The organism is Candidatus Effluviviaceae Genus I sp., assembly GCA_016867725.1.
GTDB lineage: Bacteria > Joyebacterota > Joyebacteria > Joyebacterales > Joyebacteraceae > VGIX01.
Genome location: VGIX01000008.1, coordinates 1 through 57671 on the forward strand (window position 1 = coordinate 1; position 57671 = coordinate 57671).

Annotated in this window: 49 protein-coding genes (1 of these 49 running past the window's edge); 41 read left to right on the forward strand and 8 right to left on the reverse strand. The window is 70.1% G+C overall.

The annotated features are described in order from the left end of the window. From FJY74_03500 to FJY74_03570, 15 genes are all read left to right on the forward strand, one after another. Positions 1 to 221, forward strand: a 221-nt coding sequence (locus FJY74_03500; protein ID MBM3307369.1) for an ABC transporter permease, incomplete at its 5' end; no start/stop codon positions are given. A 135-nt stretch (positions 222 to 356) separates the two neighbouring features. Continuing rightward, positions 357 to 2192, forward strand: coding sequence for a PAS domain-containing protein (locus FJY74_03505; protein MBM3307370.1), 1836 nt, complete (start codon positions 357 to 359; stop codon positions 2190 to 2192). After that, positions 2189 to 3532, forward strand: coding sequence for a sigma-54-dependent Fis family transcriptional regulator (locus tag FJY74_03510; protein MBM3307371.1), 1344 nt, complete (start codon positions 2189 to 2191; stop codon positions 3530 to 3532). The genes FJY74_03505 and FJY74_03510 overlap by 4 nt, the downstream gene beginning before the upstream one ends. A 287-nt stretch (positions 3533 to 3819) precedes the next feature. Further along, entirely contained in the window at positions 3820 to 4407 is a 588-nt protein-coding gene (locus FJY74_03515; GenBank protein ID MBM3307372.1) for a Spy/CpxP family protein refolding chaperone, read from the forward strand. 214 nt (positions 4408 to 4621) lie between these two features. Next, positions 4622 to 5944, forward strand: coding sequence for an NCS2 family permease (locus FJY74_03520; GenBank protein ID MBM3307373.1), 1323 nt, complete (start codon positions 4622 to 4624; stop codon positions 5942 to 5944). Between the two features lie 49 nt (positions 5945 to 5993). Continuing rightward, on the forward strand, positions 5994 to 6332 hold the full coding sequence (locus tag FJY74_03525; GenBank protein ID MBM3307374.1) for a divalent-cation tolerance protein CutA: 339 nt from the start codon (positions 5994 to 5996) through the stop codon (positions 6330 to 6332). Next, positions 6301 to 6957, forward strand: coding sequence for an outer membrane beta-barrel protein (locus tag FJY74_03530; protein MBM3307375.1), 657 nt, complete (start codon positions 6301 to 6303; stop codon positions 6955 to 6957). Before FJY74_03525 ends, FJY74_03530 begins: the two co-directional genes overlap by 32 nt. A 26-nt stretch (positions 6958 to 6983) precedes the next feature. Continuing rightward, positions 6984 to 7403: an OsmC family protein gene (locus FJY74_03535; GenBank protein ID MBM3307376.1), complete on the forward strand. Its 420-nt coding sequence runs from the start codon at positions 6984 to 6986 to the stop codon at positions 7401 to 7403. A 45-nt stretch (positions 7404 to 7448) separates the two neighbouring features. Next, positions 7449 to 8819, forward strand: a complete 1371-nt coding sequence (locus FJY74_03540) for a TldD/PmbA family protein (GenBank protein MBM3307377.1) — start codon at positions 7449 to 7451, stop codon at positions 8817 to 8819. Between the two features lies 1 nt (position 8820). Next, a complete protein-coding gene (locus FJY74_03545; protein MBM3307378.1) occupies positions 8821 to 10167 on the forward strand; it encodes a TldD/PmbA family protein in 1347 nt (448 codons plus the stop codon). 10 nt (positions 10168 to 10177) lie between these two features. Further along, positions 10178 to 12073, forward strand: a complete 1896-nt coding sequence (locus FJY74_03550) for a DUF2207 domain-containing protein (protein MBM3307379.1) — start codon at positions 10178 to 10180, stop codon at positions 12071 to 12073. An 11-nt stretch (positions 12074 to 12084) separates the two neighbouring features. After that, positions 12085 to 12510: an archease gene (locus FJY74_03555; protein MBM3307380.1), complete on the forward strand. Its 426-nt coding sequence runs from the start codon at positions 12085 to 12087 to the stop codon at positions 12508 to 12510. A 66-nt stretch (positions 12511 to 12576) separates the two neighbouring features. After that, the gene (locus FJY74_03560; GenBank protein ID MBM3307381.1) at positions 12577 to 14031 is read left to right on the forward strand and encodes an RtcB family protein; all 1455 of its coding nucleotides are present in this window, start codon (positions 12577 to 12579) and stop codon (positions 14029 to 14031) included. A gap of 17 nt (positions 14032 to 14048) precedes the next feature. Next, on the forward strand, positions 14049 to 15761 hold the full coding sequence (gene polX / locus FJY74_03565) for a DNA polymerase/3'-5' exonuclease PolX (protein MBM3307382.1): 1713 nt from the start codon (positions 14049 to 14051) through the stop codon (positions 15759 to 15761). A 110-nt stretch (positions 15762 to 15871) separates the two neighbouring features. Further along, on the forward strand, positions 15872 to 16498 hold the full coding sequence (locus tag FJY74_03570; GenBank protein MBM3307383.1) for a hypothetical protein: 627 nt from the start codon (positions 15872 to 15874) through the stop codon (positions 16496 to 16498). Between the two features lie 115 nt (positions 16499 to 16613). Here the strand turns inward: FJY74_03570 and FJY74_03575 are convergent, their stop codons facing one another. From FJY74_03575 to FJY74_03585, 3 genes are all read right to left on the reverse strand, one after another. Next, entirely contained in the window at positions 16614 to 17504 is an 891-nt protein-coding gene (locus FJY74_03575; GenBank protein MBM3307384.1) for a M48 family metallopeptidase, read from the reverse strand. A gap of 85 nt (positions 17505 to 17589) precedes the next feature. Beyond that, on the reverse strand, positions 17590 to 18135 hold the full coding sequence (locus FJY74_03580) for a LemA family protein (protein MBM3307385.1): 546 nt from the start codon (positions 18133 to 18135) through the stop codon (positions 17590 to 17592). Between the two features lie 133 nt (positions 18136 to 18268). Further along, complete coding sequence (locus FJY74_03585) at positions 18269 to 20515, reverse strand: copper-translocating P-type ATPase (protein ID MBM3307386.1); 2247 nt, start codon at positions 20513 to 20515, stop codon at positions 18269 to 18271. Between the two features lie 152 nt (positions 20516 to 20667). Between FJY74_03585 and FJY74_03590 the strand changes: the two genes are divergently transcribed. Continuing rightward, positions 20668 to 21072 carry a YjbQ family protein gene (locus FJY74_03590; protein ID MBM3307387.1) on the forward strand — a complete coding sequence of 135 codons (405 nt, stop codon included), beginning with the start codon at positions 20668 to 20670 and terminating at the stop codon, positions 21070 to 21072. Further along, positions 21069 to 21695, forward strand: coding sequence for a hypothetical protein (locus FJY74_03595; GenBank protein MBM3307388.1), 627 nt, complete (start codon positions 21069 to 21071; stop codon positions 21693 to 21695). Before FJY74_03590 ends, FJY74_03595 begins: the two co-directional genes overlap by 4 nt. A gap of 112 nt (positions 21696 to 21807) precedes the next feature. On the opposite strand, the gene FJY74_03600 is transcribed toward FJY74_03595, so the two are convergent. From FJY74_03600 to FJY74_03610, 3 genes are read right to left on the reverse strand one after another with little or no spacing between them, the layout of a single operon-like run. Next, on the reverse strand, positions 21808 to 22806 hold the full coding sequence (locus tag FJY74_03600; protein MBM3307389.1) for a CPBP family intramembrane metalloprotease: 999 nt from the start codon (positions 22804 to 22806) through the stop codon (positions 21808 to 21810). 10 nt (positions 22807 to 22816) lie between these two features. Next, complete coding sequence (locus tag FJY74_03605; GenBank protein MBM3307390.1) at positions 22817 to 23488, reverse strand: hypothetical protein; 672 nt, start codon at positions 23486 to 23488, stop codon at positions 22817 to 22819. A gap of 28 nt (positions 23489 to 23516) precedes the next feature. Continuing rightward, positions 23517 to 24131: a hypothetical protein gene (locus FJY74_03610; GenBank protein ID MBM3307391.1), complete on the reverse strand. Its 615-nt coding sequence runs from the start codon at positions 24129 to 24131 to the stop codon at positions 23517 to 23519. A gap of 660 nt (positions 24132 to 24791) precedes the next feature. On the opposite strand from FJY74_03610, the gene FJY74_03615 reads away from it, so the two are divergent. Continuing rightward, positions 24792 to 25703 (forward strand): PorV/PorQ family protein, encoded by a 912-nt coding sequence (locus FJY74_03615; protein ID MBM3307392.1) that lies wholly within the window; start codon positions 24792 to 24794, stop codon positions 25701 to 25703. Here the strand turns inward: FJY74_03615 and FJY74_03620 are convergent. Then, positions 25700 to 26497, reverse strand: a complete 798-nt coding sequence (locus FJY74_03620) for a metallophosphoesterase (protein MBM3307393.1) — start codon at positions 26495 to 26497, stop codon at positions 25700 to 25702. The two genes, FJY74_03615 and FJY74_03620, sit on opposite strands and share 4 nt — an antisense overlap. Before the next feature lie 256 nt (positions 26498 to 26753). On the opposite strand from FJY74_03620, the gene FJY74_03625 reads away from it, so the two are divergent. The 12 genes from FJY74_03625 to FJY74_03680 all read left to right on the forward strand — a co-directional run bounded on the left by FJY74_03625 (position 26754) and on the right by FJY74_03680 (position 44710). Further along, positions 26754 to 27092, forward strand: coding sequence for a hypothetical protein (locus FJY74_03625; GenBank protein ID MBM3307394.1), 339 nt, complete (start codon positions 26754 to 26756; stop codon positions 27090 to 27092). Positions 27093 to 27097: 5 nt separating this feature from the next. Then, a complete protein-coding gene (locus FJY74_03630) occupies positions 27098 to 28591 on the forward strand; it encodes a Do family serine endopeptidase (GenBank protein MBM3307395.1) in 1494 nt (497 codons plus the stop codon). 30 nt (positions 28592 to 28621) lie between these two features. Then, positions 28622 to 29476, forward strand: coding sequence for a sigma-70 family RNA polymerase sigma factor (locus FJY74_03635; protein ID MBM3307396.1), 855 nt, complete (start codon positions 28622 to 28624; stop codon positions 29474 to 29476). 189 nt (positions 29477 to 29665) lie between these two features. Then, positions 29666 to 30982: an insulinase family protein gene (locus FJY74_03640; protein ID MBM3307397.1), complete on the forward strand. Its 1317-nt coding sequence runs from the start codon at positions 29666 to 29668 to the stop codon at positions 30980 to 30982. Between the two features lie 48 nt (positions 30983 to 31030). Further along, entirely contained in the window at positions 31031 to 32353 is a 1323-nt protein-coding gene (locus FJY74_03645; protein MBM3307398.1) for an insulinase family protein, read from the forward strand. Positions 32354 to 32399: 46 nt separating this feature from the next. Further along, a complete protein-coding gene (locus FJY74_03650; protein MBM3307399.1) occupies positions 32400 to 33791 on the forward strand; it encodes an N-acetylmuramoyl-L-alanine amidase in 1392 nt (463 codons plus the stop codon). A 9-nt stretch (positions 33792 to 33800) separates the two neighbouring features. Next, complete coding sequence (locus FJY74_03655) at positions 33801 to 34733, forward strand: YbbR-like domain-containing protein (protein MBM3307400.1); 933 nt, start codon at positions 33801 to 33803, stop codon at positions 34731 to 34733. Between the two features lie 19 nt (positions 34734 to 34752). Next, positions 34753 to 35766, forward strand: a complete 1014-nt coding sequence (tsaD, locus tag FJY74_03660; protein ID MBM3307401.1) for a tRNA (adenosine(37)-N6)-threonylcarbamoyltransferase complex transferase subunit TsaD — start codon at positions 34753 to 34755, stop codon at positions 35764 to 35766. Positions 35767 to 35788: 22 nt separating this feature from the next. Beyond that, the gene (gene priA, locus FJY74_03665) at positions 35789 to 38251 is read left to right on the forward strand and encodes a primosomal protein N' (GenBank protein MBM3307402.1); all 2463 of its coding nucleotides are present in this window, start codon (positions 35789 to 35791) and stop codon (positions 38249 to 38251) included. A gap of 168 nt (positions 38252 to 38419) precedes the next feature. Then, positions 38420 to 39706 (forward strand): Glu/Leu/Phe/Val dehydrogenase, encoded by a 1287-nt coding sequence (locus FJY74_03670; GenBank protein ID MBM3307403.1) that lies wholly within the window; start codon positions 38420 to 38422, stop codon positions 39704 to 39706. A gap of 71 nt (positions 39707 to 39777) precedes the next feature. Then, positions 39778 to 41535, forward strand: coding sequence for a hypothetical protein (locus FJY74_03675; GenBank protein MBM3307404.1), 1758 nt, complete (start codon positions 39778 to 39780; stop codon positions 41533 to 41535). Further along, positions 41528 to 44710, forward strand: coding sequence for a PEP/pyruvate-binding domain-containing protein (locus FJY74_03680; GenBank protein ID MBM3307405.1), 3183 nt, complete (start codon positions 41528 to 41530; stop codon positions 44708 to 44710). Before FJY74_03675 ends, FJY74_03680 begins: the two co-directional genes overlap by 8 nt. Here the strand turns inward: FJY74_03680 and FJY74_03685 are convergent. Beyond that, entirely contained in the window at positions 44707 to 45555 is an 849-nt protein-coding gene (locus FJY74_03685; GenBank protein ID MBM3307406.1) for a metallophosphoesterase, read from the reverse strand. The genes FJY74_03680 and FJY74_03685 overlap by 4 nt on opposite strands. A gap of 158 nt (positions 45556 to 45713) precedes the next feature. Between FJY74_03685 and FJY74_03690 the strand changes: the two genes are divergently transcribed. The 11 genes from FJY74_03690 to selB all read left to right on the forward strand — a co-directional run. Continuing rightward, complete coding sequence (locus tag FJY74_03690) at positions 45714 to 46379, forward strand: HD domain-containing protein (GenBank protein MBM3307407.1); 666 nt, start codon at positions 45714 to 45716, stop codon at positions 46377 to 46379. Positions 46380 to 46515: 136 nt separating this feature from the next. Continuing rightward, a complete protein-coding gene (locus tag FJY74_03695; protein ID MBM3307408.1) occupies positions 46516 to 47631 on the forward strand; it encodes a tetratricopeptide repeat protein in 1116 nt (371 codons plus the stop codon). 145 nt (positions 47632 to 47776) lie between these two features. After that, positions 47777 to 48781 carry a ketol-acid reductoisomerase gene (gene ilvC / locus FJY74_03700; GenBank protein ID MBM3307409.1) on the forward strand — a complete coding sequence of 335 codons (1005 nt, stop codon included), beginning with the start codon at positions 47777 to 47779 and terminating at the stop codon, positions 48779 to 48781. Between the two features lie 219 nt (positions 48782 to 49000). After that, a complete protein-coding gene (gene rho, locus FJY74_03705) occupies positions 49001 to 50476 on the forward strand; it encodes a transcription termination factor Rho (protein ID MBM3307410.1) in 1476 nt (491 codons plus the stop codon). 27 nt (positions 50477 to 50503) lie between these two features. Next, positions 50504 to 50770 (forward strand): 50S ribosomal protein L31, encoded by a 267-nt coding sequence (rpmE, locus tag FJY74_03710; GenBank protein ID MBM3307411.1) that lies wholly within the window; start codon positions 50504 to 50506, stop codon positions 50768 to 50770. A 3-nt stretch (positions 50771 to 50773) separates the two neighbouring features. Continuing rightward, positions 50774 to 52231, forward strand: coding sequence for an FAD-dependent thymidylate synthase (locus FJY74_03715; protein ID MBM3307412.1), 1458 nt, complete (start codon positions 50774 to 50776; stop codon positions 52229 to 52231). A gap of 7 nt (positions 52232 to 52238) precedes the next feature. Next, entirely contained in the window at positions 52239 to 53261 is a 1023-nt protein-coding gene (locus FJY74_03720) for a DUF1385 domain-containing protein (GenBank protein MBM3307413.1), read from the forward strand. Beyond that, on the forward strand, positions 53224 to 54294 hold the full coding sequence (gene prfA / locus FJY74_03725; protein MBM3307414.1) for a peptide chain release factor 1: 1071 nt from the start codon (positions 53224 to 53226) through the stop codon (positions 54292 to 54294). Before FJY74_03720 ends, prfA begins: the two co-directional genes overlap by 38 nt. Continuing rightward, a complete protein-coding gene (prmC, locus tag FJY74_03730; protein MBM3307415.1) occupies positions 54291 to 55184 on the forward strand; it encodes a peptide chain release factor N(5)-glutamine methyltransferase in 894 nt (297 codons plus the stop codon). The genes prfA and prmC overlap by 4 nt, the downstream gene beginning before the upstream one ends. Then, entirely contained in the window at positions 55177 to 56430 is a 1254-nt protein-coding gene (gene murA / locus FJY74_03735; protein ID MBM3307416.1) for a UDP-N-acetylglucosamine 1-carboxyvinyltransferase, read from the forward strand. Before prmC ends, murA begins: the two co-directional genes overlap by 8 nt. After that, on the forward strand, positions 56431 to 57671 hold the 5' portion of the coding sequence (gene selB, locus FJY74_03740; GenBank protein MBM3307417.1) for a selenocysteine-specific translation elongation factor. It continues 670 nt past the right edge of the window; the window shows 1241 of its 1911 coding nt (coding positions 1-1241); its start codon is at positions 56431 to 56433; its stop codon lies off the right edge, out of view.

Here is a 57671-nt window from a genome sequence, read left to right on the forward strand (position 1 = left end):
CGGACCTCCTTCCTGCGTGGGTGAGGCCCGTCTCGCTCGCGCTCCCGACGACGCACGTGCTCGCCGTCATTCGCGGGACCGCATCGACCGGCGTCTCCGCGACGCGCGCATCGCTCGCCTTCCTCGCCGTCGCCGCGGTTGCCGCAGGCATCTTCGGCGCGGCGGTTCTCCGATGGGGCGTCGGGCGCGCCCGCAGACTCGGGACGCTCGGCGAGTACTGAGCCGGCCTTTGCTCTTGCCCGGCGCTCCGCGCGTGGTGTCTAATGGCCCTACGGTGAACGGGTGCCGCGCCGCGGGGCTCGCTGCGCGCGGACGGCCCGTACGCGCCGGGCCGGTCCCTTTCCGAGGTGCGCTCCATGGCCGCCAGACGAGCGGGTCATCTGCCCATCGCCTTCGTCGTCGTCAGCATCCTCATCCTGGGCGCCGTCGTCGCGATCGTGTCCTTCCGCGACATCGGGCGCGGGCGGGCGCAGGTGGCGGAGATCCTGAGCCGCCAGGCCGGCGGCGTCATGGCGTTCGTCGCCGCCGACCTTCACGCCGAGCTGGTCGCTCCCGCCTGGCAGCGCTCGCGCATCGAGCGGTTCTTCCAGAACGTCATCGACCGCGAGAACGTCGCGTACGTCGCCATCCTTGACGGCGACCGGCACGTACTGGTCCACAGCGACCCGGGGCAGGTCGGCTCGGTGTGGTCGGGGCCGCTCCGTCCGGGGCCCCGCGGCCGCCGTCCCGAAGGCGTGGTCGTCACGGTCGAGGGTCGCACGATCCACCAGTTCGCCGTCGCCCTCGACGTCCACCCCGAGCGCGTGTGCCGCGCCGCGCTCATGCAGGGCCGCGGTCCCGGACGCTTCGGGAGGGGCCCCATGGAGTGCGCCGTTGATCCCCAGACCGTTGCGGCGCGGCTCTCTGACCTCACGCAGCGGCGGGTCACGGCGGCCGGCCCGGTCGATCTCATCGCGGTCGTCGGCCTGGACGCTTCCGACCTCGAGGCAGGGTTCCTCGCCTCGCGAAACCACACCGTGATGCTGTCGGCGCTCCTCCTTCTCGTCGGCGCGGCCGGGATCTACTTCCTGTTCACGGCCGCGAGCTACCGGTCCGTGCGGACCGCCCTCGCGACGATGCAGTCCTACACGACCAACCTTGTTGAGAACATGCCCAGCGGACTCGTGTCCGTCGGTCCCGACGGGCGCGTCGTCACGGTCAACTCGCGGGCCCGCTCGATGCTGTCCATCACGGACGGCGCGCGCGACAGGAGCGTGGATGAGGTTCTGAGCATCGAGCCGCCCGAGGACCGGGAGGCCGTGGGCGCCGTCATCGCCGGGAAGGCGGGGCCGCTCAAGACCGAGACCCGCGTCACCGTCGGCGGAGTGAGCGTGCCCATCGAGCTGTCCGCGTCGCCTCTCGCCGGTGAGGACGGACGGCACGCGGGCGCCGCGCTCCTCTTCCAGGACCTCCGCGAACTGGAAGCGCTGCGCGAGGAAGTGGAGCGGGAGCGACACCTCGCGTCGCTGGGAAGGCTCGCCGCCGGCGTCGCGCACGAGGTCCGCAACCCGCTGTCATCGCTCAAGGGATTCGCGCAGCTCTTCCGGAGCAGATTCGCGCCCGGGTCGGAGGAAGAGCGGCACGCCGACATCATGATCGAGGAGGTCGAGCGGCTCGACCGCGTTGTCGAGGAGCTCCTCGACTTCGCGAAGCCCAGCCGGCCGGACCGGCGCCCCGCCGACGCGAACGAGATCGTGAGGGAGTCCGTCGCGCTCGTGCTCGAGGACGCCGCGTTCAGGAAGGTCTCCGTTCAGATGAAGCTCGCAGACGGCCTCCCCGCCGTTCTCGTGGACCGCCGCCAGATCCGGCAGGCGCTCCTTAATCTGCTTCTCAACGGCATCGACGCGGCCGGCGAGGGCGGCACGGTCGTCGTCGAGACGGCGCTTCAAGCGGGCTCCGGCGCCGCGCACGTCGCGGTCGGCGTGCGCGACAACGGTCCCGGTCTCGAGCAGGACGAGATCGCACGGATCTTCGAGCCGTTCTACACGACGAAGCCCAGCGGCACGGGGCTCGGGCTCACGATCGTCTCGCGCATCCTCGAACAGAACGGGGCGCGCGTGAGCGTCACGAGCGCGAAGGGGCGCGGCAGCACGTTCTCCGTGCGGGTTCCCGTCGCCGGCCGGGCGGACGCGGCGGAGGGCAGGGCGGCATGACCGCGCGCACCGATGGGCCTGCGCTCCGCGTCCTCGTCGTGGACGACCAGGCAAGCGTGCGCGAACTCCTCAAGGCCGTGCTGACGTCGGACGGCCACGAGGTCGAGCAGGCGTCCGACGGCGGCGAGGCCGTGCGCGCGCTCGGGACCGGCTTCCACGACCTCGTGGTCATGGACATCCGCATGCCGGGCATGGACGGCATCGCCGCGCTCGAGCGGGTGAAGGAGATCTCGCCGCGCACGGGCGTCGTGATGATGACCGCGTACGCTTCCGTCGAGACGGCCGTGAGAGCGATGAAGCTCGGCGCGTTCGACTACGTCACGAAGCCCATCGACATCGACGAGGTGCGCGCCGTCATCGCGCGGTTCGTCGGCTCTCTCCATCCGGAGGAGGCCGAGGAGCTGCCGGGCGAGTCGCGCGACGTCGTGGGCGCCAGCGACGCGCTGCGCTCGGTGCTCGCGCTCTCGCACCAGGTCGCGGCGAGCGACGCCACCCTGCTCATCCTCGGCGAGAGCGGGACGGGCAAGGAGGTCATCGCGCGCGAGATCCACAGGGCGAGCCCCCGCGCGCGGGACCCGTTCGTGGCCGTGAACTGCTCGGCGATCCCCGAGGCGCTTCTCGAGAGCGAGCTCTTCGGCCACGAGAGGGGCGCGTTCACGGGCGCCGTGCGCCAGAGGAAGGGGAGATTCGAGCTTGCCGCGGGGGGCACCATCTTCCTCGACGAGATCGGCGACATGTCGCCGGCGCTCCAGGCCAAGCTGCTCAGGTTCCTTCAGGACCACCGGCTGCAGCGCGTCGGAGGCTCGGCCGACATCGCCGTGGAGGCGCGCGTGATCGCGGCGACGAACAGGAACCTCGAGCGCGAGGTGGCGGAGGGGAGGTTCCGGGACGACCTCTACTTCCGCCTCAACGTCGTGACCATCGTCGTGCCGCCTCTCCGCGAGCGCCTCGAGGACGTGCCGCTGCTCGTGGAGCACTTCCTGAGGCTCCACGCGCCCGAGGGCATCAAGCCGAAGAAGATCTCGCCCCGCGCCATGCGTCTCCTCATGACGTACGCGTGGCCCGGGAACGTGCGGGAGCTCGAGAATGCGGTGCAGCGCGCCGTCGTGCTCTCGCGCGGCGAGACGATCTTCCCCGAGCAGCTTCCGCCGAGCGTGCGCGCGACCGGCTCAGAGGAGCCGGGCCCGGCCGGCGGCCGCACGATGCGGGAGATCGAGCGGGACGTCATCGTGCGGACGCTCAAGGAGACGGGCGGGAACAGGACCAACGCCGCGAAGATCCTCGGCATCTCCAGGCGGACCCTCCAGAACAAGATCAGGGAGTACGGCGTCGACCTCTGAGGGCGGGCGCCGCGCGACCTCGGCGCGCCGGCTCCCGGTGCGAAGAATCTGCGCAACGGGACGGCCGGACCCCGCCGGATGTGCGCAGCGGTTGCGCAGTCGACGAAGCGCGCCGCACACGCGATCGGTCGAGCGCTGCGCGCGTCCCGCCCTAATGCTCGTCGGGACAGCGTCTTGCGCCGAGGACCGTTGAGCGGCGCGCGTTCCGCCGCGGCTGGCATGACCGTTGCTTGACAGGTGGCCATGCTCGATGGTCCGGGGCCCGTCTGAACCGAAAGGAGACCGAGATGAGAACGAACAGGATGCTCGCGCTCGTCGCACTGGCGCTCGTCGTGACGGCCACGCTGGCCTTCGCCCTGCCGGCGCAGGCGCGAGGCCGGGCCGGCTGGGGCGGCCCATGCGGGATGCAGCCCGGGATGGCCGGTGGCGCGCCCATGAGGCCGGCCTTCACGGCGGAGCAGACGGAGAAGATCGAGAAGATCAGGGCGAAGTACGACGACCTGCGCGTCGAGCATCGCAACAAGATCGCCGCGATCCGGCTCGAGATGAGGGACCTTCTCTCCCAGCCGGAGCCGGACTTCGGCAAGGTCGAGGCGAAGATCGACGCGATGTCGCAGATCCACGCGAAGCTCGCCAAGCTGCGCCTGGCGCAGCACAAGGAAGTCCGCGGGCTCCTCGATGCCGAGCAGAGAATGCTCTTCGACCGTGGCTTCACCGAGCGACTCGGAGAGATGCCGGGGCCCTGCATGGGCAGGCAGGCGATGGCGGGCTGCCGCCCGGGCGGCATGATGGGCGGCCCGTGCCCGATGGCCGGCGAGCCCGGCGCGGGCAGGGGAGTGAGGCCGCAGAGCGGGCAGTGGCGTCGCTGGCTCTAGACGGCCGGTGACGCGGTGTGGGCCGCCGGCGCGAGCCGCCGGCCGCTCCCGGGCGCTGGGCTCGCCCGAAGCGCGGGCGGTCGCTGGAGGCAGCGGCCGCCCGTTTTCTCTTGTCGCCGCCGAGCGACGCTTCCTATACTCCGCCGCCTGCAGGGCAGAAGAGCGGGGGGCGCCGCGTCCCCCGTCCCCGTCGGACCCCCTTCCGGAGGCAGCCATGCTGGAGCGGCTCTTCAGACTCAGGGAGCACGGGACCACCGTGCGCGTGGAGCTCATCGCCGGCGTGACGACGTTCATGACGATGGCCTACATCGTCTTCGTCAACCCGGCGATCCTCTCCGCCCCGCAGGGCGCGGGCATGGACTTCCGGGCGGTCATGGCCGCGACGTGCGTCGCCTCGGCCGCCGCCACGCTGCTCATGGGCCTTCTCGCGAACTACCCCATCGCGCTCGCCCCCGGCATGGGGCTCAATGCGTTCTTCAGCTTCGTCATCTGCGGCCAGATGGGTGTGCCGTGGGAAGTCGCGCTCGGCATGGTCCTCGTCGAGGGCCTCGTCTTCATCGCGCTCTCCGCCTTCCGGGTGCGTGAGCAGATCGTGAACGCGGTGCCCGCGTCCCTCAAGCTCGCGGCGGCCGGCGGCATCGGGCTCTTCATCGCGTTCATCGGACTCAAGGACGCCGGCATCGTCACGGCCGACCCCGCGACACTCGTCGGCCTCGGAGACCTCCACGAGCCCCACACGCTCCTCGCGCTCTTCGGGCTCGGGCTCACCGCGGTCCTCCTCGCCGCCGGCGTGCGCGGCGGCATCCTGTGGGGCATTCTGGCGACGGGGGCCGTGGGGCTTGCGACCGGGCTCGTCCGGTCGGGCGGCGTGTTCGCCGCGCCGGACATGTCGGCGACCTTCCTGAAGATGCGCCCGCTCGACGCGCTCCGCCTCGAGTACGTCGTGCCCATCTTCGTGCTCTTCTTCTTCGACCTCTTCGACACCGTCGGCACGCTCGTGGGGATCGGCACGGCCGGCGGGTTCATGAAGGACGACAGGCTCCCGCGGGCCGGCCGCGCCCTCATGGCGGACGCCGTCGGGACCGCCCTCGGCGCGGCGTGCGGGACGTCCACGACGACGAGCTACATCGAGAGCGCGGCGGGCGTCGGGGTGGGCGGGCGCACCGGCCTCTCGAACGTCTTCACGGCGCTCCTCTTCCTCGCTGCGCTCTTCTTCGCGCCGCTCGCGCAGGCGTTCGGCGGCGGCAGCCAGACGGCCGCCGGGCTCGTGCTGCACCCCGTGACGGCGCCCGCGCTCATCGTCGTCGGCTGCCTCATGATGCAGAGCGTCGCGAGGATCCCGTGGGGCGACTACTCCGAGGCCATCCCGGCGTTTCTCACGCTCGTCGTCATGCCGCTCACGAACATCTCGCACGGGCTCGCCGTGGGGTTCGTGAGCTACCCGCTCGTGAAGCTCCTCTCCGGCAAGGGCAGGCAGGTGCACTGGCTCGTGTACTGCCTTGCCGTTCTGTTCGTTCTGAGGTATACGTTGATCTGAGCCGACCGGGCGTCGATCCCGCCGCACCACCCGACCGAGGGAACCTCGCGTGAGCCCCCGTGACAAGGCAGACCGATTCGTGCAGGTACAGACGACGCTCGACTCGCGGGACCGCGCGGCTGAGCTCGTGCGTGAGGTCCTCGACGCGAGGCTCGCGGCGTGCGGCCAGATCGTCGGGCCCGTCGAGAGCGCGTACTGGTGGGGCGGTGCGGTCGAGACGGCCGTCGAGTGGCTCTGCCTCTTCAAGACCCGCGCCGAACTCGGCGAGCGCCTCGAGCGCTTCCTGGCGGAGCGGCACCCGTACGAGGTACCCGAGATCGTCGTCCTTCCCATCGAGCGTGCATCGGAGGCCTACGGTGACTGGATCGACCGCGAGACGCGCGGCTAGCCCCGCGCCCGCGCTCCTTGCGTGCGCCCTGCTCCTCGCGGCCGGGCCGGCGACGGCGGACGAGCCGTCTCCCTTCTCGGGATACGGCCGGAGGGGCGCGGAGCTCTGGGCCGAAGCGCCGCGCTACACGCTGCCCTTCGGAGAGGCCTACGTCAACGAGCGGCGCATCGAGAACGGCTGGGGGTTCGGCTTCGGGTTCATGCTCGGGCTGACCGATGTGCTCTCGGTGGAGGGGCGTGTCGTGCAGTCGTGGCACAAGGTCCTCTCGACGGACGAGCGATGGGACCTCGACCACGCGTTCGTCGGGGTCCGGTACACCTTCAGCCCCGAGAGCGACGCGCAGCCGTTCGTGGGGATCGGGGGCGTCCGGCTGTCGCTCGAGCGGCGGGTGGACATCGAGTCCAGCTCCGACTTCCGACGCGCCACGGGTTACGGCGCGTACGTCACCGCGGGCGTCGATCGCATTCTCAGTCCGCGCTTCGTGCTCACCATCCGCGGCGACTACTACGTGATGTCCTACACGCGGGAGTTCGTCGGCGTGAACGAGGATGACTTCAGCGGCGACTCCCGCGGCGACGGCGCCGGCGTCTCGGTCTGTCTGGGCTACCGCGTCCCGACGTGGTAGGGCCCGCCCACTGCGAGGAGGACTTCATGCTTGAGGCGAGGGCCGTCTGGAAGGGGAGGCTCGCGTTCGACGCGTGGGACGGGGAGGGGCGGCCGATCGCCCTCGACGCGAGCAAGGCCGCCGGAGGGGGCGGCGACGGCTTCCGGCCCGCGGAGCTCCCGCTGCTCGGGCTTGCCGGCTGCACAGGGATCGACGTCATCGAGATCCTCGCGAAGATGCGGCAGCAGGTCACGGGCTTCGAGGTCCGCGTGACCTCGAAGAAGAAGCAGGGCTACCCGGCCGGGTACGACGGCATCCACATCGAGTACACCGTCCGGGGGAAGGGGCTCGCGAAGGAGAAGGTCGAGCAGGCCGTGAGGCTCTCCGAGGAGAAGTACTGCACGGTGGGTCAGGCCCTCCGGAAGGCCACCGAGATCACGCACGCCATCACGATCGTCGAGGAGTAGCGTCGCGGGGGAGGCCCCGCGCGACCGAACACCGTGGGAGGACCGATGAAGGAGCGTCTGGAGGAGGTCGTCAGGCGGCACGCGGGACGGTGCGACTACCTCGAGGTCCACGTCGAGGAGACCGAGGAGTCGCGCGTCCAGTTCAACGGGCCGCGCATCGCCGACATCGGCCGCAAGCTCGACTTCGGCGGCAACGTGCGCGCGCTCCACAGGGGGGGATGGGGGTTCGCCTCGTTCAACAGCCTCGACCGGCTCGACGAGTTCGCGGGGTACGCGGTCGAGCAGGCGCGGCTCGTCGGGAAGGAGACGAGCGCGCTCGCGCCGGTCGAGCCCGCGCGGGCCGACGTGCTCCTGGACGTGAAGGAAGACCCGCGGTCCGTTCCCCTCGAGGCGAAGGTCGCGCTCCTCAAGGAGTACAACGACCGGGCGCTCGGCAAGGGCGGCCGCATCGTCAGCACGGTCACGCGGTACTTCGACCGCATGCGGCGACTCTGGTACGCCAACAGCGAGGGGAGTCTGGTCTACCAGGAGAGGGTCGATCTCGGCGGCGCCGTGACGCCCGTCGCCTCGGCCGGCGGCGACACGCAGATGTACTCGGTGTCGTTCGGCGGGAGCGACGACTTCGGCGTGGCGCGCGGTCGCGAGAAGGAAGTGGACGAGGCGTGCGCGATCGCGCTCGGCAAGCTCGACGCGCCGAAGGTGAAGGGCGGCGAGTACACGGTCATCCTCGACCCGATCCTCGCCGGGACGTTCATCCACGAGGCGTTCGGCCATCTCTCCGAGGGCGACAACGTCTACGAGGACAGGAACCTCCAGGAGGTCATGACGCTCGGCCGCGAGTTCGGCGGCCGGCTGCTCAACGTGTACGACACCGGCCTCGACAAGGGCGAGCGCGGCTCCCTGCTCTTCGACGACGAGGGCGTGCCCGCCGAGAAGACGTACCTCATCCGGGAGGGGAAACTCGTCGGGAGGCTCCACTCGCGCGAGACCGCCGGCAAGATGGGGGAGCGTCCCACCGGCAACGCGCGCGAGATCGACTACCGGTTCCCGCCCATCTGCCGCATGCGGAACACCTGCATCGAGAGCGGTGACGCGCCGTTCGACCGCATGCTCGAGGGCGTGAAGCTCGGCGTGTACTGCGTGAGCGCGCAGGGCGGCCAGACGAACGGCGAGATGTTCACGTTCTCGGCCGCCAACGCCACCATGATCAGGGACGGCAGGCTGGCGGAGCAGGTGCGCGACGCCACGCTCACAGGCAACGTGTTCGTCACGCTCAAGAACATCGACATGATCGGCAACGACTTCGAGACGCACAACGGCCCGGGCGGGTGCGGGAAGGGCGGGCAATTCCCTCTCCAGACCAGCCACGGCGCGCCGCACGTGCGCATCAGGAATGTCGTCATCGGAGGTGAGTGACGTGAGGGAGATCATCGAGAGGGCAGCCGGGAAGGGCGCCGAGCGGTGCGAGGTCTTCCGTCTCACCTCGCTCAGCACGCGGGTCGACTTCGAGACCGGGCGGCTCAAGGGGGTGTCGAGGACCGAGGAGAGCGGCGTCGCGGTGCGCGTCGTGAAGGACGGCAGGATCGGGTTCGCGACGAGCACGCGGCTCGACGACCTGGACCGCGTGGCCGAGGACGCCGTCGTCACGTCGGCGTTCGGCGAGAAGGCGGAGCACCCCTTCGCCGCGCCCGCGAGCCCGCCGTCGCCGGCGATCGTGGACGCGCGCATCGAGAACCTTGCGGTCGAGGAGATGATCCGGCGGATGGAGGACGGCATCTCCCGCGTCCTCGACTACGAGAAGAAGATCAACGCCGAGGCGACCACGCGCCGGGACGTGCAGGAGATCTCCGTCGCGACATCCGACGGGTTCGAGGGCGCGTTCCGCAGAACCCAGTACGTGTTCTACGTCGGCGGCCGGCTCGTCGAGGGGACGAACATGCTCGACGCCGGAGGGTACTACGGGGGCAGCGCGCTGGATGACTCCGGAGACGGGCTCGTCGAGCGGATCATCGAGGACTTCAGGAACGGTCGGAAGAACGCGAGCGTGTCCGGCGGACCGACGATGGTCCTCTTCACGCCGCGCGCGATGGCGGACGTCATGATGACGCTGAACCAGGGGCTGAACGGGTCGATCGTCGAGCGGAAGGTCTCGCCGCTCACCGGGAAGCTCGGGCAGACGGTGTTCGACGAGCGGGTCACCATCCACGACGACGGCATGGCCGACGGCGGGCTTGCGTCCGCACCGTTCGACGACGAGGGCGTGCCGATGCAGCGGACGCCGCTCGTGGTCGGGGGCGTTCTCAAGGGGTTCATCACGGACCAGAGGACGGCGAAGAAGCTCGGGATGCCGGCCACGGGCAACGGCCTCAAGCTCAGGCGGCTCGTGCACACGAAGGACATCGGAGCCGTGCCGCAGCCCGAGATCACGGGCTGGGAGATGGCGGGCGGCGATGCGCCCCACGCGGAGCTCCTCGACCGGATGAAGAGCGGCGTGATCGTGGACAGCATCATGGGCATCATGATGAGCAACCTGCTCGCCGGGGACTTCTCCGGCAACGTCGCCTACGGTCTCAAGGTCGAGAACGGGCGCGTCGCGGGGCGCGTGAAGGACACGATGGTCGCCGGGAACATCTATCGGCTGCTCAAGGACAACGTCGTGGGGATCTCGAAAGAGGTCGAGCGCGTGGGGCTCATGGGGTTCATCGGGAGCCACAGCTATCCGTACGTTCTGATGAAGGACGTCTCCATCTCCACGAAGTCCTGACGGAGGTCGCATGCGAAGAGGTCTGTGCTTCGCCGCAGCCGCTCTCGCCGCGGTGCTCGCCGCCCTCGCCGGCGTCGCGGCCGCAAAGGACTACTCGTTCCCCGAGGTCGTCGTGGACGTCACGGTTCGGCCCGACGGGAGCTTCGAGTACCGCGAGTCGCGCTCGTACCTGTTCGACGACAGCTTCACCTTCGCCTACTACCAGGTGGAGAAGGCGCGGACGGCGGGCGGGGCGCGCGTGGACATCACGGACCTCGTCGTCTCGGAGAAGGGCGAGCCGTACGCGCTCCGCGAGCGGGGCGAGATCGACGAGCCGCGCACGCCGGGGACGTACTGGGTCTCGTACGATCACGAAGGCCGGTACGCATACGGCAAGTGGTTCTACCGGGCCGACGACGAGACCAGGACCTTCGACATCTCGTACACAGTGCACGACGCGGTCGTCGTGTACGACGACTTCGCGCAGCTCTACTGGAAGTTCATCGCCGAGAACTGGGATAAGCCGGCCCGCGTCGTGCGCGGGCTCATCCACCTCCCTCCGGGCGCGGACAAGGACTCGGTGCGCGCGTGGCTGCACGCGCCGCTCACGAGCGAGTACTGGATCCGCGACGCGCAGACGATCGAGTTCCGCGTGGACCGGCTGCCGCCGCGGCGGTTCGTCGAGATGAGAGTCCTGTTCCCGGCGTCGCTCGTGCCCGGCGCGACCGTCCGCGGGCACGGGCCGATCTGGGGCGTCGCGTTCAACGAGGAGAAGGAGTGGGTGGAGGAGGCCAACCGCGCGCGCGAGGAGGCGCAGAGCCGGTACGCGGCGTACACGGCGAGGCAGGCCGCGGGCGCGAGGCTCTCGGTCGCCGTCGCGGCGCTCGTGCTCCTGGGGTGGTTCGGCGTGTTCTGGCACTTCGGCCGCGAGCACAAGGTCCCCTTGGAGGGCGACTACTTCCGCGAGCTGCCGGCCGACCGGCCGCCGGCGATCGTCGGGTATCTCTACCGGTCCGGCGCCGTGTACCCCGACGACATGGTGGCCACGATCATGAACCTGGCGCGGAAGGGGCACCTGAAGATCACCGAGACCGAGCGGGAGAAGCCGAAGTTCCTCGGCATCGGGGGAGGCACCGAGTACGACTACATGCTCGAGCGTCTCGGGAAGACCGACTGGAAGCTCGAGGAGCACGAGCGCGATCTCCTGCGGTTCCTGTTCAGCTCGCCGGCCGCGCGGCTCAACTTCCTCTCGCTCGACGAGTTCAAGAAGGACGCTCAGAAGCACTCCTCGCGGTACCTGAGCTGGTTCCGCGGCTGGACGAAGGACGTGCAGCGCGCCGGGGAGGCCGAGGGGTTCTTCGAGAAGGCGAGCTCGCGCATGGTCGTCGTGTCCGTGCTCTTCGGGGTCGCAGGCGTCATCGTCGGGGTCCTTACGCTGGCGCTCACGCAGTCGCTCTTCGGACTCGCCGCGTTCCTGACGGGCTTCGCCACGATCGTCCTGTCGACGCTCGTCAAGCGGAGGAGCCCCGCGGGCGCGCTTGAGTTCGAGAAGTGGAAGGCGCTTCGGAGGTACCTGCTGCACTTCTCGCAGCTTGAGGATGCGCCGCCGCAGTCGCTCGCGCTCTGGGAGCACTTCCTCGTGTACGCGACCACGCTGGGCGTGGCGAAGGAGGTGCTGAAGGCGCTCGGTCCGTACATCCCGGCGATGGAGCAGGCCGCGGGCCGCAGCTTCGCGGCGGGCTGGTACGCGGGCGCGGCGAGCCGCATGGGCGAGGGGCTGGGCGGCAGCATCGCCGGGTTCTCCGAGGGGCTCTCGAGCATGGTCGCGACGGCCGGGAGCGCGATGAGCACGGCGAGCGGGACGGGCGGCGGGGGAACGGGTGGCGGCGGAGGAGGGGGCGGCGGAGGAGGCGGAGGCGCCGGCTGATCGGGGGCTCGATGGGGACGAGACCTCCGTACCGCGAGATCGAGCACACCGCCGACGTGGGCATCGAGCTCGAGGCGCCCGATCTCGCGTCGGCCCTCGAGCGCGCGGCCGCAGCGATGTTCGACGTCATGACGGACATCGAGCGCGTCGGCGAGCGCTGGCGGGCCGAGGTCCGCGTGAGCGGGACCGACCTCCAGAATCTCCTCGTTCGATGGCTCTCGGAACTCCTCTTCGTTGCGGAGTCCCACGGAGTCCTTCTCTCAAGATTCAGCGTTCGGCGGCTCGACGGCCTGTCGGTCGAAGCCGAGGTCGCCGGCGAACCGCTCGACCGCGCGAAGCACCTCGTGCGGGTGGAGATCAAGGCCGTAACCTACCACGAGCTCAGGATCGAGGAGGCGGGCGGCGGCTGGGCCGTCCGCGTCGTGTTCGACACGTAGGCGGGTGGCCGGCGCGGGGCGGCTGAGTCCGGGCCGCCGGCGTCCAGGCGCGGCGAGGACCATGTGATGTCACACGGCGACCACGGCCTCAGGCCCGTGCGCGACTGCGTCTGGGAGCTTCCGAGGGCGGGCGCGATGCGCGTCCCCGGCCGCGTCTACGCGGACGAGAAGCTCCTCGCGCACATCCGTGAGGAGAAGGCGCTCGACCAGGTGGCCAACGTCGCGCACCTGCCCGGGATCGTCCGATGCTCGCTCGCGATGCCCGACATCCATTGGGGCTACGGGTTTCCCATCGGCGGCGTCGCGGCGACCGACCCGGAGCAGGGCGGCGTCGTGTCGCCCGGCGGCGTGGGGTACGACATCAACTGCGGCGTGCGGCTCGCGACGAGCCGGACGCTCATCGACGAGGTTCGGCCGCGCGTCCCCGAGCTCGTCCGCGCGCTCTTCCACGACGTCCCGTGCGGGCTGGGGTCGCACGGCGCCATCGGGAAGCTCACGAAGAAGGAACTCACGGAGGTCATGGCGCAGGGCGCGGCGTGGGCCGTGAAGCGCGGCCTCGGCGACGAGCCCGACCTCGAGCGCACCGAGGAGCGCGGCCGCCTTCCGCAGGCCGACCCCGCCGCCGTGAGCGAGCGCGCCGTCGAGCGCGGGCTGGACCAGGTCGGGACGCTCGGCTCGGGCAACCACTTCCTCGAGATCGGGTTCGTGGACGAGATCTACGACGAGAAGGCCGCGGCCGCGTTCGATCTCTCGGCGGGCGAGATGACGCTGCTCGTCCACTCCGGGTCGCGCGGGCTTGGGTACCAGGTCTGCGATGACTCCCTCGAGATCATGCAGCGCGCCGTGGGCAAGTACCGCATCGCGCTTCCGGACCGGCAGCTCGCCTGCGCGCCGGTCGAGTCACCGGAGGGGAAGCGGTACCTCGCGGCGATGGCGTGCGCGGCCAACTACGCGTGGGCGAACCGGCAGGTCATCATGGCGCTCGCGTTCCGGACGATCTCACGGACGCTGGGCGCCGGGCCGGAGAAGCTGGGCCTTCGGCTCCTCTACGACGTCTGCCACAACATCGCGAAGCTCGAGCGGCACGAGGTGGACGGCGAGCGGCGGCTCCTCTGCGTTCACCGAAAGGGCGCGACGCGGGCGTTCCCCGCCGGTCATCGCGACGTCGCCACGGCGCACGCGGCCGTCGGCCAGCCGGTGCTCGTCCCCGGAGACATGGGCCGCGAGTCGTACGTCTGCGTCGGGACCGACACGGCGATGGCGGAGACGTTCGGGAGCACCTGTCACGGCGCGGGCCGCGTGCTCTCGCGCGCCGCGGCGAAGAAGGCCTCCGCGGGCAGAAGGCTCGAGGAGGAGCTCACCCGCATGGGCGTGTTCGTCGTGGCGGAGGGCCGCGGCACGCTGGCCGAGGAGATGCCGCACGCATACAAGAACGTGGCCGACGTGGTGGGCGTCATGGAACGGGCCGGGATCGCGCGCCGCGTCGCGCGCCTCAAGCCCGTCGGCGTGATGAAGGGGTAGGCGATGGAGCGCCCGCGATGAAGAACAAGGAGATCGCCGAGATCCTCTCGAGCCTCGCGGACATCCTCGAGATCACGGGGCAGGACCCGTTCCGCGTCAACGCGTATCGGCGGGTCGCGCGCATCGTTGACGATCTTCCCACCGACGTCGCCGAGCTCTCGGCGTCGGGCGCGATCACCGAGGTGCCGGGCATCGGGAAGGGCACCGCCGAGAGGATCGCGGAGTACCTCGCGAGCGGGCGCATCGCGGCGTACGAGGAGGCGAAGAGGACGATCCCCGCCGGCCTCTCGGAGCTTCTCCTGGTTCCCGGCCTCGGGCCCAAGACCATCGGCCTTCTCTGGAAGTCCCTGGGCGTGAAGTCGCTGTCGGGACTGAAGCGCGCGCTCCGCGGCAGGAAGATCCTCGAGCTCCCGGGCATCGGCCCGAAGAAGGTCGAGAACATCGAGGCGGGCGTGCGCGCGCACGAGTCGCGGTCGGGGCGGCTCACGCTGGGCGCCGTCCTGCCGACGGCCCGGGAGGTCATCGGCGCGCTCGCCGCGATCCAGGGCGTCGAGCGCGCGGACCTTGCCGGGTCCGTCCGGCGGCGGCGCGAGACCATCGGCGACATCGACGTGCTCGCGGCGAGCGCGAAGCCGGCGGCCGTCGTCAGGGCCTTCGTGAAGCTGCCGCTCGTTGAGGAGGTGCTGGCCGCCGGGACGACGAAGGCGAGCGTGCGCGTCGCGGGGGCGCTCCAGATCGACCTCCGCGTCGTGAAGCCGGGTCAGTACGGCGCGGCGCTCATGTACTTCACCGGCTCGAAGGAGCACAACGTCCGCCTGCGCGGCATCGCGCAGGAGAAGGGGCTCAAACTCAACGAGTACGGGTTGTTCAAGGGCGCGAAGGCTGCCGCGGCGCGGACCGAGGCCGCGGTCTACGAGAAGCTCGGTCTCCCGCTTGTTCCCCCGGAGCTCCGCGAGGACCGCGGCGAGGTCGAGGCCGCGATGGCCGGAAGGCTGCCCGAACTCCTCGACGGCGCGCAGATCCGAGGCGACCTCCACGTTCACTCGAACTGGAGCGACGGCGGCTCGACCATCGAAGAGGTCGCGCGCGCGGCGAAGGCGCGGGGATACTCGTACGTGGCGATCACGGACCACACGCGCTCTCTCGGCATCGCGCACGGGCTGTCCGTCGAGCGGCTCGAGCGGCAGCTCGAGGAGATCACGGCCCTGAACAAGAGGCTCAGGGGGTTCAGGGTGCTTTCCGGATCCGAGGTGGACATCCTCTCCGACGGGCGCCTCGACCTGCCGGATGCCGTCCTGGAGCGGCTGGACGTCGTCGTCGCATCCATCCACAGCGGCTTCCAGCAGAGCGAGGACAGGATCACCGGGCGGATCGTCTCGGCCGTCGAGAACCCCCGCGTGGACATCATCGGCCACCCGACGGGGCGGCTGCTCGGCACGAGGCCGGCGTACGCGGTCGACCTCGGCCGCGTGATGGAGGCCGCCGCGAAGAGCGGCGCCGCGCTCGAGATCAACTGCTACCACGAGAGGCTCGACCTCAACGACGTCAACGCGAGGAGGGCCGTCGAACTGGGAGTTCGACTGGCGCTCGGAACCGACTCGCACCACGTGGACCAGTTCTGGATGATGGAACTCGGCGTGGCGACCGCACGGCGCGCCTGGGCCGGCCCGGCGTCGGTGCTGAACACGATGCCTGCGGCCGCGCTCCTGAGGCATCTGAGCAGGGGCTGAGGGCTGGGGCGTCCCGGTGCTTGACGACCTTCGTCAGTCGTGGTAAGATTCGGTATGAAGGGGATGGAGTTCCCGTCTGCGGACGACACTGCAGGAAGGTGAGGTGCGGCATGAGACGGACCAGCGTGTGCGCGATGGCTCTGGCGGCGATGATCGGGGGCCTCGGCGCCTCGGGCGCGCAGGGGGCGGTGGCGTGCGGGGCGGTCGGTGACGTGACCGAGGGACAGAACGGCGCGTACATCTACACGGTGACGGTGACGTGGGACTTCGGCGGGGAGGCGCTGCCTGACGAGATCAACCTCGTACTGCCGACGCTCTTCGACTGCGAGTTCTACACGCCCGGCAACGCTCTGGAAGCGAACTACGTGATCCCGCTCGGAGGCACCTCCTTGGCGCAGCCTGGCTGCTACAATGTCGCCGGAGCTCCTTCCAGCACGATCGCCTGGATCGGCACGATGAGGTTCTTCGACGAGTTCTGCTGGATCGAGGGAGTCCACGTCCGCTTCGCCAACACGGGAGCGACGGTCAACTGCCTGCCGCTCTCGGCGGACACGGGCGTGTTCTCGTACGCCTCGTTCGGCGCGCCGCTTCCCTCCGCAGTCTACTACGACGCACTCGTGATCCGGGCGGGCGACGAGTGCATCGTGTGCGACTACGAGGGACCGCTGCCCGACTGCAACCTCTGGGCGCCCGTCGAGCAGACGACCTGGACCACGATCAAGGTTCTCTACCGATAGCGCACGGCCGGCTGGCGACGAAAGAGGGACGCCCGCTCGGGCGTCCCTCTTGTCTTCATCGGCCGTGTTGCGCGGTGCGCCGGCCCCGACCGGGCGGCCGGCCCGCGCGGGAGCGCTACATCGCCCTCAGGGCCGCGACGCGCTTCTCGATGGGCGGGTGGGTCGAGAAGAGCTCGTTCATCGTGCCCCCGATGTCCTTGAGCGGGTTCACGATGTAGAGGTGCGCGGTCGCCTTGTTCGCCGCCTCGAGCGGCTCGCGGTCTCGGTCCAGCTTCTCGAGCGCGCTCGCGAGGCCCTCAGGATACCGCGTGAGCCTCGCCGCATTGGCGTCCGCGAGGAACTCGCGGCGCCGCGAGATCGCGAGCCGGATCAGCTGCGCGATGATCGGGGAGAGGATGGCGAGGGCGAGCGCGACGAGCATCAGGATCATGCCGGCCTGCCCGCCGCCCACGTCGCGGCGACGCCTCCCGCCCCCCCAGAGGAACGACCGCAGCATCCAGTCGCTCACGAGCGCGACGGTCCCGACCATCACGACGGTGAGCGTCATGAGCAGCATGTCGTAGTCGGCGATGTGCGCCATCTCGTGCCCGATGACGCCCTCGAGCTCAGCGCGGTTGAGCTTCTGCAGGAGCCCCGTCGTCACCGCGATGGCGGCGTGCTCGGGGTTCCTGCCCGTCGCGAACGCGTTCGGGGCCGTGTCGTCGATGACGTAGAGCTTCGGCATCGGCAGGCCGGCGGCGATGGCCAGCCCCTCGACCGTGTTGTAGAGGTAGGGGAATTCCTGCTTGGTGGCCGGCCGGGCCCTGCTGATGGCGAGGACGATCTTGTCGCTGTTGTAGTATCCCGCGAACGCCATCACGCCCGCGATGATCGCCGCCATGACGGGGGCGACCGGTCCCCACACCGTGGTCTTTCCGAAGATCCAGCCCAGGAAGATGACGAACGCCACGAAGAAGGCGACGAGCAGCCCGGACTTGGCCTTGTTGCTCGAGATCTGCTCCCACATGGATTCAGGCTCCGGACGGTGGAGCGCCGCGGGCCCCGGGGTCGCCAGTGGCGCCCGCGCAGGGCCCGCGGCACGTTGCGACGGCCTAGAACTTCACCTTCACCGGCTCACGCTCCGCCTCGCCGACCTCGAAGTAGTCCCTCGCGGCGAAGTTGAACATGGCGGCGACGATGTTGGACGGGAACTTCTCCCGCATGTTGTCGTACTTGAGGACGGTGTCGTTGTAGAACTGGCGCGCGTAGGCGATCTTGCTCTCCGTCCCTGCCAGCTCCTCCTGCAGCATCATGAAGTTCTGGTTGGCCTTGAGCTCCGGATAGGCCTCGGCGACCGCGAAGAGCGACTTGAGGGCGCCGGTGAGCATGTTGTTGGCCTCAGCCTGCTCCTTCACGCCACCGCCCTTCATGAGCGCGGCGCGCGCCTCCGTCACCCTCTGAAAGACCTCCTTCTCGTGCGACGCGTACCCCTTCACGGTCTCGACGAGGTTCGGGATGAGGTCGGTCCGCCGCTTGAGCTGGACGTCGATCTGGGACCACGCGTTCTCGATGCGGTTCCTGAGGACGACCAGTCCGTTGAACGTCCCGATCACGTAGAGGACGATGACTCCGATCACGATGAGAAGAGCGATCAGCATGTCCTTCTCCCTTCAGGATGGCCTCTGCCGCCGGCGCCTCCCTCGACGCGGCGCATGCGGGGTCGGCCGGGTGGCTTACCTAACCTATATAGGCGCCGGTATTCGGGCGTCAATGGGAATCGCCCTGTCGGCGTCACGCGGAGGCCTGTGCGGCCGCCGCGCCGTTCGTCTGCCGCCGAGGTGCGGGCGTCAGCCTGACGCGGCGCAACCTGAGCGAGTTCGACACGACCGACACGGACGAGAAGGCCATCGCGAGCGCCGCGTACATCGGCTGGAGCGTGATGCCGAAGGCGGGGTAGAGCGCGCCGGCCGCTATGGGAATGCCGACCGTGTTGTAGAAGAACGCCCAGAACAGGTTCTGGCGGATGACCCGCATCGTCGCGCGCGACAGCCTGACGGCGGTGGCGACCCCGGTGAGGTCGGGCCGAAGGAGCGTGATGTCCGAGGCCTCGGCGGCCACGTCGGTCCCCGTGACGAGCGCGACGCCGACGTCGGCGGTGGCGAGGGCCGGAGCGTCGTTGATGCCGTCGCCCACCATGGCCACGACCTCGCCCGCGGCGCGGAGTCGCTCGACGGCCGCCACCTTGCCGTCGGGGAGGACCTCGGAGAGCACGCGGTCGATGCCGGCCTCGCCGGCCACCGCGCGGGCCGTCCGCTCGCGGTCACCGGTGAGCATCACGACCGAAAGCCCCATGCCTCGCAGATCGGCGACGGCACGCCTCGCCTCGGGCCGGAGCGTGTCGCCGACCCCGATCGCGCCCAGGTAGCGGCCGTCCCGGGTGACCAGGAGGGGAGTGAGGCCCTTCCGGGCGAGCGCGTCGCCTGCGCCGTCCGGGGCGGCGACGCCGTGCTCCGCGAGGAGCGCGCCCGTGCCCACGATCACGGTCGCGCCGCCGACCGAGGCGCGCACGCCGCGGCCGGGCAGCGCCTCGAACCCCTGTGCGCCGTCCACGGCCAGCCCGAGGCGCAACGCCTCGGACACGACGGCGGCCGCGATCGGGTGCTCCGAGGGTCGCTCGGCGGCCGCGGCGACCGCGACGAGCTCGTTCTCCGTGACCCCCGGCGCCGGCGACGCGCCGGCGAAGGACATCCTGCCTGCCGTGAGCGTCCCCGTCTTGTCGAGGACGACCGTCGTGAGGCGGTGCGCGGTCTCGAGCACGGCGCCGCCGCGGACGTAGATCCCCATCTCGGCCGCGCGGCCGGTGCCGACCATGATGGCCGTCGGCGTCGCGAGCCCCATCGCGCACGGGCACGAGATGACGAGCACCGACACGAAGGACAGCAGCGCGGGCGCGAGGCGGGGCTCCGGGCCGAAGAGGAGCCACGCGGCGAGCGTGACGAGCCCGACGCCGAGGACCGCGGGCACGAAGACGGCGGCAACCCGGTCGGCGAGGCGCTGGATGGGCGCGCGCGACCCCTGCGCCTCTTCGACCATCCTGATGATCCCCGCGAGCACCGTCGCCTGCCCCGTGCGCGTGGCCGTAAAGGTGAACGAGCCCGTGGTGTTGATCGTGCCTCCGACCACCTCGCTTCCCGGCCCCTTGTCCGCGGGCGCGCTCTCGCCCGTGACGAGCGACTCGTCCACGGCCGATGCGCCGCTCGATACGACGCCGTCCACGGGGACGCGCTCGCCCGGCCGAACCACGACCACGTCGCCCGGGACGACCTCGTCCGCGGGGACCTCCGTCTCGGCGCCGCCGCGGACGAGGCGCGCGCGCTTCGGCGCGAGCCCGGCGAGCTTCCTCACGGCCTGCGAGGCCCTGCCGGTGGCCCTCCGCTCGAGGTAGCGCCCCAGGAGGACGAGGGTGATGATCATCGCGCTCGACTCGAAGTACACGTGGCCGCCGTGGTCGCCGCCTCCGTGGGGCAACGCGCGCGGCGCGAACGTGGCGACCGTGCTCAGGGTGTAGGCCGCTCCTGTGCCGATGGCGACGAGCGTGTTCATGTCGGCGGTCCGGCGGCGGAGCGTTGTGGCAAGCCCCTGGAAGAAGCGGCGGCCGGGCCAGAACATCACGGGCGTCGCCAGCGCGAAGGACACGACGTTGCGAACGGCCACGGGGACGTGGTGCACGAAGGGGAAGAAGTGCGGCATGCCCAGAACGAACACGCCGGCGGACAGCGCGGCCGCGGCGACGAGATCTCGCCGCAGCGCGTTCATCTCGCGTGCCTCGCGCTCCTCCCGTGACTCCGTGGACCGCGTCTCGAGCGCGGCGCCGTAGCCCGCCGCGCGCACCGCCTCCGCGATGGCCTCGGGCGTCGCGCGCGCGGGGTCGAACGCGACGCTGGCGGTCCTGAGCGCGAGGTTGACCGACGCGGCGGTCACACCGGGCACCGCGCCGATCGCGCGCTCGACCCTTCCCGAGCACGCCGCGCACGACATGCCCGTGACCGCGAAGGTCGCCTGCGTCGTGCCTGCCACTGTCGCCTTCCCCCCGTGGGTCGCCCGGCGCCCCGTTGACACCGCGCCCGCGGCCCCGTATCATCCCGCCGCCGGCCGACGACCGCGCCGCTCCGAGGCAAAGGGGGCGCCCCATGGACAGGACGATCACCCTCAGAACCCCGTCACGAACCGCCCTCGTTGACATCACGCGCGACGTCGAGCGCGCGGTCGCTGAGATGGGCCTCGAGCACGGGGCCGTCGTCGTCTACGTTCCCCATACTACAGCCGCCGTCACCATCAACGAAAGTGCCGATTCCGACGTCGCGAGCGACATCGAACGCGCGCTGTCGCGGCTGGTGCCCGCGTCGCGCGACTACGGCCACACTGAGGGAAACGCGGACGCGCACATCAAGTCGAGTCTGATCGGCTGCTCGCGGACCCTGCTCGTGCGCGGCGGGCGGCTTGTCCTCGGGACCTGGCAGGGCGTGTTCTTCTGCGAGTTCGACGGCCCGCGCTCCAGGAAGGTCCTCGTCGCCGAGATCGGAGGAAGGCCATGACCATGAGGGCATTCGGAACGGCCGCGCTGGTCGCGGCGATCGCGATCGCTGCGCTTGCGGCCGCGCCCGCTCGCGCGGACGAGGTGACGGATGCGATCGCCGCCGCGCAGGCTGCGTATGGCGCGGGGAACCTCGTCGGCGCCGGGGCGGGGCTCGAGACGGCGCTGCTCCTCCTGCGCGCACAGCTCGCCGCGCGGCTGGCGGAGTTCCTCCCTGCGGCTCCGAGCGGCTGGACCGCCGGGCCGCTCAAGGAGGCGGGGACCGATCCGAAGGGGGCGGGCTCCGCGGGCGGCCTCGTGGTGTCGCGCTCGTACGGAACGCCCGCGGGCACCACGATCGGCGTGTCCATCGCCGTGGACTCGCCGCTCCTCGGCTCCCTTCGCATGATGGCGAGGAACCCGGCGCTCGCGTCCATGGCGGGCCACCCGGGCATGCGGACGACGACGGCCTGCGGGTTCGACGCGGTCGAGACCTCCGACGAGCGCGGGCTCCGTGAGGTGAGCGTCCTGATCGGAGCGCGCGCGATGGCCTCGGTGTCGGGCCGTGACGGACGGGACGCGGCCGGCGTGAAGACCCTCGCCGACGCGCTCGACTGCCCGGGGATCGCGGCCGTGCTCGAGTGATACGAGGATCGCAGGTGAGGATCGCATGGCCGCGCACCCATCGGCTGTGCGATCGCGGCGGGCGGCGCGGGGCGGTGCCGCCCGCTTCGCTTCCCGCGCCCTCAGGCGGGGGTCAGCCGGAGCGGTGGCGCCGGGATCGCCGCGCGATGAGCCACGCCGCCCAGACGCCCAGCGCGAGGGTCGTGACGAGGCTGGACTCCGGACCGAAGCGGCCTGCCGCGCCTTCGGCGCCCGTCGCTTCCGCGACGTCCAGGATGCCGCGCAGCGGGAGGCCGCTCACGGGGAGGGTGAAGACGTAGCCGAGGAGGAAGTTCCACCCGAAGTGGAACCCGATGGGCATCCAGAGCGCGCCCGTGCGGAAGAAGAGGAAGGAGAGAAGCGCTCCCACGGCGGCGATGTTCAGGACCGCCATCGCGTTCGCGCCGGGGTTGACGCCGTGCATGACGGCGAAGACGGCGGACGAGACGATGACGGATGCCGCTCTTCCCGCGCGCTCGTTGAGCGTCTGCAGCACGTAGCCGCGGAACATGAGCTCCTCGTAGAACCCGACGAGGAGGAAGGCGGCGAGGACCCCGACGAGGTAGCCGGCAGCGTTCGTGCCGTCGGGCGCCGGCCGCGCGAACCCGCGCAGCTCAACGGCCCCCGACGCAAGCGAGAGCAGGAAGACGCCGAGCAGGATGACGAACGAGAGCCCCACACCCTTCCAGAACTGGGCGCTCCACCCTGGCCTGCGCTCGAGACCGAGCGTGCGAAGCCGCCTCCCGTCGACGAGGCGAACGAACGCCCACGTGTAACCGATGCTGTAGAGCCCAAGCAGGATCACCGTCGGCAGCATGAAGTCCGACAGCCACTCCATGATGCCCTCGGTGCCCCTCGCGAGCAGCTGCTCGTCGATCGCTGGGAGCGCCACGAGGCCGAACGCGTGCATGACGCCGAACGCGACCATGCCGGCCAGGGACAGCACGACGGCGACGAGGAGGTAGCCCAGAAGGAAGAGCGCAACGCGGGCGTAGGGGTGGATCGGGCTTCGCGGAGGCTGGGTCGGGGGCTGCGGGGCCGCGAACGGCTCAGGCATCGCGGCGCCGGGGCCGCGGGGGCGAAGGTCGGTCACGATCGGTCTCTCAGTCCCGCTCCGGGAGAGGCTTCACCCCGCGCCCGAGGTACAGAGCCTTGATGGCTCCCCATGACGTCTGCTCGCGACCCGCTCGCCCCAGCCAGTCGTCCAGCTCCTGCCACTCGACGATCTCGAACAGGGGCTCGCCCGAGGGCCCGACGTCGTCGGGATCCAGGCGGATCTCGAAGAGGCTCGGCATGGTCGCCCAGTATGTCCACACGCCGATGTAGATGCGCAGATCGACCGCCTCCCGGTACCGCCAGCCGATCGGGCGACCCTGTCCCCCAAGCGCTCTCAGGGTCTCGATCGCCACGGGCGTGAGCCTGAGCTCGATGCGGCTGGGGCTCAGCGGCCCGTCGCCGAACATGCTCTCGTGGATGGCCTGCTCCACGGCCTTCCCCCAGTAGCCGGGCTCGAGCTCCGGATCATTCTCGACGTCCCGCTCGCTCAGGTAGAAGAGCATGCTGTCGGCGAGACAGTCCAGGTAGACCTCGAGGTCCATGTTCTCGTACGCCCACACGAACTGCGCGATGAGGCTGTCGGGGCTTGCGCGAAGAGGATAGGGGAGCTCGACCGGATCGTCGGTCTTCGTCGGACTCGAGCAGCCCGAGAGCCCGAGTCCCGCAAGGAACGCGAGCCATGCCGCCGCGATCACCGCCGTCGTTCGTCTTGCTCTCACTTTCCCCCCCGGACATCCCTCGATCGGCCTAACGGAACAGGGCCTTGATGGACCCCCACGAGCTTTCCGCGCCGCGCCCGCTCCGCGCGCCCTCGAGGTCTTGCCAGCGCCAGATCTCCCACAACTGCTCGCCCTGCGGGCCTGTCTCGTCCTGGTCGATCCGGAGCCGGAAGAGGGACGGTGCCGTCGCCAGGTAGGTCCACGCCCCCATGTACACTCTGAGGTCCACGGCCTCCTTGTACTGGTAGTGGGTACCCGTCCCGTCGCCCGGATCCACCGGGAGGGGATCGCCCACCTGCGTCAGCGTGAGGAGGATGTTGTCGGCGTGATCGCCTTCTGCCCCGAACATCTGCTCATGAATGACGCGCTCCTCCGCGTTTCCCCAGTACCCGGGCTCGAGGTCGGGGTCGTTCTCGACGTCACGCGGGTTCAGGAGGAAGATGAAGTCCGCGGCCAGGCAGTCGAGGTAGACCTCGACGTCCATGTTGTCGTATGCCCACTGAAGCCGTTCCAGGACCTTCGCAGGACTCGTGCGCAGCGGCGGGAGGTCTGCCTGGTCGTCGCTGTTCGCGGGGTTCGCGCACCCTCCTCCGAAGGCCGCCGCGGCGGCCAGCATGATCGAGATCGCAAGGGGCCGACGCATCGCCCACCTCCGGTCCGCGGGGAGACGCTCTCGTGGCCTGCGCGCTGTCGCGCGGCCACGGATGTCTCGCCCCGGTCACCGCTCCTGAAGACGAGTATCACGCTCTTCGCCTGGCAGGTCAACAGCCACGCCGGCGGTCACTCCGTCGACGGTGGCCCCAGCGTGAGCACTCCCCGGTGTCACCCGTGTTGACAGGACGGGCGCCCATGCCGAGGGGCCGCCATCAGCCGCAAACCGCTCCACCCGGGCATACCGTGGCGCCTTCAGCGGTTAGGCGCGCTCTCGCCCCCATGACTCCCCTGTCGCCGGCGCTGGCACGCCGCTTGATATCAGGGAGGGCAAGCGCTTGTGTCTCGCGCGAGACGCGGTAGGGGCCGGGCGGGGGGCGATCTGAAAAGGGGCAGGTCTTCCTCAGCCCGGCACCCGCCGAACGGGTGGCGGGCGCCGTGACGGCGGCCCACATGCTCCTTGCACGCCCTCCGGCGGTTGACTAAACTGGCCCGTGCGGCGTCTCGTGTGCTACGTCCGCAGCCTCACTGAGCTCGACGCCGCGTCGCGACGAAGAACGCCCGAAGAGGCACCACTCGGGAGGCCGGTTCTCACCGCATGCACGGGGGGAAGCCCCCGCGTCCGTGACCGATGATCCCGCAGGAGGACCCCATGGCCCGCGCGCTCGTTCTCGCACTTGCTGCCGCCCTCGCGTTGATCCCGGCAATGGCCGTCGCCGAAGACGGCACCGCGGGTCTCGCCTTCCTCAAGCTGGGAGTGGGCGGGAGAGCGATAGGCATGGGCGATGCCTACACGGCCGTGGGGGGCGATGCGTCCTGCCTCTACTGGAACCCCGCCGGTTGCGTGCAGGTCGAGAGCATCGACGTGCTCCTGATGCACAGCGAGTGGTTCGAGGGCGTGCGGTACGAGTTCCTGGGCGGCGTGCGATCGTACGGGCACCAGGCGTTCGGTCTCGGCGTCTTCGGGCTGTACATGGACGATCTCGAGAGGCGGGAAGGCCCCACGTCTGAGCCCATCGGTCACTTCGGCGTCTTCGACTTCGCCGTCACGGGCGCCTACGCGCGTCGGCTGACCGACTGCCTCGACGTCGGAGCTTCGCTCAAGTACCTGCATGAGAAGATCGACGACGAGCTGGCGACGGGCGTCGCGGCCGACCTCGGCGCAAGGTACAGCATCCCCATGGTCGAGGGTCTCTCCGCCGGTCTGGCCGTCCAGAACCTCGGTCCCCAGATGAGCTTCGTCGAGGAGAAGTTCGATCTTCCGGTCGCCTACCGCATCGGCGCCGCATACGACACGCCGGTCACCGGTCTGAATGGCCGGCTTCTCGTTGTCAGCGATGTCGTGCTGCCGAGCGACGGTGACACGAAGACGCACTTCGGGTTCGAGTTCGCCTACGCGAACGCGGTCGCGCTGCGCTTCGGGTATCGAACGGGCTGGGACAATCAGAACGTCTCGGTCGGCCTTGGGGCGAGGGTCCGGAACCTGAGGCTGGACTACGCGTACGTTCCGTTCTACTCGGACCTCGGAGACACGCACCGGCTGTCGCTCGGGGTCGAGCTCTAGGGCGCAACGCGGGAGTCATCGGCTGACTCGCCGCCGGGCGGCCTGCAGCCGCCCTGGGGCTGCGACGGCACGAGTGAGTCCCCGTCCCAGCGAAGCAGCCTGAAGCCGCTCTCGCCGAGCTCCACCACGGACCTGGTCCACATCCAGTCACCCACGATCACGGCGGTGCCGTGCGCCGTCCTCCACATGCACTGCCTGTGGACATGCCCCACGACGGCCCCGTCGAAGCCCTCGAGCAGCTTGGTCTCAAGGAACGTTCTCATGGGCGGGAGCGCGCGCTGGATGCGCTCCTCCGTGATCTCCGAGAGGCCCGAAGCCCAGCGGGCCATGGACCACCCGATCGACGGCGGGACGAGGCTGAAGCCCGCGATCGCCGCGCGGCTCCTGATGACGGCCTTGAGCGCCTTGTAGCGGCGGTCGCCCGCCGGGAGACCGTCGCCGTGCGCTATGAATAGGCGCTTTCCGAAGTGCGTCTCCACCACCGGCTGCCTGTGGACGCTACCTCCCGTGAGTCTCTCGAAGACCGGGCCGGCCCAGTAGTCGTGATTCCCCCCGATGAACCGCAGCGCAACTCCGGATCGCGTGAGCGACCGGAGAGCGCTCAGCATCTGCTGATACGCGCGGGGCTTGCTTCGGGGGAACTCGAACCAGAAGTCGAAGAGGTCGCCCACCGCGTACAGCATGCTCGCGCGCCCGCTCAGGTGCGCGAGGAAGTGAAGGAGATCATGCTCCTTGGCAAGCTCGCTCGCGGGGGACTCGGAGCCGAGATGGGCATCCGCTATGAAGTAGACCATTCTGGTGTCGTGCCTCGGACGCGAGAGAAGCGGGCGCGGTGCGCGCGTGAGCGGGTCTCAGGCCGGCCAAAAGCCCTTGACCCGGTGCAACTTCATCCATATGCTGGCATCCAAGCTACCGGGTTCGGGGACGGTCTTGGGGGTTCCCTCCCGGCTCAACTTCTGCGAAGCCACCAGTGTCAGTACCCCCCTGCGAGTATAGGATCCCGGACTCGCTGCGGCAAGCGAAAGGCCGCAGCAGCGGAGGGCCATCGCCATGGCAAGCCTGTGGGACGACGTGAAGAACGCGATACTCGACGGCTATGTCTACGCTGCGGACAAGGCTGAGGAGCTGTCGCAGGTCGGCCGCGCGAAGGTGGAGATTCTGCGGCTCAACCGGTCCATCGCGCGAACGATGAGCGAGGTCGGTGGGCGCGTCTTCGACCTCTTCGAGCGCGGCACGCAGGCGGACATTCCGGAGGACGAGGAGATCGCGTCGGCGGTGAAGCGCATTGCGGCGCTTCGCGCCGATGTGGCGAAGCTCGAGCGCGAGATCGAACGCATCCGGGCGGATCGCGCGAGGTACGGCGAGCGCGGTTCCAACGACAGGAGGTAGCCGAGATGAGGCACGTGCGAGCTGGAGCCGGCGCGGTGGTCAGTGGAGCGATCCTCGTCGCGGCAGGTGTCGTCCTGGGCAGCCTCGTGACAGCCCACTGCGGGTGGTCAGCGGACTCCGCGGCCGACGAGCCGTCGCACGTGAGTCTCTCGAAAGCGGCCGCCGCCGTAGGTGGGCGCAGCCCCTTCGTCGCCGTCGCGGACGCCGTGTTGCCCGCCGTCGTGAGCGTCGACACGAAGCGCACGGTGAAGGTCACGAACGACCCGTTCCGCGGCATGCTCCGCGACTTCTTCGGCGAGCGGATGTACCGCGACTACTTCGGCCAGGAGCGGGAGCGGGAGTACGAGATGCCAGGGTCGGCATCCGGGTTCATCTACGACGATCGGGGCTACATCCTCACGAACAACCACGTGGTCCAGGGCGCGGACAGGATCGAGGTGACCCTGACGGACGGGCGCCCCTTCCTGGCCGAAGTCGTCGGCCGCGACCCCAGCACCGACATCGCCGTCCTCAGGATCAAGGGGGAGAACCTCCCGGCCCTGAAGCTGGGCGACTCCGACGGTCTCCGGGTCGGGGACTGGGCGATCGCTGTGGGCAACCCCCTCGAGCTCAAGGGCACCGTGACCGTGGGCGTCGTGAGCGCCCTCGGCAGGTCCGACCTGCGCATCCGTGGCGGCGCGCCGCTCTATCAGGACTTCATCCAGACGGACGCATCCATCACGTTCGGGAACAGCGGCGGCCCGCTGGTGAACATCGATGGTGAGGTGGTGGGGGTCAACACCGCGGTGAACGCAGCGGCCGGTGGCATCGGCTTCGCGATTCCGATCAACATCGCGCGGCATGTCGCGGAGTCGCTGCTCGACAAGGGCAAAGTCGTTCGGGGCTACCTGGGCATCGTGCCGCAGGACATCACGGCCGAGCTCGCGGAGGCGACGGGGCTCGACGACACGGACGGCGTCATCGTCGCGAGCGTTGAGACCGGGACGCCCGCCGCGAACGCCGGCATCACCCCGGGCGACGTCATCGTGGAGTTCGCCGGCACCGAGATCAAGAGCATGAGCCAGTTCAGGCGAGTCGTGGCCTCGGTGACGCCGGGAGAGAAGGTCCCCGTGACGATCGTGCGCGACGGGCAGACGAAGCGCCTGACGGCAACGCTTGCCGAGCGGCCGGACGAGGTGGCGGCCGCGCCGGAGCCGGAGACTGCCGGAAGCGAAAAGTGGTTGGGCATCGAGGTCGTGGGTCTTGATGACCCGATCGCCCGCCAGGTGCAGCCGAGCGCGAGCACGGGCGTGTTCGTCGTCGGCGTCGAGCCCGGCAGCGCTGCCGCGGCTGCGGGCCTGGAGAGCGGAGATGTCATTCTTGAGGTCGGCGGCAGGAGCGTCGCCGGTCTGAAGGACTACCGTGACGCTGCCGCGGCGCTCGCGGGCTCGAAGCGCGCGATCGCTTTCCGGATCCAGCGTGGCGAAGCGAAGTACTTCGTGGCAGTCAGGCCGAAGTGACGCGCGAGGTGCGGAGAGGAGGGGTGGGGAGTGCCGTACTACGGAAGCCTCACTGAGGAAGACAGGAGCCTGGAGTCGTACCTCCAGGAGATCTCCCGGACGCCGCTGCTGACGCGGGCCGAGGAGCAGGAACTGGGGCGGCGGATCCTGAGAGGGGACCGCAGCGCGCGCGACAAGCTCGTCATGGCGAACCTCAGGTTCGTCGTGAGCGTCGCCAAGGTGTACGCGCGCCGCACCGGCGCCCCGATCATGGACGTCATCAACCAGGGAAACCTCGGTCTGCTCGAGGCCGCGAAGCGGTTCGATGCGACGCGGGGGCAGAAGTTCATCACGTACGCCGTGTGGTGGATCCGGCACTCGATCCTGAAGGGGATGTCCGAGCAGTCGGGCGCGATGCGGCTGCCGCTCAACAAGGCGGGAGCGATCAGGCGGATGTGGAGGATCATCGAGCGCCTGAGGCAGGAGTCCGGGCGCGAGCCGACGGACAGGGAACTCGCGCGCGCGATGCGCCTCAAGGTGAACGACGTCGAAACGCTCAGGGAGCTCTCGGTCGGGAGCCTGTCGCTCGACGCGCCCCTCTCGCAGGAGGACGGCCTCGAGCTGTCCGACCTCGTGGCGGACGAGACCCGCGACCCGGGCCTCGCCAGTCTGCACTACGAGTCGCTCGGGCAGGAGCTGGGCACCGCGCTCGGGGCGCTCACCGACAGGGAGCGCACGATCCTCCGCCACTACTACGGTCTGGGTGGTGCCCGCAAGCAGACGCTCGAGGAGATCGGCGTGATGCTGGGTCTCACCCGTGAGCGCATCCGCCAGATCAAGGAAGAGGCGATCGGGAAGCTCCGGAGCTCGCCCGATCTGAGCAGCCTCAGGATCTATCTGAACTAGCCCGTCGGAGCGCGCGTCACCGCGCTCGACCTCTCGGCGCCCGCTGGGTCGAAACACCTTGACGGGTCTTCCGCTCGTTCCATAGTATTCAGCGCTTGACGCGGGCGACTGCGGCCCCGCGGCTCCGGCCCGATGCGCCGCGCTTGCGGCGCGGCGGGCGCCACCTCGCGGACGGCTTGAGAGGTCAGGATGGCACGGTTGTCCCGCTCGCTTCTGGCCGCGCTGCTCCTCGTCGGAGCGAGCTGCGCGAGGCAGGAGCCGAGCGGTCCTCAGGTGCGGCATCTGCAGAACGGCCTCACGATCATCGCCAAGCCCAGCCGGGCGGCGGACGTCGTCTCCGTGCAGGTCTGGGTGCGGGACGGCACCATCTACGAGTCCCCGAGGGACGCCGGAGCATCGAGCGTCCTTTCGGAGCTGGTGCGGCCTTCGCCGGCCCTCTCGGGCGCGGGGGAGGCTGCGCTCGCCGTCGAGGCGGTCGGCGGAAGGACCGAAGCCGAGCACAGCCAGGATCATGTCTGCTACGAGGTGACGGTGCCCGGTCGACACCTGGATCTCGCGCTCCGGGCGTTGAGCGATGCCGTGCTTCGCCCGCCCCTCGAGCCCGCATCGGTCGAGCGAGCGAAGACCGCCGTCGTCAGGCGGACGGCCTCGCTCATGAGCCGTCCCATCGACCGTGCCCTTCAGATGTGTCTTGCGGCGATCATGCCGCGACATCCGACCGCGCGACCGCCTGCCGCTTCCGCGTCCGACCTGGCCGCGATCGATGCCTCTGTGCTCGAGGATTGGTGGTCGCGCCGCTACGTCGGCGCGAACATGGTGGTCGTCGTCGTGGGGAACGCAGAGCCGCGCGACGCGGCCGACAGGGCCGAGAAGGCGTTCTCGGGCGTCGCGGCCGGAGAGCGCGCCGAGCCGTGGTCCTCGTCGGTCGAGTGGCTCACGGCCCCGGCGCGTGTGGACGCCGGCATCGAGACCGACTCCGAACGCGCGACCATGATGATCGGGTTCCCCGGACCGGGTGTGAGCGATGAGGACCACGTCGCCGCCGACGTCCTCATGATGGCGCTGGCCGGAAGCAGGTCCTCCAGAATGAGCAGGGCGCTCGTGGCCGAGCGCGGGATCGCATGGTCGGTCGGCGGCGGGTGGTACACCAGGACGCAGGCGAGCCCCTGCTTCATCTGGATGGAGCTGGACCCCGTGAACGCGCTCGCCGCGGAGGCGGCCGTCGTCGATGTCGTCGAGTCGCTCGCCGAACGGCCACTCGACGCCGATGATCTCGCGCGCGGCAAGGCGCTTCTCACGTCGTACATGGTCTTCGCCTCCGAGACGGCAGCGCAACAGGCCGCCTACGAGGGGTACTGGTTCATCGTGGCCGACGAGGGCTACGCCGACTCGTACTTCGACAGGATCGAGGCGGTCACCGTGGAGGACCTGCGGGGAGCCGCGGTGAAGTACCTGCGGCCCGAGTCACGCGCCACGGTCGTGCTTGAGCCGCACTGGGTGAAGTAGCGACGCGCTCGGCGGGCGCCGTCGACTCTGGGGAGGATGAGGCAGAACATGAGTCCGGCGAAGCGGGCGGTCGCTCTGGCCCTTGTGACGGCCGCGCTTCTGGGAGCGGGCGCGCCGACGCAGGCCGGGGACGTCGTCAAGCGGCGTCTCGGCAACGGTGTGACCCTCATCGCGGTCCCGAGCCCGTGGAACAAGGTGCTCGCGGTCTCCGTGCTGGTGGACGCCGGGTCCAAGCACGACCCGCCGGGGCTGTCGGGCCTTGCCCGTGTCACCGCCGAGCTTCTGCTCTCCGGCGCGACGACCATCCCGCGCGCGGAGATCGAGGAGACCGTGGACGACCGCGGGATCAGGCTCGGGTCGTACACGACGGAGGACTTCACGGAGATCTACGTGGTGTCCACCATCGACCAGTTCGATGCCGCGATCGACGTGCTGTCCGCTCTCGTGACACAGCCCGCGTTCGACGGCCGCGACCTCCCGATCGTGCAGCGGAGGGTCGTGGAGGATCAGGAACGCGCGCTGAACGACCCGTTCGCGGCATGCTACGCGCGGCTCAACGAGATCCTGTTCGAAGGGCATCCGTACGCCGTTCCTCCGAGCGGCACGAAGAGCGGCGTGGCCGCCCTGACACGGGACCACGTGACACGGTTCTACGCCGACCGCTACAGGGGTGGGAACATCGTCGTGACCGCCGTGGGCGACTTCCGCGAGGACGAGGCCATGCGGAAGCTCGGCGCCTGCTTCGCGGCGTGCGCGAGCGGCAGGGTTCCACCTCGCGGGATCCCGCTCAAGCAGCCGAAGGAGCCGGTCAGCTACGAGTTCCATCGCGACGTGAGCCGGGGGTGCGTCACGATCGGCTTCGCGACTCCCCCCATGGGGTCGCACGACGGCGCCGCGGTTCGCGTGCTGGCATCCGTGCTCGGCGAAGGGAAGGCGGCGCGCGGGCGCATCCGCGACGCGTTGCCGCCCGATGACGCGTCGTCGTCTCAGGCCGGCGTGCTGAATCCCGAGGGCGTCGAGCAGGGGCGGCTCGTCCTGTTCGCTTCGACGGCCGACGTTGACGCGGCGGCCGCCGCGCTCGGGGAGATCATCGAGCGGCTGCGCTCCGAGCGCGTGCCGGACGCCGAGCTGGCCGAGGCAAAGGAGCGGCTGCTCGGCCAGATGGCGCTCTCGGGGCAGAGGAACATCGAGCGGGCCGGGCGGCTCGGGATCGGCGAGATCGCCCGCCTGGGCCACGACTCCAGCGACCGCCTCGCCCGGAGCATCGAGGCCGTGAGCGCCGAGGACGTCAGGCGCGCCGCCGTGAAGTACCTCTCGAACCCGGTCACCGTGACCTTGAGGCCGGGCAGGGTCTCGCGGACGCAGCTCTAGACCGATCGCCGTCGCCCGCGGCGATCGGCATGGAGGCACCACGCTCTTGACGCGACAGATCGGACAGCGGATCGCGCCGCTCCTCGGGCTGCTCGCAGCTCTCGGCGCAACGCTCAGCGCGCCCGCGGCGCAGCGCGTTGCCGCGGTCAGGCACTGGACCGCGCCCGATCACACCCGCATCGTCGTCGATCTCAACGAGGCCCCTGAGCACTCCACGAGGCTGCTGACCGGTCCCGATCGCATCGTCGTGTTCGTCGCCGCGGCGCAGCTCGGAGGCTCGGCGGAGCCGACGCCTGTCGGCGACGGCCTCGTTGAGAGAGTGCGGCTGAACCAGCTCAGCAAGGGCGTGCAGATCGTCGTCGACCTCGCGCGTCCGTCGGCCCACAACGTCTTCGATCTCAAGCCGTACGCGGGCAAGCCCCACCGCGTCGTCATCGACGTCTTCCGCAACGGCTCCTCCACGGCCGGCGGGGCCGCAACGACCCAGAGCCCCGCGCGAACGCCGACCGAGTCCGCCCTGAACGCCCCGAGCCTCGCGCCTGCCGCGTCGCCGCCGAGCGCCGCCCCGACGCAGGCGCGCTCGTCCCAGGCAGGGACAACCCGCCCGCGCCTCGTTGTGATCGACGCCGGCCACGGGGGCGAGGACCCCGGGGCGGTCAGCGGCAAGCTGGCCGAGAAGGACATCGTGCTCGACATCGCCAAGCGGCTGGCGAAGGAGCTCGAGACGCGCCCGGGTGTCGAGGCGAAGCTGACGCGCACCGGCGACTACGGCATGTCCCTCGGCCGCCGGCGGCAGATCGCCAGGCAGGCGCAGTGCGATCTCTTCGTGAGCGTGCACGCCAACAGCGCGCCCAACAAGGACGCGCACGGAACCGAGGTGTTCTTCCTCTCGCCCAGGGGGGCGACGGACCAGAAGGCCCGCGAGCTCGCGGACAGGGAGAACGCCGCTGACCTGGTCGGGGGCGTATCGCCGGACGCCGACGAGGACGTGCTCTCGATCCTCGTGGACCTCAAGATGACCGACAGCATCGAGAAGAGCGCGGACCTCGCGGAGATCATCTCCTCGGAGCTCTCGCGGTGCAAAGTGGCGAAGTGCTCCGTCAAGCAGGCTGGGTTCGTCGTGCTCAAGTCGCTTGAGATGCCCTCGGTGCTCGTCGAGGTGGGGTTCCTGACGAACAAGAACGACAGGAAGAACCTCGGCGGCGCCGACTACCGAGCCGCGTACGCCGAGTGCCTTGCCGGAGCCATCGTGGCGTACTTCGACCGCTACGCGCCCATCGTCGCCACGGGTGGCCGCCACCGCGTGGCGGTCGGCGAGACGCTCTGGAGCATCGCGCGGCGCTACGGGATGACCGTCGAGGATCTGCGACGCGCGAACAGCCTGCGCGACGACGCGACGATCCGCGTTGGTCAGGACCTCATCGTGAGAGGGGAGTGAGGCCACGCCGTGTCGCTCCGGGACCTGCTCACGCAGAACCGCACTCTGAAGGTGGCCGCCGCGATCGCCGCCCTCGTGCTGTGGCTCCTCGCGAAGGGCGAGCAGACGACCGCGCGGGAGTTCGTTGTTCCCCTCGTGCTGAGGGGCGTCCCCGAGGGGCTCACGACCGCCGCGCGCGTTCCGGAGTCGGCGCGGATCGTCCTCAGCGGGGCGAACAAGGAGCTGCTCAGACTCGGTCTGTGGGGGGAGCCGTACGCGGTCGTCGACCTCTCGGGCGCCGACCCCGAGGTGACGATCCGCGTGTTCCTGTCGGAAGCGGACGTCGTGCTGCCGCGCGACTCGCGCGTGGCCGTGACCGAGGTCCGCCAGCCGAGAGTGCTGGACATCCACCTGGACCGCGTGGCCGAGCGGCGCCTCCCGGTCCGGACGGTGCTCGAGGGCGCTCCGGCCCGGGGGTACTACCTCGTCGGTGAGCCGCTCTGCTTCCCGGACTCCGTGGCCGTGATCGGGCCGGCCCGCGTCGTGGCCGCGCTCGAGTCGGCCCCCACGGAGCCGCTCGACCTCTCCGGTCGCAGGGAGAGGATCGAAGCGACGAGGACGGTGGATGTCTCCCTCGACGCGAACCTGCACGCGGTCCCGAGGGAGGTTCGAGTGGCCGTCGACATCGAAGGGACCTCAACGAGGCGGCTTTCCGGTGTGAGGGTGAGGGTGGAGCGCGAGACGGGGGGCGCGTCGGCAGCGGTGACTCCGGCCAACGCCGACGTCGACCTGTCCGGGCCCGCGCACGTCATCGACGCGCTGACGACCGCGGACGTCGCGGTCGTCGTTGATGCCCGGGGCCTCCCGAGAGGCACCCACGAGGTCGTCCCGGAGGTCGTTCTCCCTGAAGGGGCCCTCCTGACATCGGTGACCCCCGCGCGGTTCACTGTCACGCTCGAGTAGCTGAGGCGGGAGCCTGGCCGTGCTTGTTCTTGGCATCGAGACGTCGTGCGACGAGACCGCTGCGGCTGTTCTCAAGGACGGCCGCAGCGTGCTCTCGAGCGTCGTCGCCTCCCAGGACGTCCACGCGGCGTTCGGAGGCGTCGTGCCGGAGTACGCGTCGCGGGCGCACATGCGACTCCTGGCGCCGGTGGCGCGCGCGGCGGTCGAGCGAGCCGGCGCGAGCTGGACCGACCTCGGCGCGGTCGCCGTGACGAACAGGCCGGGGCTCGTGGGCTGCCTCCTCGTCGGCGTCTCGTTCGCGAAGGCGCTCTCCTACGCGCTGGACATCCCACTCGTCGGCGTTGATCACGTGGAAGGCCACGTCTTCTCGCTCAGGCTCACGCGCCCCGATCTCGCGCTGCCGGCCGTGTGCCTCGTCGCGTCGGGCGGCCACACCGAGCTCGTGCTCGTCGAGGCGTGGGGCGCGTACCGGACGCTGGGGCGCACGCGCGACGACGCGGCGGGCGAGGCGTTCGACAAGGTGGGGAAGCTGCTCGGCCTTCCGTACCCGGCCGGCCCGGTGATCGAGCGGCTGGCGGCCGGGGGGAACGCGGAGGCGCACCGCTTCCCCAGGGCGATGATGGAGGCCGGCAACCTGGACTTCAGTTTCTCGGGCGTCAAGACGGCGGTGCGCCTCAAGGTTGGAGAGCTCGGGCGGACACCGGAGGGCGAGGAGCTCGCCGACGTCGCCGCCAGCTTCCAGGAGGCCGTCATCGACGCGCTTGCCGTCAAGACCATCCGCGCGGCCGAGCGCGAGCGCGTCTCGAGCGTGAGCGTCGGCGGCGGCGTGGCCGCGAACGACGCGCTGCGCCGCCGCATCGAGGAGGAGGCCGCGCGCGTGGGCGTCGAGTGCGTCTTTCCCCCCAAGGCCCTGTGCACGGACAACGGCGTGGTCATCGCGGCGGTCGGCGACTTCCTCCTCTCGACGGGCCATCGCGACGACCTCGCGCTGAGCGCCAGCGCGTCCCGCCTGGATCCCCTGGTGGCAAGCTGACGCGGCTTGCCGGTGAACCGCCATGACCAGGAAGTGCGTGACCGTTGCCGTGCCGCTCCCCGTCGCGAGCACGTTCGTCTACAGCGTGCCGGACGAGATGGCCGCGCAGGCCGTCGTCGGCGCGCGCGTCGTCGTGCCGTTCGGGCGTCGGCGGCTCACCGGCGTCGTGGTGGAGGAGAACTCCACGGCGCGGGTCGCGCGCGTCAAGGACGTGATCGAGGTCGTGGACGTCGTGCCCGCCCTCGGCGGAGCGATGCTCAGGCTGGGCGCGTGGATCTCCGAGTACTACCTCGCGCCGCCGGGCGAGGTGCTGCGCGCGATGCTGCCGCCCGGCACGTGCCCGGAAGGGCGGCGGTCGCTGCGCGTCACGGAAGCCGGCCACCGGGAGCTCGAGACGCGCGGGAGCAGGCTGTCGGAGCCGCGGCGCCGGATCCTCGAAGCCGTGGGGCGGCGGGGCGCCGCGTCGGTCGCCGTCGCGCTTCGGGACGCGGGCGCGCGCAGGGGTGGGGCGAGAGACATCGCGGCGCTCGCCGGCGCCGGTCTCGTCGAGATCGTCGAGGAGATCCGCGCGCCCCGCGCGTCGGTCGGGACCGAGCCGGTCGCCGTCCTGCGCGTGGGCGGTGACGAAGCGCGCGAGCGGGCGTCGGAGCTTGCGCGCCGGTCGCCTCGTCAGTCGGAGGCGCTTGCCGCGTTGGCCGACTCCCCGGACGGTCTTTCTCTCTCCGAGCTCCGAGCGCGGGGCGTGGCGGCCGGCGTGGTCGCCAGGCTCGAGGAGGCGGGGCTGGTCGGGCGCCGGGAGCGCGACCGGCCGCGCCTCTCGGTCGGGTACGAGGGGTGGGGCATGGACGATGAGGGCCCGCTCACGCCCGACCAGGAACGCGCGTGCGCCGTCATCCGGGGCTGCATCGAGAAGGGCGAGGGGAAGACCGTCCTCGTGCACGGCGTGACGGGGAGCGGCAAGACCCGCGTGTACAGCGAGGCGATCTCCGCGGCGCTCGAGAGGGGCAAGGGCGCGATCGTGCTCGTTCCGGAGATCGCCCTCACGCCGCAGATCGTGCAGCGCATGCGGGCGGCGTTCGGCGACACGGTGGCGGTCGTGCACAGCGGGCTGACCACGGCCGAGCGGTACGACACGTGGCGCGCGATCCGCGAGGGGCTCTTCCGCGTCGTCGTGGGGCCGCGCTCCGCGGTGTTCGCCCCCGTCGCGAACCTCGGCGTGATCGTCGTGGACGAGGAGCACGAGGCGACATACAAGCAGGCGGACTCGCCCCGTTACCACGCGCGCGACGTCGCTCTCATGCGCGGCCGCATCGAGAAGGCCGTCGTCCTTCTCGGTACGGCGACGCCGAGCCTCGAGACCTACCTGAACGCGCGCGACGGGAAGTACGGTCTCGTCGAGCTCGGTTCCAGGATCAGCGCCGCGCCGCTCCCGGACGTCGAGGTCGTCGACATGCGCGGGCAGGCGCCGGTGGACTCCGAGGGCGCGTTCTCACCCCTTCTCAGGGACGCCGCGACCGCCGCGCTCGCCGCCGGGGAGCAGATCATCCTCTTCCTCAACAGGCGGGGGTTCGCGTCGTTCGTGCAGTGCGTGAGCTGCGGGCACGCCGAGAGGTGCCCGCACTGCGACGTGTCGCTCACGTACCACTCGGCGGACCGCGCCATGCGCTGCCACTACTGCGGCCACACCGCGCCCGCCCCGGAGCGCTGCCCCAAGTGCGGAGGCGTCGCGCTTCGGTACGGGGCGCCCGGCACGCAGCGCGTCGAGAAGGCCGTGCACGAGCTCTTCCCCGAGGCGCGCGTCGCGCGGATGGACGCCGACACGACGACGCAGCGCGGCGCGCACTGGAAGATCCTGGGGGCGTTCGCGGCGGGGGAGACGGACGTGCTCCTGGGGACGCAGATGGTGGCGAAGGGCTTCGACTTCCCCGGGGTCGGGCTCGTCGGCGTCGTCGCGGCGGACGTGGGTCTGAACCTCCCCGACTTCCGGTCCGGCGAACGGACGTTCCAGCTGCTCACGCAGGTCGCCGGGCGGACGGGCCGCGGCGGTCGGCGCGGCCGTGTCATCGTGCAGTCGTACCTGCCCGACCACTACACGATCACGCTCGCGCGCGAGCAGCTGTTCGCGCCCTTCTTCGAGCGCGAGGTGGCGGAGCGCGAGACCCTCGGGTATCCGCCGTTCGCGAGGCTCGTCGCCGTCGAGGTGAGGGACCGCGACGAGCGACGCGTGATGCGCGCCGCCGCGCGGCTCGCCGAGTTCCTCGAGCGAGGCGCGTCGCAGATGCGCGGGCCGCGCCCGGACGTGCTCGGTCCGGCGCCCGCGCCGCTCGGCAGGATCAAGGGCGTCTTCCGCTGGCAGGTCATCGTGCGTGGGAGGGCGGGCTCCGCCAGAGCGCTCGTCGCGGGCGCGCTCTCGCAGCGAGCGGCGCTCAGGCTGCCGGACTCCGTCTCGCTCGCCGTGGACGTGGACCCGCAGGATCTCCTCTGACGGGCCGTCATCGAAGCGCCGCGCATCCCGCGCCCCGCCGCGCGCCCCCTGGGGGAGGTCCGCTCGGTGTGTTGACCGGGCGCGGTCCAGGGGCGTACAATCCCCTGGGTTTCTCCGGCGAACACGAGGGAACCAAGCGCAGCAGGCCGCCGACAAGGAAGGGAGCGCATGGCCGACAAGTCGTTCAACGCCTTCGAGATGGCGCAGGCGCAGTTCGATCACGTTGCCGACATGCTCAAGCTCGACGAGGGCACCCGCAGCCTCCTCCGGTTCAATCTCCGCGAGTATCACATGAGCATCCCCGTGCGCATGGACGACGGGAGCGTGAAGGTCTTCCGCGGCTTCCGCGTGCAGCACAACGACGCCCGCGGCCCGGCCAAGGGCGGCATCCGCTTCCACCCGGCGGAGACGATCGACACCGTGCGCGCGCTCGCGATGTGGATGACGTGGAAGACCGCGGTCGTCGACATCCCGCTCGGCGGGGGCAAGGGCGGCGTCGTGTGCGACCCGCACCACCTGAGCATGCGCGAGCAGGAGCAGATCTGCCGCGGGTGGGTCCGCAACCTCGCGCGTGACGTCGGCCCTCTGCGCGACGTGCCCGCTCCCGACGTCATGACGAGCCCCCAGCACATGCTGTGGATGCTCGACGAGTTCGAGACCATCCGCGGCGAGAGGCTCCCCGGGTTCATCACGGGAAAGCCCGTGGGCATGGGAGGGTCGCTCGGGCGCACCGAGGCGACCGGCTACGGCGTCGTGTTCACGATCCGCGAGGCGCTGAAGGAGCTCAACATCCCGGCGAGCGACACGACGATGAGCGTGCAGGGGTTCGGCAACGTCTCCCAGTACGCGATCGAGCTCTACCAGCAAGTCTGGGGCAAGGTGATCTGTGTCTCATCCTGGGACCAGGCGGACCAGACCTCGTACGCCTTCCGCAAGAAGAACGGCGTCGACCTTCAGGAGCTCAGGAGCATCACCGATCGCTTCGGAGGCATCGACAAGGCGAAGGCCAAGGAGCTCGGGTATGAGGTCCTGCCAGGCGACGCGTGGATCGAGCAGGACGTGGACGTGCTGATGCCGGGCGCCCTGGAGAACCAGATCACCGCGGCGAACGTGAAGAGGATCAGCAACCGGGTCAAGATCATCGCCGAGGGCGCGAACGGCCCGACGACCCCCGATGCCGACAAGGTCATCAAGGAGCGCGGGATCTTCCTGATCCCCGACTTCCTCGCGAACGCGGGCGGGGTCACCTGCAGCTACTTCGAGCAGGTCCAGTGCAACATGAACTACTTCTGGGAGAAGGACGAGGTGCTGGGCAAGCTCGACACGAAGATGACCTCCGCGTTCGCGGCCGTCAGCGAACTCGCGAAGAAGCGGAAGGTCTACATGCGCGACGCCGCGTACCTCATCGCCATCGGGCGCGTGGCGCAGGCCTGCAAGGAGCGCGGGTGGGCGTGACCGCGCTCCGCGCCTTCCCCGGGCGGACGCGCGAGTTCCATCGCACCGGCGCTCACACGGGGTGAGTCGCGATGCGCAGGAGGCAGTACAGCCCTCACCACGGCACCCTGTCGCGATTCGACAGGAACGCCCGGCCGGCGGCCGGGCGGTTCACGTACATCGGCTCGGGCGAGCTGGGCGGAAAGGCGCACGGCCTGGCGCGGGTGCAGGGCGTCCTTGACGCGAAGCTCAGGGACGCCTTCGCCCCGGCGATCACCGTCGCGATCCCGGCCCTCACGGTCATCACGACCGACTTCTTCGACGCGTTCATGAAGCAGAACGGGCTGAAGGAGGTCGCGTACTCCGAATCCCGCGACGACGTCATCGCCCACGCCTTCCAGCGCGCGTCGCTCCCGGTGCAGCTCGTGGGAGATCTGCGCGCCATCGTCGAGAAGACACACCTGCCGCTAGCTGTTCGCTCGTCGAGCCTGCTCGAGGACGCGATGTTCGAGCCGTTCGCGAGCGTGTACGGGACGAAGATGGTCCCGAACAACCAGCCCGACGCCGACTCCCGGTTCCGGGGACTCGCCGACGCGATCAAGTACGTGTACGCGTCGACCTTCTTCAGGTCGGCGCGGAACTACATGAAGGCGACGCACCACTCGACCATGGACGAGAAGATGGCGGTCATCGTCCAGGAGGTCGTGGGCACGCGCTTCGGCGACCGGTACTACCCGCACATCTCGGGCGTGCTTCGATCGTACAACTTCTATCCGGTCTCGCACGCGCAGCCCGAGGAGGGGATCGTCGAGCTCGCGCTCGGGCTCGGGCGCACCATCGTGGACGAGGGCGTGTCGTGGGCGTTCTCGCCCGCGTACCCGAGGATCGCCCCGCCGTTCAAGTCCACGCAGGCGATGCTGAAGAACTCGCAGACGCGGTTCTGGGCCGTCAACATGGGCAAGCCGCCCGCGTACGATCCCATCTGCGAGACCGAGTACATGGTGACCGCCGATCTCGGCGACGCCGAGTTCGACGGGGCGCTTCCGCTCATCGCATCGACCTACAGGCCCGAGAACGACAGCGTGCGGATCGGGATCGGCGAGAAGGGGCCGCGGGTCATCGACTTCGGGCCGATCCTCAAGGCGGACATGCTCCCGCTGACGGAGCTGCTTCTGCAGCTCAAGGACGTCTGCGAGGACATGCTCGACACGATGGTCGAGGTGGAGTTCGCGGTCAGGCTCGCGCGCGACGGCGGGGCGCCGGCCGAGTTCGGGTTCCTGCAGGTGCGGCCGATGGTCGTGTCGGACGCGACGGTGGACATCGACCCGGAGGAGCTCGTCGGCGACGGCGTCCTGCTGTCGGCGGAGACCGCCCTCGGCAACGGCGTCCTCGACGACATCCGCGACGTCGTGTACGTCAGGCCCGACCGCTTCGACATCATGAGGACGAGCGAGGTGCCCGACGAGCTCGAGCGAGTGAACGCCGCGCTCGTCGAGGCGCGCCGGCCGTATCTTCTCATCGGGTTCGGACGCTGGGGCACGACCGACCCGCTGGGCGGCATCCCGGCGAACTTCGGACAGATCTCGGGCGCCAAGGTGATCGTCGAGTCCTCGCTGCCGAACCTGCCCTTCGTCCTCAGCCAGGGCTCGCACTTCTTCCACAACGTGACGAGTTTCCGGATCCTGTACTTCTGCGTCCGGCACGACGAGGAGCGGGGCATCGACTGGCCGTGGCTGGAGCGGCAGCCCGTTCGCTTCGCCGGCGAGCTCGTGCGTCACGTCCAGCTGTCGTCGCCGCTCCGCGTGAAGGTGGACGGCAGGACGGGCCGGGGGGTGGTCCTCCATGACTGACTCAGCGAGGACGACGGACGAGCTCATCAGGTTCTTCCGCGAGCGGGAGAAGGAGCTCGAGTGCCTCTACAGGATCGAGGAGATCCTCAGGAGCCCGCTGGCCGACGTCGCGCGGGCCTGCGAGGCGGTCGTGGCGGCCATCCCTCCGGGCTGGCAGCATCCCGAGGTCTGCATCGTGAGGCTGTCGCTCGGGACGGACACCTACTCGTCCACGGGCTTCGTCGAGACGCCGTGGGCACAGACGGCCGACATCACCGTCCAGGGCAAGAAGGCGGGCGAGATCTCCGTCTACTACGCGAAGGAGATGCCCGCGGCGGACGACGGGCCGTTCCTCACCCACGAGGCGCGGCTGCTCAAGGCCATCGCGGACCGTGTCGGGAGCTTCCTGCTGCACCGGCGCATCGAGGAGATGGTGGCGGGCGTCGGCGAGGGGAAGCTCGAGGAGGGCGAAGGCGCCTGGGAGGTGGTTCTCGACCTGCTTCGTCAGACCGACCCGAACCTGTTCGCCACGGTCTCCGAGAAGATGCTCAACATCCTCTGCTGGCGCGGCGTGGAGGAGGCCGAGCGGCTGCGCGAGCGCGCCGGCGTCGCGGGGGAAGACGACGCGGACGAGCCGTCGGGCCTCGTCAACATGCCGCACGAGCGCAACGAGTTCGAGATCACGAAGCGGCTCTCCGGCGAGATCTTCTCCATCGCGGCGGAGCACTACACCGATGACCAGGTCCTCGCGTACCTCAGGAAGTGGATCCAGGACGACAAGCTGAAGTTCCTCGTGCGCGTCGCGAGCAGCACGCTGACGATCGAGGAGATCGTCGACGCGCTGCGGCAGTACCGCGACCTGTACGTCCAGGGCGTCGACCTCGCCGACGCGTCGAAGCGCGGCATCGTCGTGGCGCTCATCACGCGCTTCCTGTCCAGCCAGCCGAGCTACATTCGCATCGCGAAGAACTTCTGCGACGTGAGCGACTTCTTCGAGTTCCTGGACCGGGTCATCTACACCCCGGACAGCCACGGCAAGCTGGGCGGCAAGGCCGCGGGGCTGTTCCTCGCCAAGCAGGTGCTGAGGCGGTCGCCGGAGGCGGCCGCCGTCGCCGCGAAGATCAGGACGCCCCGCAGCTGGTACGTCGCCTCGGACGTCCTGCTCCGCTTCCTGAGCTACAACAACATGAACGAGGTGGTCGAGCAGAAGTACAAGGACCTCAACGACGTGAGGCGCGAGTATCCCCACGTCATCCAGGCGTTCAAGAACGGGCGCTTCCCGCCGGAGGTCGTGCAGGGGCTGTCCGTGGTTCTCGACGACCTCGCCGGCGCGCCGCTCATCGTCCGGAGCTCGAGCCTCCTCGAGGACAGCTCGGGGGCCGCGTTCTCCGGGAAGTACCGCAGTCTGTTCATCGCCAATCAGGGCACGAAGCGGGAGCGCCTCAACGCGCTCATGGACGCGATCTCGGAGGTGTACGCGTCCATCGTCGGGCCGGACCCCATCGAGTACCGCGCCGAGCGGGGGCTCCTCGACATCAACGAGGAGATGGGGATCATGATCCAGGAGGTCGTAGGCGCCCGCGTCGGCCCGTACTTCTTCCCGGCGGCGGCGGGCGTCGCGTTCAGCCGGAACGAGTTCCGCTGGTCGCCGAGGATCCGGAGGGAGGACGGCCTGATCCGCATGGTGCCGGGCCTCGGCACGAGGGCGGTGGACCGCGTGAGCGACGACTACCCCGTGCTCGTCGCGCCGGGCCAGCCCGGATTGAGCGTCAACGTCGCGCCGGAGGAGGTCGTCTACTACTCCCCGAAGAAGGTGGACGTCATCAACCTCGAGACGAACGCGTTCGAGACGGTCGACGCGAAGGACCTGCTCGCGAAGCACGGGCAGGACATCCCGATGGTCGAGAAGCTCATCTCGGTCTACGACGGTCAGCACCTCCGCACGCCGCTGGCCATGGGGCTCGAGCCTGCGGGCGCCGGCGCCGCGTTCACGTTCCAGGGGCTCATCGGCGAGAGCGACTTCGTCAGGCAGGTGGATCGCATCCTCAAGGTGCTCGAGGCGGCGCTCGGCACGCCGGTGGACATCGAGTTCGCGCACGACGGCACGGACTTCTACCTGCTCCAGTGCCGGCCGCAGAGCTTCGGCGGCCCGAGCGCCCCGGCGCCGATCCCGAAGGACGTCCCGAAGGAGTCGATCGTCTTCTCGGCGAATCGGTACGTGTCCAACGGCCGCATGCCGGACATCACGCACATCGTCTACGTGGACCCCGAGAAGTACGGCGAGCTGCCCGAGCGGGCGGACCTCATCGCCGTCGGCCGGACCGTGAGCAGGCTCAACCAGCTGCTTCCCAAGAAGCGGTTCGTTCTCATCGGCCCGGGTAGGTGGGGGAGCCGCGGCGATCTCAAGCTCGGCGTCAGCGTGACGTACTCCGACATCAACAGGACGGCGGCGCTCATCGAGGTCGCCCGGAGAAAGGGCAGCTACACGCCGGACCTGTCGTTCGGGACGCACTTCTTCCAGGACCTCGTTGAGGGGGAGATCCGGTATCTCCCGCTCTACCCCGACGATGAGGGCATCGCCTTCAATGAGAGCTTCCTCCTCGGGGCGAAGAACATCCTTGCCGACGTCGTGCCCGAGCACGCGGACGTCGCGGACACCGTGCGGCTGATTGACGTGCCGCAGGCCACCGACGGCAGAATCCTGCGCGTGCTGATGAACGCGGAGCTCAACGAGGCGCTGGGGTTCCTGGCGGCGCCGGGCGGCGAGGCAGGGGACCAGGCGTCCCCCGCCGCCGGGGCGGAGCGCCCCGCGGACCAGTCATGGGCGTGGCGGCTGCGCATGGCCGAGCAGATCGCGTCGCTGCTGGACGGAGAGCGGTTCGGCGTCGTCGCCATGTACGTCTTCGGGAGCACCAAGAACGCGTCCGCCGGGCTCAAGAGCGACATCGACCTGCTCGCGCACTTCCGAGGGACGGACCTCCAGCGGGCCGACCTCACCGCGTGGCTCGAGGGCTGGAGCCTGTGCCTCGATGAGATGAACTACCTGCGGACCGGCTACCGCACGGGCGGGCTGCTCGACGTGCACGTCGTGACGGACGAGGACATCACGAACAAGACCAGCTACGCCGCGAGGATCGGCGCGGTGACCGACCCTGCACGTCCCCTCACCCTGAGACACCCGCTGGCCGAGCGTTAGAGGAGTTCCCGCTCGGCGGCGGACGGGTCCTCCATGTCGAACCCGACGACGGCGAGCTCCGGGCCGTCGTGCGCCGCGGACACGGCCGTGGTGCCGCCCAGCGTCGTGCGCCACGATCCCGTGAGCCGCGCGGACTCGTGGACGTGGCCGTGAAGCGTCAGGTAGGGCCGGCGCTCCTCGATGAAGCGCCTGATCGCGATGCTCCCGATGTGCACGTCGACGGGCACGTGGTCGACGACAATGTCGTCGAGCGCCGCGCGGTCGAGGTCCGTGTCGTACGGCGGGGCATGGAAGAGGAAGACGGCGCGCCCGAGGTCGCGGTCGCGGGTCAGCTCGCCGAGGTCCTCGAGGATCGTCGCGTAGCGCGCCTCGTCCGGCGAGACGGGAACCGAACGGGCGCCTTCCTCGGGCGAGACGCACCCGGGCTCGAGGTGCCGAGAGACGTCGTAGCGCTCCCAGTCCTTGAGGCGGAACGGCGTGGGAGGCACGTACGCGTAGCCGTACACGGTCCATTGCCCGAACGGCGTCGCCCGACCGTGCGCGTACACGAGGAGCCCGCGCTCGTCGGCGTCCTTCAGCCGCTCCTCGGTCCAGCGCCCGTCGTCGTTCCCGAGGATCGTGAAGACCTTCGGGTAGACCTTCCCGAGGCGCGCGCGCAGGTCATCCAGGCCGGCGAAGAGGCAGTCGCCCAGGAAGTCCTCCGGCGCATCCGGGAGATAGTGGTGCGGCATGATGTCGCCGCCGACGAACACGGCCGCCGGCGTCCGTCGAGCGATCTCGCCGAACAGCTTCCGGACGCGTTCCTCTCGTCCGTGAAGGTCGCTGACGAAGAGGCATCTCGTCATCGCGCACATCTCCTCGTTCGTGGCCTGCCGGCCATCGTAGCACGCGTCGGCACTTGACCGCATCCGCGGGCTTGGGTAGATTGGGGAACACCTGCCCCGCCGTGGGGCAGGCGCGGCTTTCCGGAGGAGGAGCGGGGCTGCCCCCGCGGAGAGGGGCCATGGCGGACGTCACGTTCAACAAGGTCGCGAAGAACCAGGCCATCGGCAGCATGCTCCGGCAGGCCGACGAGCAGCTCAGGATCATCGGGTACACGGAGCACGGTGTTCGGCACGGGAAGTGGGTGGGGAGGACGGCGCAGCGGGTCCTCACGCAGCTCGGAAAGGACACGAGAGAGGCGGAGCTTGGCGGCATCGCCGGGTACCTGCACGACATCGGCAACCTGATCAACAGAGAGGACCACGCGCAATCGGGCGCGCTCCTGTCGTATCAGCTCCTGACGGAGATGGGGTTGCCGCTCTCGGAGGTCATCACGATCGTCTCGTCGATAGGGAACCACCACGAGGACCACGGCGACCCCGTCGGGAACGTCTCCGCGGCGCTCATCCTCGCGGACAAGGCCGACGTGCACCGGTCGCGGGTCAGGAACCCGTCGACGCTCAGGTTCGACATCCATGACCGCGTGAACTTCGCCGTGAAGAAGTCCCAGCTCGAGGTCTATCCGGAGGAGCAGATCATCAAGCTGGATCTCACCATCGACACCTCGATCTCGCAGGTGATGGAGTACTTCGAGATCTTCATGTCGCGGATGGTGATCTCGAGGAAAGCGGCGGAGATCCTCGACTGCACGTACGAGCTCTCGATGAACGGCAACCGCCTGCTGTAGATCGCCGCGGGCCGGGCGCGCCCCCGGGCAGGACCGGGCATCGGGCTTGACAGGTCCGGGCGAAGGGCCCTATACTCCCTCCCTCGGGATTCCCTACGCGATCGATGGACCTTATCTCTCCTCAAGGGAGGGCAGAATGAGGCGTGTGACCGCAGCCCTTGCGCTGCTGCTGGTGGCATCGGGCCTGTTGCTCACGGGGTGCGGAGCGGACCCGGCCTTCACGAGCGGCAAGGTGTACCTGGCCGACCAGAACTACCAGCGGGCGATCGAGCAGCTCCACATCGCGATCAGGAACAACCCCAGCGCGTGGGAGCCCCGCGTGTATCTCGGCAGAACGTACGGCGACCTCGCAGAAGCGAGCACCGGGGAGTCCGTGACGTTCCCGATCACGAAGGACGGAAAGGCCGAGAAGATCGAGGTCCAGCCCGGCCAGACGGACATCCTACTGCCCCTGGTCCACGACGAGTTCCAGAAGGCGCTCGAGCTTGCTCCCGACGAGAAGGCCAAGGAGCAGGTAGAGAACGCCATCACGCAGTACTGGCTGATCTTCCACAAGCGCGGCGAGCAGTACGTGGAGGCCGCGAGGTTCGAAGAGGCGGCCCCCGAGTTCGAGAAGGCGATCGTCATCGACGACCGGCGCCCCGACGCGTACATCAACCTGGGGTACGCGCTCCACATGAGCGGCAACGAGGACCGCGCGATCGAGGTGTTCGAGAGCGCGCTCGAGCGCGCCCCGGGCAACGCCACGCTCAAGGAGAACCTCGTGAGCGTGTACCAGGCCAAGGGCGGAGCGCTCGCCTCGGCCGGCGACTATCCGAACGCGCTCAGGTACTTCGAGAAGATCCAGCGGGTGGCGCCCGAGACCGCCGACATCAACTACAACATCGGCCTCATGTACTACCAGACGAAGGAGTACCGCGAGGCGCTCAAGTACTTCCGTGTCCAGCTCGACACGTTCGGCGACGACGAGGAGGTCCTCTACCGCGTGTTCCTCGCGCACTGGGCCATCGCCACGAACTTCGACAACGAGGCGTCGGTCGCGATCGATGAGGAGTCGAAGGCCGTCGTGCTCCAGTCCGCGCAGGACGCCTACATGGCAGCTCTCGATCCGCTTCTCAAGCTCAAGGCGATGAACAGCGAAGAGGTGACGTACCATCGCGCGCTGGCCAGGGTGTACAACAAGCTCGGCCGGAACGACGAGGCGATGCAGGAGCTCAAGGAGGTCGAGGCGCTCCTGAAGGGCTCGGACTAGAGGACCGTCGCGGCTCCTGCGACCCGCGGAGCGCCGCGGTCCCGCGCAGAACCCGAAGCCGAGGCCCCGGCGGCAGTGCCGGGGCCCCGGCGACGGGGGGCACAGCTCCTCGGACATCTCCTCCCCGGCGGCACACGCTTCCCACATGAGAGCCATCACAGAACGCCAGATCAGGGGACAGCGCATCTCCCGCAAGACCGTGGCCGTCGTCGGGTTCGGAAGCCAGGGCGAGGCGCACGCGCTGAACCTGCGGGACTCCGGCGTGCGCGTCGTCGTCGGCCTGAGGCCGAGGAGCCGCTCCAGGGCGCGGGCGCGGGCCGCGGGGCTCGAGACGATGTCGGTGGGCGACGCGGCGGCGCGCGGCGACGTTGTCGCCGTGCTCGTGCCGGACGAGGTCGCCCGCGAGGTCTTCGACGACGAGATCGTGCGTCGCCTCAGGTCGGACGCGGCCGTGCTCTTCGCCCACGGTTTCGCCGTGCGGTTCAGCGGCCTCGTCGTCCCGGAGGGCAGGGACGTCATCATGGTCGCGCCGATGGGGCCGGGGCAGAGGCTGCGCGAGCGCTACCTCGCCGGCGGCGGCCTGCCCGCGTCGTTCGCCGTGGAGCGCGACGCGACGGGGCACGCCAGGGCGACCGCGCTCGGCTACGCGAAGGCGATCGGGTGCGCGCGCGTGGGGCTCTTCGAGACGACGTTCGCGGAGGAGACCGAGATCGACCTCTTCGCCGAGCAGGCCGTGCTCTGCGGCGGCGTCACGCGGCTCGTGACCGCGGCGTTCGACACGCTTGTCGAGGCGGGCTACGACCCGACCCTGGCCTACATGGAGTGCCTCTACGAGCTCGACCTCACCGCGGGCCTCATCCAGCGATACGGCATCGCCGGCATGCGGGACCGCATCAGCCGCACCGCGCTCTTCGGCGACATGGTCAGCGGCGACCTGGTCGTGGGGAAGGAGTCGCGGAAGGGGATGCGACGGATCCTCGAGCGGGTCAGAAGCGGCTCGTTCGCCAGGCTCTGGATCGCGGACCGGCGAAGGGGGTACCCCGAGCTCCGGCGGCGGCTCGCCGGGGAGCCGGGCCGGCTCGTCGAGCGCGTCGGGCGGAAGCTCGCGGGCGTCGCGCACGCCCCGCGGAGCGCCGGGAAATCACCTTGACAGCATGCGGGGTCGGGACTACCATGATGGACGACCGGCGCGCTTTGCGCCGGGTTTCCCCAAGGTGCCCTTCTGGAGCAGGCAGACCTCGCGTTCACCTCACATCGAGGACTCCGAGTGTAGCTTGCGACACGGGATCCACGACGCACACGGAGACGGCCGGCGGTCGGTAGCCGCCGGTTCCGCGCACACCCAACCCACTCTCTGAGGTAGGAAGGAATGCCAGAAAAGCAGGACAGCAGGACCACCGGCACGAGGCGGCGGACACCGGCCACCAGGACCCCGAGGGCATCCGCGGCAACCCCGGGACCGCCACCCGACCCGGCCGCCGAACGGCCCACGCAACGCTCCGCTCCGCCGGCGGCCACCGTGGCGCGCGGGACGGAGGAGAAGGACTCCGAGGCGCCGTCGGGCCTCCCACCGATCCCCACGAACGGCGAGAACCTGAACATCGGCGAGCTCAAGCAGCGCACGATCCGCGAGCTCGTCCAGTACGCGGAGCACCTGGGCCTCGAGGGAGTCGGCGGCCTCAGGAAGCAGGACCTCGTCTTCAAGATCCTCGAGGGGCAGGCTCACCGGAACGGTCTCATCTTCAGTGAGGGCGTGCTCGAGATCCTGCCCGACGGGTACGGGTTCCTGCGGTCGGCCGACTACAACTACCTCCCGGGGCCCGACGACATCTACGTCTCGCCGTCCCAGATCAAGCGCTTCGACCTCAGGAAGGGCGACGTGGTCTCGGGACAGGTGAGGCCTCCGAAGGAGAACGAGCGGTACTTCGCGCTCCTCCGCGTCGAGGCGGTCAACTTCGAGAACCCCGAGACCGCGAAGAACAAGATCCTCTTTGAGAACCTGACGCCTCTCTACCCGCAGGAGCGGCTCAAGCTCGAGCTGGACCCCAGCGACATGACGACGCGCATCATCGACCTCCTCTCGCCCATCGGGAAGGGGCAGCGAGGTCTGATCGTGTCGCCGCCGCGCGCCGGCAAGACGGTCATCCTCCAGAAGATCGCGAACAGCATCACCACCAACCACCCCGACGTCGTCCTCATCGTCCTCCTGATCGACGAGCGCCCCGAGGAGGTCACCGACATGCAGCGGTCGGTCAAGGGGGAGGTCATCAGCTCGACGTTCGACGAGCCGGCCGACCGGCACGTGCAGGTCGCCGACATGGTCATCGAGAAGGCCAAGCGGCTCGTCGAGCACAAGAAGGACGTGGTCGTACTCCTCGACTCCATCACGCGGCTCGCGAGGGCGCACAACACGGTCGTTCCGCACAGCGGGAAGATCCTCACGGGCGGCGTGGACGCCAACGCGCTCCAGCGGCCCAAGCGCTTCTTCGGCGCCGCGAGGAACACCGAGGACGCTGGGTCGCTCACCATCATGGCGACCGCGCTCATCGACACGGGATCGAGGATGGACGAGGTCATCTTCGAGGAGTTCAAGGGCACGGGCAACATGGAGCTCGTGCTGGACCGGCGGCTCACCGACCGGCGCATCTTCCCCTCGATCGACATTCTGAAGTCGGGCACGCGGAAGGAAGAGCTCCTGCTGCCGGAGGAGCAGATCAACAGGCTGTGGGTTCTCAGGAAGTTCCTGAGCGAGCAGACGCCCGTGGGGGCGATGGAGTTCCTCCTGGACAAGATCCGTTTCACGAAGACCAACCAGGAGTTCCTGACCTCGATGAGCTCGCTGTAGGCCCACGGGCAACGGAGGACGAAGGGCATGAAGAAGGAGATCCACCCGAAGTACCAGGAAGCCACCGTCACGTGCGTGTGCGGCAACCAGTTCAAGACGCGATCGACGCTCAAGGAGATCAAGGTCGAGATCTGCGCCGCGTGCCATCCGTTCTTCACCGGCCAGCAGAAGCTCGTCGACAGCGCGGGGCGCGTCGAGCGCTTCGTGAAGAAGTACGGGAAGATCGGATCGACGGACTCCGCGGCCGCGAAGACCGAGGCGCCTGCGGCCGGAGAGACGAAGCCCGCGGAGTAGGCCATGCCTGAGACAGGGCACCCGCTCCGCGTCTACACGCTCGACGGGCTGCCGGCCGAGGTCGTCGCCGTCGCCTTCGCGAAGACCTCGCGCGTGCCGGACCCCTTCGACGCCATCGCGCGCGAGCTCACCGAGGCGGATTCGTCCCGCTTTCACGAGAAGTGGGTGGTCGGCTACGGGCACTCGTCGGTGGCCGAGCACGCGGTGCTCTCCATCGCCGTCGAGAACCTGTCGGTCCTCGCGGCGAAGGTCCTCGAGGAGAACCGGCTCTCTTCCTTCACCGAGAAGTCCACGCGCTATCAGGTCATGGACGGCTCGAACTACCACACGCCGCCTGCCTTCTCGGACGGGCGCCCCGCTGCGGCGTACCGCGGCGCCGTGACCGCGCTCTTCGCGGCGTACGCCGACGCGGTCCGCGAGGCCCGGGCGTGGTGCGAGCGCGAGGCCGCCGAGCGGCCGACCGAGGGCGCGCCGAGCCCGTCGGCCAGGGCCTGCGACATGGTGCGCTGCCTCCTTCCGGCCGCCGCCAAGACGAACGTCGGCTGGACGGTCAACGCGCGCAGCCTCGGACACGCCGTCGTGAAGATGGCATCCCACGAGCTGTCCGAGGTGCGGGAGATCGCGCGGGAGCTCAAGCGCGTCGCCGGGGCGAAGTTGCCGACGCTCCTGCGACACACCGAGGCGTCGCCGTACCTCGCGGCGTGGGAGGAGCGGGTGAACGCGGCCGCGCCGGGGCGCTCCCCGGTGCGGGGAGGCCGTGGCGCGGAGAGCGGGGCCGACGGCGTGCGCCTCGTGCGGCACGACCCCGACGGCGAGGAGAGGGTCCTGGCAGCGCTCCTCTTCCGGGCGACCGGGCGCTCGTACGCCGACGCCCGGGCCGCGGTCGCCGACATGAACGAGAAGGCAAGGCGTGCGCTCTTGGATGCGTCGCTTCGCGGGATCGGAGGCCATGAGGCGCCGGTCCGCGAGTTCGAGAGCGCAGGCTACACCTTTGAGATCGTGGTGGACTTCGGCGCCTACAGGGACATCCAGCGCCACAGGATGACGAGTCAGACGCGCCAGCTTCTCGGGGTCGAGCTCGGCTACGCGATCCCCGACGACGCGCGCGCGGCCGGCGTGGCGGGGCGCGTCGAGCGCGCGCTCGACGAGGCGCGCGAGCGGTGCCGCGAGCTTGCCGCCATCGACCCCGTGCACGCGCAGTATGCCGTCCCGCTGGCGTTCAACCAGCGGTTCCTCATCTCGATGAACTTCAGGGAGGCGTACCAGTTCGTGCGCCTGCGCTCGCGGTCCGGCGGACACGAGTCGTACAGGCGCGTGGCGCGCGCCGTGAAGCGCGAGATCGAGCGAGCGCACCCGCTCCTGGGCGCGCTCATCCCGGCGGGCGACGCAGGCGCGCCGGACGGACGCGCGCAGTGCGCGGCGGCGCAGGCGGAAGGCGGGCCGCGGCCCGCGCGGACGTGAGGGTCCCATGAGCGAGACGCCCGACAGCCGGCCGGCAAGCCCCGTGTCCGGATGCGCGGACCAGAGCGGCGCCGTCCACTACGGCGGGCAGGCGGTCATCGAGGGCGTGATGATGCGCGGGCCGGACCGCGTCGCGACGGCGGTGAGGCTCCCCGACGGGACGATCACCGTTCAGACCTCGCAGTTCGTGTCGGCGTCGAAGCGCAGCCGTCTCCTCCGTTCGCCCGTCGTGCGCGGCGGGCTCACGCTCATCGAGTCGCTCGCGCTCGGCATCCGGGCGCTGAACTACTCGGCGAGCGTGGCGATGGAGGCGGCGGAGGGGAAGCCGGCGGCGGGCGACGCGGCGGGCGACGCGGCGGCGGGTCCAGCGCCCCGCGGGAAGAGCGGCGACTGGAAGACGTCGCTCGCGCTCTCGGGGACGATGGTCCTCGCCTTCGCCCTCGGCATCCTCGTGTTCTTCTACGTCCCGCTCGTCATCGCGGGCCGGCTCAACATCGAGAGCGGCATCCTCTTCAACCTCGTGGACGGCGTCATCCGCGTCGTCTTCTTCATCGCGTACATCTGGGGCATCTCGCTGTGGAAGGAGATGCGCCGCGTCTTCGAGTACCACGGCGCCGAGCACAAGGCCATCTTCACGCAGGAAGCGGGCCAGCCCCTCACGGTCGAGAACGCGAGGCGCTTCACGACGCGGCATCCGCGCTGCGGGACGAGCTTCCTTCTCATCGTGATGGTCGTGAGCATCCTGGTCTTCATGCTGACCGGCAAGCCGCACAGCATCGCGCAGAGGCTCGCGCGGATCCTGCTCGTGCCGGTCATCGCGGGGATCTCCTACGAGATCATGAAGCTCTCGGCGAAGAAGGCCGCGCGGGCGTGGGCGAGGGTCATCTCGGCGCCCGGCGTCTGGCTCCAGCGCATCACGACGCGGGAGCCGTCCGACGAGCAGCTCGAAGTGGCGATCGCGGCGCTGTCGGCCGTGCTGGCGGGGAAGGACGATGCTCGACAAACTGCGGTCGATCAAGGCCAGGCATGACGAGCTCGAGCGGCTTCTCGCCGACCCGGGCGTGCTGGCCGACCGGCACCTCCTGAAGAAGTACTCGAAGGAGCGCGCGGGCGTCCAGGAGATCGTCGAGGCCACCGCGCGATATGAGCGCGTCCTCGCGGACCTCCGCGAGGCGGCCGCCCTCATGGAGTCGAGCGCCGACAAGGACGAGCGGCAGTTCGCGCGCGACGAGTTCGAGACGCTCGAGGCGAAGCGCGCGGCGATCGAGGAGCAGCTCAAGGCCCTTCTCGTCCCGAAGGACCCCAACGACGAGAAGAACATCATCGTCGAGATCCGGGCCGGCACGGGCGGCGAGGAAGCGGCGCTCTTCGCGTCGGACCTCTTTCGCATGTACAACCGCTACGCCGACTCCCGCCGGTGGAAGGTGGACGTGATGAGCTCGAACCCGTCGGGCGCGGGCGGGTTCAAGGAGATCATCTTCGCCGTCGAGGGCGCGGGGGCGTACAGCCGGTTCAAGTTCGAAAGCGGCGTCCACCGCGTGCAGCGGGTCCCCGCGACCGAGGCGTCGGGCCGCATCCACACGTCGGCGGCGACGGTCGCCGTGCTGCCCGAGGCCGAGGAGGTGGACATCGAGGTGAGGCCCGAGGAGCTCCAGATCGACGTGTTCCGGTCGTCCGGGCCCGGCGGGCAGAGCGTGAACACGACGGACTCGGCCGTGCGCGTGACGCACAAGCCGACGGGGCTCGTCGTCACCTGTCAGGACGAGAAGTCGCAGCACAAGAACAAGGCCAAGGCGCTCAAGGTCCTGCGCGCGCGGCTGTACGAGCGCGCGATGGCGGAGCAGGAGCGCGAGATGGCGGAGATGCGCAGGAGCCAGGTGTCCACGGGCGACCGCAGCGCCAAGATCCGCACGTACAACTTCCCGCAGAACCGCGTCACCGACCACAGGATCGGCCTCACCGTCCACGGCATCGACCGGATCATGGACGGCGGGATCGACGACCTCATTACGGCGCTCGCCACGCAGCATCAGGCCGAGCAGATCGCCAGCTCGTCGCGATGAGCGCCTGGACCGTCCTCGGCATGATCGAGTGGAGCAGGGGCTATCTCGCGGGGAAGGGCTTCGAGAACGCCAGGCTCGAGGCCGAGCTCCTCCTGTCGCACACGCTCTCGATCCCGCGCGTGGGGCTCTACACCGACCACGACCGCGTGCTCACGGCCGAGGAGCTCGCGAGGTACAAGGGGCTTCTCAAGCGGCGCCTCGCGGGGGAGCCGGTGCAGTACGTCACCGGGACGGCGGGGTTCATGTTCGCGGAGTTCGAGGTGAACCGCTCCGTGCTCATCCCGCGGCCCGAGACCGAGGCGCTCACCGAGATCGCGCTCAAGTTCCTCGGCGACCTCGCGGCCGGGACGACGGCGCACCGCGCAGGCGGCCTCCTCGTCGCCGACATCGGCACGGGGTCCGGCGTCATCGCGACGACGATCGCGCTCAAGGTCCCCGCCGCGGCCGTCTACGCGACCGACGTCTCGGCCGAGGCGGTCGCGCTGGCGGAGCGGAACGCGCAGCGCGCGGGCGTGGCGGACCGCGTGCGGTTCCTCGTCGGCCCGCTCTTCGATCCGCTCGACGCCGCGGGGCTTCGCGGGAGGCTGTCCGCCATCGTGTCGAACCCCCCGTACGTCCGCTCCGAGGACATCGCGGGGCTGCCGAGCGAGGTCCGCGACTTCGAGCCGCGCGTGGCGCTCGACGGCGGCGTGGATGGGCTTGACTCGCTTCGCGCCATCGCTCAGGATGGGCCGGTGTTCCTCGCGCCGGGCGGCGCGCTCTTCCTCGAGGTCGGAGAGGGGCAGGCGCGGGCCGTCGAGGAGATGCTGAAGCCCGCGCTGCGCGACGTCCGGGCCTACAAGGACTACGCGGGTCGCGCGAGGATCGTGTTCGGGAGGAACGATGGATAGGCTCATCGTCCGGGGCGGGGCGCGCCTTGCGGGGGAGGTGCGGATCAGCGGGGCCAAGAACGCGGCCCTCCCGATGATGGCGGCGACGCTCCTCGCGCCCGGGCAGTTCCGTCTGCGGAACGTCCCCGACCTCGTGGACGTGAAGACGATGGCCCACGTGCTCCGCGTGCTGGGCGCGCGCGTCGAGCACGAGAACCACACCCTGGTCATCGACACCACGGGATCGAGCTATCACGAGGCCCCGTACGAGCTCGTCAGGACGATGCGGGCCTCCGTGTGCGTGCTCGGCCCCGTCCTCGCGAGGCACGGGCGCGCGCGCGTGTCGCTCCCTGGCGGCTGCGCGTGGGGCCCGAGGCCCGTGGGCTTCCACATCCGCGCCATGCAGGAGCTCGGCGCGACGGTGGAGATCGAGCACGGCTACATCGTGGCCGAGGCGCCGCGGCTCCGCGGCGCGAGGATCCACTTCGAGACGTCGAGCGTCGGCGCGACCGAGAACGCGATGATGGCCGCCGTCACGGCCGACGGGACGACCGTGCTCGAGAACGCGGCCCGCGAGCCGGAGGTCGGCGCGCTGGCCGAGCTCCTCCGGGCGATGGGCGGGCGCGTCGAGGGGGACGGGACGGGGACCATCACCATCGAGGGCGTCTCCTCGCTCCACGATGCCGACGTCGAGGTCGTTCCGGACAGGATCGAGGCCGGCACCTTCATGGTCGCGGCCGCCATCACGGGCGGCGACGTGCTGCTGCGCGGCGCGCGCCGGGACCACATGTCGTCCCTCGTGGTCAAGCTCACGGAGGCCGGCGCGGAGGTCGGCGACGCCCAGGGCGGGCTCAGGGTCGTCGGCCCGCTCTGGCCTCACTCCGTCAACGTCACGACCGCCCCGTACCCGGGTTTCCCGACGGACATGCAGGCGCAGGCGATGGCCCTCATGACGGTGGCCGACGGAACGAGCGTGATCACCGAGACCATCTACGCCGACCGCTTCTCGCACGCGCCCGAGCTCCGCAGGCTGGGCGCGGACATCACGCTCGACCGGAACGTCGCCATCGTGACGGGCGTGAAGCGCCTCTCGGGGGCGAGCGTCATGGCGACCGACCTTCGGGCCAGCGCCGCCCTCATCCTCGCCGGGCTCGTGGCGGAGGGCGAGACGGAGATCTCGCGCGTGTACCACATCGACCGCGGCTACGAGGCCATCGAACGCAAGCTGGCCGCGCTGGGCGCCCAGGTCCAGCGGCTCAAGGGGTAGATGCCTCTCGTGCCCTCCTCGACGAAGCACGTCGTCCTCGGGACGGCAGGCCACATCGACCACGGCAAGACCGCGCTCGTGCGGGCGCTCACGGGCACCGACACCGACCGACTGAAGGAAGAGAAGGAGCGCGGGATCTCGATCGAGCTCGGGTTCGCGCGGCTCACGCTGCCGAGCGGGGCCTCGGTCGGCATCGTGGACGTCCCGGGGCACGAGCGCTTCGTCCGGACGATGCTCGCCGGCGCCGCCGGCATCGACGTCGTGCTCCTCGTCGTCGCCGCCGACGAGGGTGTGATGCCGCAGACGCGCGAGCACGTGGACATCGTGACCCTGCTCGGGAGCCGCGCGGGCGTGGTCGCGCTCACGAAGGCCGACCTCGTGGGCGCCGAGGAGCTGGAGCTCGCCCGCGAGGACGTCGAGGAGTATCTCCGCGGGACCGCGCTCGAGGGGGCGGCCATCGTCCCCGTGTCCTCGGTCACCGGAAGCGGGCTTGACGAGCTGGTCGCGCGCATCGACGCCCTCGTCGCGTCCGTCGAGGAGCGAAGGCCGGGGCGGACGGCGCGCCTTCCCATCGACCGCGCGTTCACGCTCGCCGGGCACGGCACCGTGGTGACGGGGACGCTGTGGTCGGGGTCCATCGGCCAAGGCGACACGCTCGCGCTCTACCCTTCCGGGCGCGAGACGCGCGTGCGCAGCGTGCACGTTCACGGCGAGCCGGTCGAGCGGGCTGAGGCCGGGCAGCGCACGGCCGTCGGCCTCCACGGCGTGCCGAAGGACTCCGTCGCGCGGGGCGACACGCTCGGCACGCCCGGCGCGCTCCACGTCACGCACATGCTCGACGCGCGGCTCTCGCTCGCGCGCGGCGCGCGGCCGCTGGGGAACCGCACGCGCGTCCACTTCCATCTCGGGACGTCCGAGACGCTCGCGCGGGTCGTCGTGCTCGATCGCGAGCTGCTCGTGCCGGGCGAGGACGGCCTCGTCCAGATGCGGCTCGAGGGCCCGGTCGTGGCGGAAGCGGGGGACAGGTTCGTCGTGCGGTCGTACTCGCCGGTCACGACGATCGGCGGCGGGCGCGTCATCGCCGCGACGCCGGGGCGGCACGCACGCATGAAGGAGGACGTCCTGGGCGCGCTCGCCGTGCTCGAGGAGGGGAGCGCGGAGGACGTCGCCGTGCAGGAGGTGCACCGCGCCGGGATCCAGGGCGCGCGCGCGGCGGACCTGACCGGCGCGGCCGGCGTGAC

Excerpts from the sequence above, each read along its gene's own strand:
- ilvC (MBM3307409.1), top strand. The coding sequence starts at position 47,777 with ATGAGAGCCATCACAGAACGCCAGATCAGGGGACAGCGCATCTCCCGC.
- FJY74_03505 (MBM3307370.1), top strand. The coding sequence starts at position 357 with ATGGCCGCCAGACGAGCGGGTCATCTGCCCATCGCCTTCGTCGTCGTC.
- FJY74_03640 (MBM3307397.1), top strand. The coding sequence starts at position 29,666 with ATGGCACGGTTGTCCCGCTCGCTTCTGGCCGCGCTGCTCCTCGTCGGA.
- FJY74_03595 (MBM3307388.1), top strand. The coding sequence starts at position 21,069 with ATGACCATGAGGGCATTCGGAACGGCCGCGCTGGTCGCGGCGATCGCG.
- murA (MBM3307416.1), top strand. The coding sequence starts at position 55,177 with ATGGATAGGCTCATCGTCCGGGGCGGGGCGCGCCTTGCGGGGGAGGTG.
- FJY74_03575 (MBM3307384.1), bottom strand. The coding sequence starts at position 17,504 with ATGTGGGAGCAGATCTCGAGCAACAAGGCCAAGTCCGGGCTGCTCGTC.
- FJY74_03715 (MBM3307412.1), top strand. The coding sequence starts at position 50,774 with ATGCCTGAGACAGGGCACCCGCTCCGCGTCTACACGCTCGACGGGCTG.
- FJY74_03645 (MBM3307398.1), top strand. The coding sequence starts at position 31,031 with ATGAGTCCGGCGAAGCGGGCGGTCGCTCTGGCCCTTGTGACGGCCGCG.
- FJY74_03685 (MBM3307406.1), bottom strand. The coding sequence starts at position 45,555 with ATGACGAGATGCCTCTTCGTCAGCGACCTTCACGGACGAGAGGAACGC.
- prmC (MBM3307415.1), top strand. The coding sequence starts at position 54,291 with ATGAGCGCCTGGACCGTCCTCGGCATGATCGAGTGGAGCAGGGGCTAT.
- FJY74_03670 (MBM3307403.1), top strand. The coding sequence starts at position 38,420 with ATGGCCGACAAGTCGTTCAACGCCTTCGAGATGGCGCAGGCGCAGTTC.
- FJY74_03590 (MBM3307387.1), top strand. The coding sequence starts at position 20,668 with ATGGACAGGACGATCACCCTCAGAACCCCGTCACGAACCGCCCTCGTT.
- FJY74_03570 (MBM3307383.1), top strand. The coding sequence starts at position 15,872 with ATGAGACGGACCAGCGTGTGCGCGATGGCTCTGGCGGCGATGATCGGG.
- rho (MBM3307410.1), top strand. The coding sequence starts at position 49,001 with ATGCCAGAAAAGCAGGACAGCAGGACCACCGGCACGAGGCGGCGGACA.
- FJY74_03535 (MBM3307376.1), top strand. The coding sequence starts at position 6,984 with ATGCTTGAGGCGAGGGCCGTCTGGAAGGGGAGGCTCGCGTTCGACGCG.
- FJY74_03555 (MBM3307380.1), top strand. The coding sequence starts at position 12,085 with ATGGGGACGAGACCTCCGTACCGCGAGATCGAGCACACCGCCGACGTG.
- FJY74_03550 (MBM3307379.1), top strand. The coding sequence starts at position 10,178 with ATGCGAAGAGGTCTGTGCTTCGCCGCAGCCGCTCTCGCCGCGGTGCTC.
- rpmE (MBM3307411.1), top strand. The coding sequence starts at position 50,504 with ATGAAGAAGGAGATCCACCCGAAGTACCAGGAAGCCACCGTCACGTGC.
- FJY74_03515 (MBM3307372.1), top strand. The coding sequence starts at position 3,820 with ATGAGAACGAACAGGATGCTCGCGCTCGTCGCACTGGCGCTCGTCGTG.
- FJY74_03675 (MBM3307404.1), top strand. The coding sequence starts at position 39,778 with ATGCGCAGGAGGCAGTACAGCCCTCACCACGGCACCCTGTCGCGATTC.
- polX (MBM3307382.1), top strand. The coding sequence starts at position 14,049 with ATGAAGAACAAGGAGATCGCCGAGATCCTCTCGAGCCTCGCGGACATC.
- FJY74_03610 (MBM3307391.1), bottom strand. The coding sequence starts at position 24,131 with ATGCGTCGGCCCCTTGCGATCTCGATCATGCTGGCCGCCGCGGCGGCC.
- FJY74_03720 (MBM3307413.1), top strand. The coding sequence starts at position 52,239 with ATGAGCGAGACGCCCGACAGCCGGCCGGCAAGCCCCGTGTCCGGATGC.
- FJY74_03615 (MBM3307392.1), top strand. The coding sequence starts at position 24,792 with ATGGCCCGCGCGCTCGTTCTCGCACTTGCTGCCGCCCTCGCGTTGATC.
- FJY74_03520 (MBM3307373.1), top strand. The coding sequence starts at position 4,622 with ATGCTGGAGCGGCTCTTCAGACTCAGGGAGCACGGGACCACCGTGCGC.
- FJY74_03510 (MBM3307371.1), top strand. The coding sequence starts at position 2,189 with ATGACCGCGCGCACCGATGGGCCTGCGCTCCGCGTCCTCGTCGTGGAC.
- FJY74_03695 (MBM3307408.1), top strand. The coding sequence starts at position 46,516 with ATGAGGCGTGTGACCGCAGCCCTTGCGCTGCTGCTGGTGGCATCGGGC.
- FJY74_03620 (MBM3307393.1), bottom strand. The coding sequence starts at position 26,497 with ATGGTCTACTTCATAGCGGATGCCCATCTCGGCTCCGAGTCCCCCGCG.
- FJY74_03585 (MBM3307386.1), bottom strand. The coding sequence starts at position 20,515 with ATGTCGTGCGCGGCGTGCTCGGGAAGGGTCGAGCGCGCGATCGGCGCG.
- FJY74_03625 (MBM3307394.1), top strand. The coding sequence starts at position 26,754 with ATGGCAAGCCTGTGGGACGACGTGAAGAACGCGATACTCGACGGCTAT.
- FJY74_03630 (MBM3307395.1), top strand. The coding sequence starts at position 27,098 with ATGAGGCACGTGCGAGCTGGAGCCGGCGCGGTGGTCAGTGGAGCGATC.
- FJY74_03540 (MBM3307377.1), top strand. The coding sequence starts at position 7,449 with ATGAAGGAGCGTCTGGAGGAGGTCGTCAGGCGGCACGCGGGACGGTGC.
- priA (MBM3307402.1), top strand. The coding sequence starts at position 35,789 with ATGACCAGGAAGTGCGTGACCGTTGCCGTGCCGCTCCCCGTCGCGAGC.
- prfA (MBM3307414.1), top strand. The coding sequence starts at position 53,224 with ATGCTCGACAAACTGCGGTCGATCAAGGCCAGGCATGACGAGCTCGAG.
- FJY74_03580 (MBM3307385.1), bottom strand. The coding sequence starts at position 18,135 with ATGCTGATCGCTCTTCTCATCGTGATCGGAGTCATCGTCCTCTACGTG.
- FJY74_03680 (MBM3307405.1), top strand. The coding sequence starts at position 41,528 with ATGACTGACTCAGCGAGGACGACGGACGAGCTCATCAGGTTCTTCCGC.
- FJY74_03560 (MBM3307381.1), top strand. The coding sequence starts at position 12,577 with ATGTCACACGGCGACCACGGCCTCAGGCCCGTGCGCGACTGCGTCTGG.
- FJY74_03690 (MBM3307407.1), top strand. The coding sequence starts at position 45,714 with ATGGCGGACGTCACGTTCAACAAGGTCGCGAAGAACCAGGCCATCGGC.